The 56777-nt window shown below is 70.9% G+C and carries 53 protein-coding genes (1 of these 53 running past the window's edge); 25 read left to right on the top strand and 28 right to left on the bottom strand.

The features are described 5' to 3' along the window. From M4D54_RS01930 to M4D54_RS01920, 3 genes are all read left to right on the top strand, one after another. Positions 1–1615: the 3' portion of a DUF262 domain-containing protein gene (locus tag M4D54_RS01930; RefSeq protein WP_193866024.1), read on the top strand. Its footprint begins 521 nt before the window's first position; only the last 1615 of its 2136 coding nucleotides appear in the window; its start codon lies off the left edge, out of view; it ends in the stop codon at positions 1613–1615. Positions 1616–1837: 222 nt separating this feature from the next. Next, a complete protein-coding gene (locus M4D54_RS01925) occupies positions 1838–2551 on the top strand; it encodes a hypothetical protein (RefSeq protein ID WP_228019428.1) in 714 nt (237 codons plus the stop codon). A gap of 194 nt (positions 2552–2745) precedes the next feature. Then, positions 2746–4230, top strand: a complete 1485-nt coding sequence (locus M4D54_RS01920) for a C69 family dipeptidase (protein WP_193866025.1) — start codon at positions 2746–2748, stop codon at positions 4228–4230. Positions 4231–4240: 10 nt separating this feature from the next. Here the strand turns inward: M4D54_RS01920 and M4D54_RS01915 are convergent, their stop codons facing one another. Next, positions 4241–5740 (bottom strand): IclR family transcriptional regulator, encoded by a 1500-nt coding sequence (locus M4D54_RS01915; RefSeq protein ID WP_259889929.1) that lies wholly within the window; start codon positions 5738–5740, stop codon positions 4241–4243. Between the two features lie 97 nt (positions 5741–5837). On the opposite strand from M4D54_RS01915, the gene M4D54_RS01910 reads away from it, so the two are divergent. Genes M4D54_RS01910 through M4D54_RS01900 form a run of 3 tightly spaced genes read left to right on the top strand, consistent with a single transcriptional unit; the run spans position 5838 to position 8825 of the window. Then, positions 5838–7172, top strand: a complete 1335-nt coding sequence (locus M4D54_RS01910) for an MFS transporter (RefSeq protein ID WP_259889927.1) — start codon at positions 5838–5840, stop codon at positions 7170–7172. 8 nt (positions 7173–7180) lie between these two features. After that, the gene (locus M4D54_RS01905) at positions 7181–8155 is read left to right on the top strand and encodes a hydroxyacid dehydrogenase (protein ID WP_193866028.1); all 975 of its coding nucleotides are present in this window, start codon (positions 7181–7183) and stop codon (positions 8153–8155) included. A gap of 1 nt (position 8156) precedes the next feature. After that, on the top strand, positions 8157–8825 hold the full coding sequence (locus M4D54_RS01900) for an RraA family protein (RefSeq protein WP_193866029.1): 669 nt from the start codon (positions 8157–8159) through the stop codon (positions 8823–8825). A 22-nt stretch (positions 8826–8847) separates the two neighbouring features. Here the strand turns inward: M4D54_RS01900 and dld are convergent, their stop codons facing one another. Beyond that, positions 8848–10557, bottom strand: coding sequence for a D-lactate dehydrogenase (gene dld / locus M4D54_RS01895; protein ID WP_193866030.1), 1710 nt, complete (start codon positions 10555–10557; stop codon positions 8848–8850). A gap of 377 nt (positions 10558–10934) precedes the next feature. Here dld and M4D54_RS01890 point away from each other — a divergent pair, with 377 nt between their 5' ends. Together M4D54_RS01890 and M4D54_RS01885 are read left to right on the top strand one after the other, a co-directional pair. Beyond that, positions 10935–11423, top strand: a complete 489-nt coding sequence (locus tag M4D54_RS01890) for a helix-turn-helix domain-containing protein (protein WP_193866031.1) — start codon at positions 10935–10937, stop codon at positions 11421–11423. Positions 11424–11431: 8 nt separating this feature from the next. After that, positions 11432–11989, top strand: coding sequence for a PIN domain-containing protein (locus tag M4D54_RS01885; RefSeq protein WP_259889923.1), 558 nt, complete (start codon positions 11432–11434; stop codon positions 11987–11989). Positions 11990–12116: 127 nt separating this feature from the next. On the opposite strand, the gene M4D54_RS01880 is transcribed toward M4D54_RS01885, so the two are convergent. Next, positions 12117–12251 carry a hypothetical protein gene (locus M4D54_RS01880; protein ID WP_259889919.1) on the bottom strand — a complete coding sequence of 45 codons (135 nt, stop codon included), beginning with the start codon at positions 12249–12251 and terminating at the stop codon, positions 12117–12119. A gap of 217 nt (positions 12252–12468) precedes the next feature. Between M4D54_RS01880 and M4D54_RS01875 the strand changes: the two genes are divergently transcribed. Then, the gene (locus M4D54_RS01875) at positions 12469–13152 is read left to right on the top strand and encodes a DUF4282 domain-containing protein (RefSeq protein ID WP_193866033.1); all 684 of its coding nucleotides are present in this window, start codon (positions 12469–12471) and stop codon (positions 13150–13152) included. A gap of 468 nt (positions 13153–13620) precedes the next feature. Then, positions 13621–14871 (top strand): MFS transporter, encoded by a 1251-nt coding sequence (locus tag M4D54_RS01870; RefSeq protein ID WP_259889917.1) that lies wholly within the window; start codon positions 13621–13623, stop codon positions 14869–14871. A gap of 241 nt (positions 14872–15112) precedes the next feature. Here M4D54_RS01870 and M4D54_RS01865 read toward each other — a convergent pair whose 3' ends face one another. Next, the gene (locus M4D54_RS01865) at positions 15113–15709 is read right to left on the bottom strand and encodes a hypothetical protein (protein WP_193866034.1); all 597 of its coding nucleotides are present in this window, start codon (positions 15707–15709) and stop codon (positions 15113–15115) included. Between the two features lie 126 nt (positions 15710–15835). Here M4D54_RS01865 and M4D54_RS01860 point away from each other — a divergent pair, with 126 nt between their 5' ends. Then, positions 15836–16150, top strand: coding sequence for a hypothetical protein (locus M4D54_RS01860; protein ID WP_193866035.1), 315 nt, complete (start codon positions 15836–15838; stop codon positions 16148–16150). Between the two features lie 36 nt (positions 16151–16186). Here the strand turns inward: M4D54_RS01860 and M4D54_RS01855 are convergent, their stop codons facing one another. Both M4D54_RS01855 and M4D54_RS01850 read right to left on the bottom strand, forming a co-directional pair. After that, complete coding sequence (locus M4D54_RS01855) at positions 16187–18631, bottom strand: DUF4143 domain-containing protein (protein WP_193866036.1); 2445 nt, start codon at positions 18629–18631, stop codon at positions 16187–16189. Between the two features lie 196 nt (positions 18632–18827). Further along, the gene (locus tag M4D54_RS01850; RefSeq protein WP_193866037.1) at positions 18828–19049 is read right to left on the bottom strand and encodes a hypothetical protein; all 222 of its coding nucleotides are present in this window, start codon (positions 19047–19049) and stop codon (positions 18828–18830) included. Between the two features lie 298 nt (positions 19050–19347). Here M4D54_RS01850 and M4D54_RS01845 point away from each other — a divergent pair, with 298 nt between their 5' ends. The 3 genes from M4D54_RS01845 to M4D54_RS01835 all read left to right on the top strand — a co-directional run bounded on the left by M4D54_RS01845 (position 19348) and on the right by M4D54_RS01835 (position 21842). After that, positions 19348–20205: a fumarylacetoacetate hydrolase family protein gene (locus M4D54_RS01845; protein ID WP_259889915.1), complete on the top strand. Its 858-nt coding sequence runs from the start codon at positions 19348–19350 to the stop codon at positions 20203–20205. A gap of 57 nt (positions 20206–20262) precedes the next feature. Then, positions 20263–21048, top strand: a complete 786-nt coding sequence (locus M4D54_RS01840) for an SDR family NAD(P)-dependent oxidoreductase (RefSeq protein WP_193866039.1) — start codon at positions 20263–20265, stop codon at positions 21046–21048. A gap of 77 nt (positions 21049–21125) precedes the next feature. After that, positions 21126–21842 (top strand): FadR/GntR family transcriptional regulator, encoded by a 717-nt coding sequence (locus M4D54_RS01835; RefSeq protein ID WP_193866073.1) that lies wholly within the window; start codon positions 21126–21128, stop codon positions 21840–21842. A gap of 9 nt (positions 21843–21851) precedes the next feature. Here the strand turns inward: M4D54_RS01835 and M4D54_RS01830 are convergent, their stop codons facing one another. The 3 genes from M4D54_RS01830 to M4D54_RS01820 all read right to left on the bottom strand — a co-directional run bounded on the left by M4D54_RS01830 (position 21852) and on the right by M4D54_RS01820 (position 24813). Next, positions 21852–22766 (bottom strand): amidohydrolase, encoded by a 915-nt coding sequence (locus tag M4D54_RS01830; RefSeq protein ID WP_193866040.1) that lies wholly within the window; start codon positions 22764–22766, stop codon positions 21852–21854. After that, entirely contained in the window at positions 22756–23232 is a 477-nt protein-coding gene (locus tag M4D54_RS01825) for an aldo/keto reductase (protein WP_193866041.1), read from the bottom strand. Before M4D54_RS01825 ends, M4D54_RS01830 begins: the two co-directional genes overlap by 11 nt. A gap of 249 nt (positions 23233–23481) precedes the next feature. Then, positions 23482–24813, bottom strand: a complete 1332-nt coding sequence (locus M4D54_RS01820; protein WP_193866042.1) for an alpha-L-fucosidase — start codon at positions 24811–24813, stop codon at positions 23482–23484. A 112-nt stretch (positions 24814–24925) separates the two neighbouring features. On the opposite strand from M4D54_RS01820, the gene M4D54_RS01815 reads away from it, so the two are divergent. The 7 genes from M4D54_RS01815 (at position 24926) to M4D54_RS01785 (ending at position 34100) form a co-directional block, all read left to right on the top strand. Beyond that, positions 24926–27394, top strand: a complete 2469-nt coding sequence (locus M4D54_RS01815) for a glycoside hydrolase family 95 protein (RefSeq protein ID WP_259889914.1) — start codon at positions 24926–24928, stop codon at positions 27392–27394. Between the two features lie 141 nt (positions 27395–27535). Continuing rightward, complete coding sequence (locus M4D54_RS01810) at positions 27536–28348, top strand: DUF624 domain-containing protein (RefSeq protein ID WP_193866044.1); 813 nt, start codon at positions 27536–27538, stop codon at positions 28346–28348. 83 nt (positions 28349–28431) lie between these two features. After that, a complete protein-coding gene (locus M4D54_RS01805) occupies positions 28432–29919 on the top strand; it encodes a malate:quinone oxidoreductase (protein ID WP_193866045.1) in 1488 nt (495 codons plus the stop codon). A gap of 41 nt (positions 29920–29960) precedes the next feature. Then, positions 29961–30755, top strand: a complete 795-nt coding sequence (locus M4D54_RS01800; RefSeq protein ID WP_193866046.1) for a (Fe-S)-binding protein — start codon at positions 29961–29963, stop codon at positions 30753–30755. Positions 30756–30769: 14 nt separating this feature from the next. Further along, positions 30770–32383 (top strand): lactate utilization protein B, encoded by a 1614-nt coding sequence (locus tag M4D54_RS01795; RefSeq protein WP_228019433.1) that lies wholly within the window; start codon positions 30770–30772, stop codon positions 32381–32383. Beyond that, the gene (locus M4D54_RS01790; protein WP_193866047.1) at positions 32380–33120 is read left to right on the top strand and encodes an LUD domain-containing protein; all 741 of its coding nucleotides are present in this window, start codon (positions 32380–32382) and stop codon (positions 33118–33120) included. Before M4D54_RS01795 ends, M4D54_RS01790 begins: the two co-directional genes overlap by 4 nt. Then, positions 33117–34100, top strand: coding sequence for an aldose 1-epimerase family protein (locus M4D54_RS01785; RefSeq protein ID WP_193866048.1), 984 nt, complete (start codon positions 33117–33119; stop codon positions 34098–34100). Before M4D54_RS01790 ends, M4D54_RS01785 begins: the two co-directional genes overlap by 4 nt. 103 nt (positions 34101–34203) lie before the next feature. Here the strand turns inward: M4D54_RS01785 and M4D54_RS01780 are convergent, their stop codons facing one another. The 15 genes from M4D54_RS01780 to M4D54_RS01710 all read right to left on the bottom strand — a co-directional run bounded on the left by M4D54_RS01780 (position 34204) and on the right by M4D54_RS01710 (position 48736). Continuing rightward, positions 34204–34536 (bottom strand): Lsr2 family protein, encoded by a 333-nt coding sequence (locus M4D54_RS01780; RefSeq protein WP_193866049.1) that lies wholly within the window; start codon positions 34534–34536, stop codon positions 34204–34206. Positions 34537–34628: 92 nt separating this feature from the next. Next, entirely contained in the window at positions 34629–34832 is a 204-nt protein-coding gene (locus M4D54_RS01775; protein WP_193866050.1) for a hypothetical protein, read from the bottom strand. A 1-nt stretch (position 34833) separates the two neighbouring features. Beyond that, the gene (gene lysS, locus M4D54_RS01770) at positions 34834–36360 is read right to left on the bottom strand and encodes a lysine--tRNA ligase (RefSeq protein WP_193866051.1); all 1527 of its coding nucleotides are present in this window, start codon (positions 36358–36360) and stop codon (positions 34834–34836) included. A gap of 44 nt (positions 36361–36404) precedes the next feature. Beyond that, entirely contained in the window at positions 36405–37289 is an 885-nt protein-coding gene (gene panC / locus M4D54_RS01765) for a pantoate--beta-alanine ligase (RefSeq protein ID WP_193866052.1), read from the bottom strand. Next, positions 37286–38221: a Rossmann-like and DUF2520 domain-containing protein gene (locus M4D54_RS01760; RefSeq protein ID WP_193866053.1), complete on the bottom strand. Its 936-nt coding sequence runs from the start codon at positions 38219–38221 to the stop codon at positions 37286–37288. The genes panC and M4D54_RS01760 overlap by 4 nt, the downstream gene beginning before the upstream one ends. Then, the gene (locus M4D54_RS01755; RefSeq protein ID WP_259889878.1) at positions 38218–39840 is read right to left on the bottom strand and encodes a PH domain-containing protein; all 1623 of its coding nucleotides are present in this window, start codon (positions 39838–39840) and stop codon (positions 38218–38220) included. The genes M4D54_RS01760 and M4D54_RS01755 overlap by 4 nt, the downstream gene beginning before the upstream one ends. Then, a complete protein-coding gene (locus M4D54_RS01750) occupies positions 39837–40529 on the bottom strand; it encodes a PH domain-containing protein (protein WP_228019436.1) in 693 nt (230 codons plus the stop codon). The genes M4D54_RS01755 and M4D54_RS01750 overlap by 4 nt, the downstream gene beginning before the upstream one ends. Positions 40530–40646: 117 nt before the next feature. Further along, positions 40647–41156, bottom strand: coding sequence for a DUF3180 domain-containing protein (locus M4D54_RS01745; protein WP_193866056.1), 510 nt, complete (start codon positions 41154–41156; stop codon positions 40647–40649). Further along, the gene (folK, locus tag M4D54_RS01740) at positions 41153–42097 is read right to left on the bottom strand and encodes a 2-amino-4-hydroxy-6-hydroxymethyldihydropteridine diphosphokinase (RefSeq protein ID WP_193866057.1); all 945 of its coding nucleotides are present in this window, start codon (positions 42095–42097) and stop codon (positions 41153–41155) included. The genes M4D54_RS01745 and folK overlap by 4 nt, the downstream gene beginning before the upstream one ends. Next, positions 42094–42993 carry a dihydropteroate synthase gene (gene folP, locus M4D54_RS01735; protein WP_259889875.1) on the bottom strand — a complete coding sequence of 300 codons (900 nt, stop codon included), beginning with the start codon at positions 42991–42993 and terminating at the stop codon, positions 42094–42096. The genes folK and folP overlap by 4 nt, the downstream gene beginning before the upstream one ends. A 4-nt stretch (positions 42994–42997) precedes the next feature. Beyond that, a complete protein-coding gene (folE, locus tag M4D54_RS01730) occupies positions 42998–43564 on the bottom strand; it encodes a GTP cyclohydrolase I FolE (RefSeq protein ID WP_193866058.1) in 567 nt (188 codons plus the stop codon). A gap of 1 nt (position 43565) precedes the next feature. After that, a complete protein-coding gene (gene ftsH / locus M4D54_RS01725; RefSeq protein WP_259889872.1) occupies positions 43566–45653 on the bottom strand; it encodes an ATP-dependent zinc metalloprotease FtsH in 2088 nt (695 codons plus the stop codon). Between the two features lies 1 nt (position 45654). After that, positions 45655–46200: a hypoxanthine phosphoribosyltransferase gene (hpt, locus tag M4D54_RS01720; protein WP_193866075.1), complete on the bottom strand. Its 546-nt coding sequence runs from the start codon at positions 46198–46200 to the stop codon at positions 45655–45657. A gap of 53 nt (positions 46201–46253) precedes the next feature. Continuing rightward, positions 46254–47336: a tRNA lysidine(34) synthetase TilS gene (gene tilS / locus M4D54_RS01715; protein WP_193866060.1), complete on the bottom strand. Its 1083-nt coding sequence runs from the start codon at positions 47334–47336 to the stop codon at positions 46254–46256. Further along, positions 47336–48736 carry a D-alanyl-D-alanine carboxypeptidase/D-alanyl-D-alanine-endopeptidase gene (locus tag M4D54_RS01710; protein ID WP_193866061.1) on the bottom strand — a complete coding sequence of 467 codons (1401 nt, stop codon included), beginning with the start codon at positions 48734–48736 and terminating at the stop codon, positions 47336–47338. The genes tilS and M4D54_RS01710 overlap by 1 nt, the downstream gene beginning before the upstream one ends. 68 nt (positions 48737–48804) lie before the next feature. Between M4D54_RS01710 and M4D54_RS01705 the strand changes: the two genes are divergently transcribed. Then, entirely contained in the window at positions 48805–49317 is a 513-nt protein-coding gene (locus M4D54_RS01705) for an inorganic diphosphatase (RefSeq protein ID WP_193866062.1), read from the top strand. Positions 49318–49433: 116 nt separating this feature from the next. On the opposite strand, the gene M4D54_RS01700 is transcribed toward M4D54_RS01705, so the two are convergent. Beyond that, positions 49434–50168: a hypothetical protein gene (locus tag M4D54_RS01700; RefSeq protein ID WP_193866063.1), complete on the bottom strand. Its 735-nt coding sequence runs from the start codon at positions 50166–50168 to the stop codon at positions 49434–49436. 39 nt (positions 50169–50207) lie between these two features. Further along, entirely contained in the window at positions 50208–50942 is a 735-nt protein-coding gene (locus tag M4D54_RS01695) for a peptide deformylase (RefSeq protein ID WP_193866064.1), read from the bottom strand. Between the two features lie 189 nt (positions 50943–51131). Here M4D54_RS01695 and M4D54_RS01690 point away from each other — a divergent pair, with 189 nt between their 5' ends. The 3 genes from M4D54_RS01690 to M4D54_RS01680 all read left to right on the top strand — a co-directional run bounded on the left by M4D54_RS01690 (position 51132) and on the right by M4D54_RS01680 (position 54350). Then, on the top strand, positions 51132–52217 hold the full coding sequence (locus tag M4D54_RS01690) for an ABC transporter ATP-binding protein (protein WP_193866065.1): 1086 nt from the start codon (positions 51132–51134) through the stop codon (positions 52215–52217). A gap of 91 nt (positions 52218–52308) precedes the next feature. Beyond that, positions 52309–53562, top strand: coding sequence for a DUF4032 domain-containing protein (locus tag M4D54_RS01685; RefSeq protein WP_193866066.1), 1254 nt, complete (start codon positions 52309–52311; stop codon positions 53560–53562). After that, a complete protein-coding gene (locus M4D54_RS01680; RefSeq protein ID WP_259889868.1) occupies positions 53559–54350 on the top strand; it encodes a YitT family protein in 792 nt (263 codons plus the stop codon). Before M4D54_RS01685 ends, M4D54_RS01680 begins: the two co-directional genes overlap by 4 nt. Here M4D54_RS01680 and rlmB read toward each other — a convergent pair. Both rlmB and cysS read right to left on the bottom strand, forming a co-directional pair. Continuing rightward, complete coding sequence (gene rlmB, locus M4D54_RS01675; protein WP_193865750.1) at positions 54277–55272, bottom strand: 23S rRNA (guanosine(2251)-2'-O)-methyltransferase RlmB; 996 nt, start codon at positions 55270–55272, stop codon at positions 54277–54279. The genes M4D54_RS01680 and rlmB overlap by 74 nt on opposite strands. 26 nt (positions 55273–55298) lie before the next feature. Beyond that, complete coding sequence (gene cysS / locus M4D54_RS01670; RefSeq protein WP_193865751.1) at positions 55299–56753, bottom strand: cysteine--tRNA ligase; 1455 nt, start codon at positions 56751–56753, stop codon at positions 55299–55301. Positions 56754–56777: the final 24 nt, after the last annotated feature.

Below are 56777 nucleotides of genomic sequence, written 5' to 3'. Positions count from 1 at the left end.
GGTCCGCGAGTGGCTCGCCGACGGGGACGGCGACGAACTGCCCCGTCGCGCGACCGCGCTCGCGATGGCGCTCAGCCGCGGCTTCGAGATCGTCGTGATCAGCCTCAACACCGAGGAGGACTCCCAGTCCATCTTCGAGACGCTGAACGCGCGCGGCACGCCGCTCACGCAGGCGGACCTCGTCAAGAACCTCGTGTTCCAGAAGCTCGACGCCGAGGGCGCGGATATCCAGCAGGCGTACGAGCAGAACTGGCGCCTGTTCGACGAGCCGTTCTGGACGAACGAGGTGCGCCTCGGCCGATTCACGCTCCCGCAGGTCTCCTTGTTCCTGAACCACTGGCTGGTCGCCGAGACCGGCGAGGAAGTGCGTACCCCAGCCACCTTCGCCCGCTTCAAGCATTGGCTCGAGTACGAGAGCACCCGCTCGGTGCGTGAGGTGGTCAGCGACCTCCATGCCCAGGCCGTCCAGTACCAGGCGTGGATCACCGCGGCGACGTCACGCGAGGGCGCCGTCGATGCGGTGGAGCTGTTCTTCTACCGCTCCCTCGCCGCCGGCACTCGTGCCACCACCCCCCTGGTCCTCTGGCTCTTCGACAACGCCAATCGGGTTCCCCGCGACATCGCGGAGGAGGCATTGAGGTGGTTCGAGAGCTGGGTCGTCCGCCGCGCGATCCTCGGCCTCTCCACGGGCGACATGTCCCGCTCGGTCGCCCAGCTCATCAGCGAGCTGCGCGAGATCGATCCCACGGAGGTCGCTTCCAGGCTGCGCGACTCGCTCACGACCTGGACCACGCCCACCACCTACTGGCCCACGGATGCCGAGGTCGAGCGCAGCCTGCACATCGCACCCGTCTACCGCACTCTCTCCCGTTCCCGACTGCGGATGGTGCTCGAGGCGATCGAGGACGATGCTCGCGGCTACAGCTCGGGCAGACGGGCATGGAGCGGAAGTCGGGTGCCGCGCGACACCATGAACATCGAGCACATCCTCCCGCGACAGTGGCGTCAGAACTGGCCCGTCGCCACGGCTCAGGACGAGATCGATCGCGACGAGCACGTGCACCGCCTCGGCAACCTCACTCTACTCACCACCTCGCTGAATTCCTCGGTCTCGAACCGCGCATGGGCCGGGAAGCAGGAGGCGCTGACTCGCCACGACGTCCTGCTGATGAACCGAGGCCTGCGCGACGCCGTGGACTGGGACGAAGCGAGCATCTCCCGGCGTACCGCGGACGCCATCGACGCCGTTATCCGCACCTGGCCGGTCCCGACGGACCACACCGTGGTCCCCGAGAGCCACAAGGGAGAAGCCGACACCTCATGGATCGACTTCCGCCACGTCGTCGGTGTCGGACTCATCGAACCGGGAACCACACTCCGGGCCCGGAACCCCCATGAAGCAACCGCCTCCGTCCTCGCCGACGGCCGCATCGAGGTCCGCGGAACCGCCTACGACAGCCCGTCAGGTGCCGGCAAAGCTGTCCGTGGAGGTACGACCAACGGGTGGAACTTCTGGATCCTCCCGGACGGGCGCCGGCTCAACGCGCTGAAGGAGCCGTACCGTCGGCTGCTCGATGAGAAGCGCTCGTCGGCGCGGAGCAGCGCAGACGCCTGATCTCCGGCGGAGGTCGTGTCCGGCTACGACGCGTCGGGCTCGTCCGAGGTTTTGCCTGCAGAGCGCCGCGAGAATAGCGAGCCCATTCGGCCCGCCGTCGCCGCAGCGGCGCCCTTCACGGCGGATCCGGCCCCCATCACGATGCCCGTGGCGCCGCTCGAGGCAGGCTCCTCCCCCTCCTCCGTGGAGTCCGGTCGAGACGGCTTGAGGGAGCCGGCGGCGATGCTGCACCGTGCCGCGCCGTGGGGGCCGGTGCCGATCTCCGGGATGCCGGTCGCGCTCACCCCGGCCGAACGGGAGGCGTACGAGGCGGAGTGGGGCGAGTTCTGCCGGGAGATGGACCTCGCGCGCCGCGGACGCTACACCGCGAAAGGGCGGGCTGCGCTGCTGCGCTTCCGGCAGAAGGCCGGGCTGCTCCGCGTGGACTCGACGGTGCAGTGGATCGCGCAGCAGGTCGAGGCGGAGCGGCAGGTGGCCTGCTCGGTCGAGTTTGTGACCACCGCCGCGGACCCGATCACGGAGCGCCTGCGGGACGCGGGTCTCGAGGTCGCGACGATCTTCGGCCGGGACCGCTTCGACGTCGAGGAGCAGCGGCTGCGCTTCCAGACCGGGCAGGCGAAGGTCTGCGTGTTCACCACCTTCGCCTCGATCAGCCTCCACGCCGGCGAGACCCTCCCCGGCGGGAAGCAGGCGAGCACGGAGCCGCGGGTCGGAATCTTCCATCAGGCCCGCTTCTCCGGGATCGCCGGCCGACAGGTCACCGGCCGCACCCACCGCGACCACCAGGTCTCCCCCTGGCACATCGCCTACGCCGAGGACACGGTCGAGGAACAGGTGTCCAAGGTGATGGTGGAGCGGATCGCCGCCGCCTCCGACACCGTCGGCGGCGACACCGAGGGGCTGACGGACGTGGCGCAGCTGCTCGGCGCGGACTGACTGCCGACGGCGAGCCTCATGGAGGGCAGCGCCTGAGCGGCGAACCTGTCGTGTGCTCTGCCTCGATCGCTGCTCTTCTCCCCCGACGGATCGGTGCCGCCGGACGCAGCACCATGGTACGGGCCACCTTGTGCCGGGAACAGGTCTACGGTGGGGAACGCACACCGTCCCCGCGCCCCAGGAGTCACCCGCTCATGCCCTGCACCACCCTCCTCGTCGGCCGCCGTGCGAGCGCCGACGGCTCCCCGCTCGTCGCCCGCACCGAGGACTCCTCGGCCGGCAGCTTCGATCCGAAGCGGGCCGTGGTGGTGCGTCCCGAGGACCAGCCGCGCAGTTACACCTCCGTGCTCGGCGGGCGCGCGATCGAGCTGCCCGAGAACCCGCTGCGCTACACCGCGATCCCGAACGCCCTGCCGGAAGAGGGGATCTGGGGCTGCGCCGGGATCAACGCGGCGAACGTCGCGATGAGCGCGACCGAGACGATCACCTCCAACCCTCGCGTGCTCGCCGCGGATCCGCTGGTCGAGCGCGACGGGGAGACCCCGGGTGGCTTCGGCGAGGAGGACTTCGTGACCCTCGTGCTGCCCTACATCCGCTCGGCCCGCGAGGGCGTTGAGCGGCTCGGGGCGCTGCTGGCCGAGCACGGCACCTACGAGATGAACGGGATCGCGTTCAGCGACGCCGAGGACATCTGGTGGCTGGAGACCGTGGGCGGGCACCACTGGATCGCGCGGCGCGTGCCGGAGGACCACTACGTGACGATGCCGAACCAGCTGGGCATCGACTCCTTCGATCTCGAGGACGCCGAGGGGCCCGGTCGCGACCACCTCGCCAGCCCCGACCTGCGAGCCTTCCTGCGCGAGCACCACCTCGACCTCACCCTGCGCGAGGACGGGCAGCGCGAGGACGTGTTCAACCCCCGCGAGGCGTTCGGCTCCCACACCGAGCACGACCACCTCTACAACACGCCCCGCGCCTGGTACATGCAGCGCACCCTCAGCCCGCACGCCGAGGACTGGGACGCAGGGCGCCCCGGCGCGAGCCCCGACGCCGACGACCTCGCCTGGAGCCGCCGGCCCGAGCGCCTGCTGACGATCGAGGACGTCAAGGATGTGCTCTCCTCTCACTACCAGGGCACCGTCTTCGACCCCTACTCCGCGCGCGGCACCGACGCGGAGCGCCGCACCTTCCGCCCCATCGGCATCAACCGCCACAACGCGCTGGCGATCCTGCAGATCCGCGGCGACCTGCCCGCCTCGCATCGCTCGGTGCAGTGGATCGCCTACGCCTCGCTGCCGTTCACGACGCTGATCCCGATGTTCACGAACGTCGAGGAGGCCCCGGCCTATCTTTCGACCACCGGCGAGACGGTCTCCACCGACAGCTTCTACTGGACCTCGCGCATGATCGCGGCGCTGGCCGATGCGCACTTCCACCAGGTGATCCCGCTCATCGAGCGCTACCAGCAGCGCACCCTCGCGCTCGGCCGCAGCGCCGTCCACACGGCCGACGAGGAGGCCGCCGCAGCCGGTACGGCGGGCGAGGTGCCGGCCCTGCTCGCCGCAGCGAACACCCGGATCGCCGAGCGGATCCGCACGGAGACCGAGGCGCTGCTCGGCCAGGTGCTGTTCACGGCGAGCGACCGCATGACCAACCGGTTCTCGCGGTCGGACGGGTGAGGTGACGTCGTCAGACGGTGAGCAGCGCTGAGAGGCGGGCTGCAGCGGCCCTCACCAGGTCGCCGTAGTCCGTCGACCTCGACCTGTCCACGCGGCTGCGGGGGATGGTCAGGCCCACGGATCCCTGGACGATCCCGTTGATCCGCACCGGGGCCGCGACCCCGTACGCCTGGGGGATCCGTTCGCCCTCCGCGACGGCATAGCCGCGCTCCCTGATCTCGGCGAGCTCCTGCTCGAGGGGGCCCGGCACCGCACGCCTCTCCTCCCCGGCGCCTCCCGGACGCGGAGAGGAGAGCAGCTCGGGACGGAAGGCGAGGACCGCCTTCCCGATCGCCCCCACCTCGAGCGGCACCGGCTCCCCGAGCGGCAGCACGTACTGGACCGTGCGCCGGCTGGTGATGCTCGCCCTGGTGGTGAGGACCCCGTCGTCTCCGATCAGGGACAGCCCGGCGGTCTCATGCGTCTCGGACTCGAGCGCTCTGAGCACGGGCCGGCTGAGCACCTCGGGCACGAGCGATCGACCGGCCCTGGCCACCCATCGGAACAGCGTCGGTCCGGGCAGCCACCCGCCGCCACCCTCGATCACCAGCCCGCTCTCCTGCGCCGCGGAGAGCAGCGAGGCGCAGGCGACCCGCCCCACTCCCTGCTCCTTGAGGCGGGCGTGGGTCACCGGGACGGTGGGGGTGCGCACCAGCATCTCGAGCAGCGCGACCACCTTGTCGATGTGGGTCCGCGCTGCGCGGGGGGCGGACGCTGAGGCGTCGGGATGCGGGCCGCCCCCGGCGCGGGCGATCGCCTCGGCGGCCTTCCGCAGGCTCGCCACGATCTCGGGGACGTCGGCGTCCTCGAAGTCCCATGAGGGACGCGAGCGCGAGACCGAGGCAGTGACGCCCGGCGCGAGCTCGAGGGCCACCGCGACCCCCGCGGCATCGGGGAAGTTCTGCCCGACGCTGACCACATACCCCTGTCGGCGCGCTTCGCCGAGCAGCGCTGCGCGGGCGGGGACCTCCAGGGTCCGCTCGGTCGGGCGCTCCGCGTCGAAGGACCACTGCTCCTCGGGGAGCTGCGAGAGGATGGCCAGCCCCGCCGCGCCCGCATGCGTGGGGAGGGTGGTCCCCGGGCGGATCACGTACCTCAGAGGGCTCGTCGCCTCCCGGCTGCTGAGCACCGTGCACGTGCGTCCTCCGCGATCCTCCACGGAGAGGAAGACCGTGCCGCCGATCTGCCGGCGCGCCCTGTCCAGGGCCCCGTCCGCAGCGGCGAGCGCGGGGTGGGACCTCCAGAGCTCGTGCCCGAGGACCTCCATCCGAGGCCCCAGCGCGTACCGCTCGTCGTCCCACTGCTGCGCCAGGTCGAAGGAGGCGAGCGCCTGCAGCGTCCTGTTCGCGGTCGACCTGCTCAGGCCCGTGGACTCGGAGAGCTCGCGCACCCCCCAGGAGCTGTCTGCCCGTGCGACCAGTGCGTCCAGGAGGCGAAGCACAGCAGCGGTCCCGGTGGCGCGTTGGTCCATGGACCCGAGTATCGCAGGCCCCTTGCCGAGGGGCGCGAGTGCCTCTACCCTTCTAAAAGTGGGACACCGTCCTACCTATCGACTCAAAGGAGAGATCGTGAACCAGCACGCTGCTCCGCGCGCGACCACCGAGCCCCCGGGCGCCGCCCGCAAGAAGGAGGCCAAGAAGGCGACCTGGGTCGCCGTCTTCGGCACCTTCGTCGAGTACTACGACTTCAGCGTCTACGGCTACGTCGCCGCGACCATCGCCATGGCCTTCTTCCCCGCGGGGAACACGGCGGCGGCCCTGCTGAACTCCTTCGCCATCTTCGGCCTGGCCTTCGTCGCACGACCCGTCGGCGCGTGGTTCTTCGGGCATCTCGGGGACACCCGGGGCCGTCGCACCGCGCTGATCGCGACGATCACGCTGATGGGCATCGCCTCGGGCATAACCGGCCTGCTCCCCGTCTACGCGCAGATCGGGCTCGCCGCACCGGCGCTCCTGGTCATGATGCGATTCCTCCAGGGGTTCTCGGCTGGCGGGGAGATCGGCGGCGCGGCGGCGTACATCCGCGAGTGGGCGTCGCCCGGCCGACGCGCCTTCTACATCTCGTTCATCCCGAGCTTCGCGAATCTGGGCAAGGGGCTGGCGGCCGGCGTGGCCGCCATCATGGCGACCTCGCTCTCGGCGGACCAGATGGTCTCCTGGGGATGGCGGGTGCCGTTCCTGCTGGCCATCCCCTTGGCCTTCGCCGTGATCTGGATGCGCCTGCACATCGAGGACAGCCCGGAGTTCCGCGAGCTGCAGCGCTCGAGCGAGACGGCCCCGGTGCGGAAGACCCCGCTGCGGACGATCTTCCGCAAGCACCCCGCCGCGCTCCTCAAGGTGACCCTGATCGCCACGGTCCAGACCACGGGGACCTACGTCGGCACCGTCTTCGTCGCCACCTACTTCTCCGAGTTCCTCGGGTTCACCTCGGGGCAGGCCTCCACGATCGTGCTCCTGGCGGTGCTCTTCGCGGCGCTGCTCATCCCCGTCGCCGGCCTGCTGGGGAATCGTCTCGGCGGCCGCAGGATCCTTCTGATCTGCTACGCCGCCTACGTGCTCGTCACGCTGCCCGAGTTCTTCCTGATGCAGCAGCACAGCTTCGGCCTCGCGCTGCTCGGGCTGATGATCGGGATCCTCCCCTACGCGCTCTGCCAGGTGGGCACCTACTCCACCATGCCCGAGCTGTATCCCACGGACGTGCGCCACACCGGCATCTCGTTCGGGCACAGTACCGGTTCCGTGATCGGCGGAGGACTCATGCCGTACCTGTCGACCTACCTCATCGGCGCGACGGGCAACACCTATATGCCCGCCTTCCTCCTCATCCTGGCAGGCCTCGTCGGCCTCGTGACCGTGGGGGTGTTCGTCCGCAAGAATCCCGACGGCTCGCACCTCTACCGATAAGGGACACCGTGGCCGAGATCTACGTTCCCGAACCCATCCACCCCTCCGTGCTGGAGGACATGGAGCGACGGCACGTGGTGCACCGAGGATTCGGTCCGCAGGCCGTGCCCTACGAGAGCGTCGCCGAGCGGATCGAGGCGGTGATGCCGCGGAGCGAACCCTTCCGCGCCGACCGGATCGCGGCCTCGCCGGTGCTCCGCGTGATCGCCCGTCACGGGGTCGGCGTCGACACCGTCGACGTCGACGCGGCCACCGCCGCCGGCGTCCAGGTCACCTACGTGCCCGCCGGGAACACGAACGCCGTCGCCGAGCACGTCTTCGCGCTGGGTCTCGCGCTGAGGCGCCACATCGCCACGGCGCACCGGGAGGTCTCCGACACCGGATGGCCGCGGGAGAAGTCGCATCTCGTCGGCGAGGAGCTGAGCGGAGCGACCCTGGGGATCATCGGCTACGGGAACATCGGCCGGAGGGTCGCGGCCATCGCGAGCGCCTTCGGGATGCGCGTGCTGGTAAGCGACCCCTATCTGCCCGCGGAGGGCGCGGAGGGCGACGCGCGCACGGTCGGGCTGGACACGCTCCTCCTCGAGTCCCAGCTCATCAGCATGCACGTGCCCCTCACCGATTCCACGAGGAACCTGATCGGCGCGGAGGAGCTGGAGCGCATGCGCACCGATGCGGTCCTGGTGAACACCTCGCGCGCCGGGCTCGTGGACGAGCGCGCCCTCGTGGAGGCTCTCGACGCCGGGACGATCGCCGGAGCTGCTCTGGACGTCCTCGCCGCGGAATCAGCATCCGGTCCGGTCGAAGTCGGGGGGCGCCCTCCTGCGGAGGTCCCCCATCTCCTCGTGACCCCGCACATCGCCGGTCAGACCGCGCAGTCGCTCGCCGCCGTCGGAGCGACGGCGCTCAGCGACATCGAGGCGGTCCTCGCCGGGCGCACTCCTGCCCACCCCGTCAACGAGCCCACGACCCCGGAGGCCTGAAATGTTCATCGCTGCAGATGCGAGCACCATCGATATGTCCGCGCCCTGGGAGCGCCTGCCCGACGAGCAGGTGCAGCGCCTGGCGGACATCCCGGTCGCGCTCATCGGCGACACCCGCAGGCGCCTCGGCATGATGGCGGCGGCGCTGCGCCCGGTGACCCGCCAGCGACGGATCGTCGGATCGGTCCTCCCGGTCCTCACCTGGGAAGGCGACAATCTGGCGATCCATGCCGCCCTGGATGCGGCCCGGCCGGGAGACGTGCTGGTGATCAACGCCAATGCGGAGATCAACCGGTCCGTCTTCGGGGACATCCTCGCCGAGATCTGCCTCCACAAGGGGGTGACCGGCGTCGTCATCGACGGCGCGGTGAGGGACGTCGACACCATCGACCAGCTCGGGCTCCCGGTCTTCGCCCGGGGCATCAGCCCCGCCGGCCCCGCGAAGCACGGACCTGGCGCGGTCGGATACCCGGTCGCATGCGGCAATGTCGTCTGCAACCCCGGCGACATCGTCGTCGGCGACACGGACGGGGTGATCGTGCTGCCCGCGAGGTCCCTGGACACGGTCCTCGAAGCCGTCGATGCCCAGGAGGCGACGGAGGAGGCCATTCGCGCGCGGATCAGGCAGGACGCCCCGAGGGAGCGGCCCGCGGGCATCGCCGCGGGATGAGGCGCCCAGGGCCGACGGGGCCTCAGTCCCACCCCTTCTTCGCCGACGTCTCCCCCACCCCGGCGTTGAACATGTTCAGCGGGTCGAGCTCACGGTAGTGGGCGACCAACTGCTCGGGGGCCGGGTAGATCCGGCCGAAGTTGTGCTCGGCGGGGACCGCAGCGCCGCGGTCCACCAGCAGCTGCGTCATCCGCTTCTTCAACGCGACCGGGTCCACGCCCTTCTTCGCCACATGATCCTGGTGCAGGACGTGGCAGAAGAAATGGCCGAAGTAGGCGCTCTCGAGCAGCTGGTCCGCGATCTCCTCGGGCAGGCGCTCCAGCCAGTCCTCCTCGTCCCGGCGCAGGGCCACATCGAAGGTGACCATCGCCGAGGCCTCGGCGCGGTGCATGACGTAGTAGCGGCTCGCGGCGCTGGCGACGCCGAAGCGGATCAGGGTCGCGCTCTGGGCCTCGTCGGCGTCGCACTCGAAGAAGTCGCCCTCGTGCTCGGGGCCGGCGAAGAACTCGCGGAGCAGCTGGGCGGTCGCCGCGCGCTCGCTGCCGCTGACCACCAGCAGCAGGTGATGGTCGAAGCGGTCGCGGTAGTCGGTGAGCCGGGACGGGATCTTCTCCGGCACCAGGGAGAAGAGCTTCTGGGAGATCGCATCGGCGGTGGAGGGCCCGAAGCCGGGCAGCTTCGCGAACACGCCGTTGGCCCAGCCCTTCAGCGCGAACATGCGCACCAGGGTGCGGGAGCCGGCGTGCTTGAGCGAGACGTAGGTGTCCTTGCCGTACTCGGTCGCGAGGTCGAAGGCATGCGCGCTCATGTACTCGCCCGAGATCGGCAGCGGGCCGTCGGCGGCGAGGAACTCACGGCGCAGCGCCTCGAGATCGGAGGGGCGGTCGGTGCCGATGTAGAAGGTGGCCTTGTCCTTCTCGAGCGGGAAGGTGCGGGTGCGCACGGCGAACACCATGATCTTGCCGGCGCTGCCGGAGGCCTCGTGGAGGAAGGTCGGGTCGGCGTTGAAGCGGGCCGGGGTGTCGGCCAGCTGTCGCACGTGGTCCGCGTAGTCGGTGCCGGTGGAGTCGGGCGGCGGCGGGGTGACGTCGGCGGCGTCCCAGTCCCCGCGCTCGAGCCGGTCGAGGATGTGCGTGGGATCGGTGCCGAGATCGATCCCGAGGTGGTTCACCAGGTGGATCCGGCCGTCCTCATCGACGCGGGCGAAGATCGCCTGCTCCGTGTAGGCGGGGCCCTTGCGCATCTGGGAGCCGCCGGAGTTGTTCGCGATGCCGCCGACGACGGTCGCGCCGATGGAGCTCGAGCCGATCACCGAGTGAGGCTCGCGGCCGTGCGCGGCGAGCTTCTCCTCGAGCGAGAACAGGGTGGCGCCGGCCAGGCTGATCGCCTCGCGGGCATCGTTGATGAGGTGGATCCCGTCGATCCGCAGCGTGGAGAGGATGACGATGTCGCGGTCGTAGTCCTGGTCGCCGGGGCCGGAGCCGCCGGTGAGCCCCGTGTTCGCGGCCTGCGTGATGACGATCAGATCGTGGTCCACGCATACCTGCAGTGCCCGCCACATGTCCACCAGCGAGCCGGGCCGCAGCACGGCGAGCACCTCACCGGCGCCGAAGCGGTCACCCGTGGTGAACGGCGCGGTGGCACGCGCCGAGGTGAGCACGTGCTTGCGCCCCATGATCCGGGTGAAGGCCTCGACGGCCTCGGCCGATCGCTGGTTCCTCGGTGTGCGCATATCTGGCTGCTCCTTCACGTCTGGTGCTCCGAGCACGCTGCGGTGTTCGGGGCCGTCGCGACCCCCTCGACAGCGTAATAATCTCCGAACGTCGCATGCTGGGCGGGCCCGACGACAGCGGCCTTCTCGGGCGGTGAGAGGCGCGGACGGCTGATCAGCTCAGGATGCCGTGCCGTCGGCCTCGGCGTTCGCGGCGCGCACGGCCTCGAGGTGCACGGACTTCACCCGGTCCACGGAGTCCGCGAAGTCGTCGTGGCCGCGGGCTCAGCGCGCGACGTACGGGCAGACGGACACGATCCGCTTGCCCTGCTCGACGCGCGCGCCTGTTGCCTTTCGTTTCTTTCGACTACGATGGCAGAGCGACTTCAGGAGACTCCATGAACACTGCACGACACCCCGCCCCTGAGACCTATCTGCCCAGAGAAGACGAACAGGGTCGACTGCTCGACCTCGTCTCCGCCCTTCGCGACCGGGGTACCGAGATCACTGCGCAGCCGGCGCTCATCAACGCCAACGGACAGCGGTTCGAGCTGCCCGCCGACGTGGCGGATGCCTTCGAACAGATCGTCGGCCATCTCGCACAGGGGCAGGGAGTGACGGTGGTCCCGCATCACCGACTGCTCACCACCCAGGAAGCAGCAGATCTCCTCAACATCTCCCGCCCCACCTTCGTCAAGCTGCTCGAGTCGGGCGAGCTGGCGTTCGAGATGCGTGGGCGTCACCGACGCGTCCGCCTGCAGGATGTCCTCGACTTCCAGGACTCACTGCGGCAGAACCGCGCAGACGCGCTCGATGAGATGCAGGACCAGGCAGTGGAGGACGGCCTCTACGACCTGCTGGACGGCCCGCCGCCGAGTACCCGCTGAGCTGTTGCATGTTCACCGTCGTCCTGGATGCATGCACGCTCGTACCGATCACCCTGTGCGACACGTTGCTCCGCATCGCCGAGACCGGTTCGTTCGGCGTGCGCTGGTCGGCCACGATCCTCGGCGAAGTCGAACGCACGATGGTGGGCAAGCTGGGAGTATCTGCCGAGGCCGCCGCGCGCCGGGTGCAGGCGATGGACAGGGCCTTCCGTTTCGCGGAAGTGCGAGATCACGAGCGGTTCGAGCATCTCCTGACGAACGCTCCGAAGGATCGACATGTTCTCGCCTGCGCGATCACCGCCCAGGTTCACACGATCGTCACCTTCAACCTCAAGGACTTCTCACCGTCTTCGCTCGAGCCCTGGGGCGTCGAGGCCGTCCACCCGGACCAGTTCCTGCTCGATCAGCTCGACTTGGCTCCCGGCCACGTCACCCACGCCGTTCACACCATGGTCGAATCGTCGTCGCGCCCCCCGCGCACCGTCGATTCCGTCCTTGGCGCATTAGCCCGTTCGGGCGTCCCGGACTTCGCCGACGAACTCCGCAGGCACATCACGATCTGGTGAGACGGCGCCCCCTCACCTCCCGTGCGCAACCGCCGGGATCTGCGTCGCCAGCTTCCCGCCGGAGACGTCCACGAGCGTGCCCGTGATGCAGGAGGCCTGGCGCAGGCTGCGGCGCGGATGCGGGAGATCATCGAGCGGGCGACGACGGCACGCTGAGCAGTCCCGCGACGGAGCTGACCGCGGCGAAGCCTGCGGTCTTCGGGCTGAGCAGCTGCTGCAGGGTGCGGTTGAGCGGCCGGACGCCGTCGGCCATGATCGCCATGGCGCAGTCGGCCCGACGAGCTTCCCATCCGCTCGCGGTGCCATTCGGCGGGGGCCGCGATCATCCTCCGGTCAAAGTGCCAGGGCCGGCTCCGCTCCGCAGACGCCTCCCCATCGCCATCGCCCGCGGGTACGGTGAGCCTCGGGGTGGGAACGGCGGCGCGGGGACGCCGCCGAGCTCCTCCTCGTCCATCAGATCTCGCAGAAGGAGTCGCACCATGTCGCAGCCGCCCGAGGGCAGCAACCCGCTGGGTCCGCAGTACGGACAGGGCTCTGCGCCTGAGCCGACGAGCAGCGGATTCGGCGTCCAGGACCAGGCCCCCTCCGCACACGGTGCCGAGCAGGGGGCCGATCCCTACGCCGCCCCGTCCTCGGACCCCTATGGCCAGCAGTCTGCCGCAGCGCCGGGTCAGCAGGACGCCTGGGGGGCGCAGAGCGCGCCGTCGGCCCCGCAGCCAGCAGCCCAGGAGCAGGCCTGGGGCTCCACGCAGAGCCCCGCGGCGGCGCCGCACGCCGTCGGCGGCGGCCCCTCCGGGAGCGCCTCCGGGGATGGCCGCTTCGGCGAGGCGGGCTTCTTCAAGACGCTGTTCGACTTCAAGTTCGAGCACTTCATCACCGTGAAGTTCTCGTCGTTCCTCTATGTCCTCGCGTTCGTCGTCGCGGCGCTGATGTGGCTGAGCAACATCGTCAGCGGGATCGTGTTCGGGTTCGCGTGGGGAAGCATGAACAGCTATTTCGGTGAGCCGAGCTTCAGCCCGGTCCCGCTGATCCTCTCGATCCTGTTCGGCTGGATCCCCTCGGTGATCGCGCTGATCGCGATGCGTCTCGGGCTCGAGTTCGCGGTCGCGACCGTTCGCACGGCCCAGAACACCGGCCGCATCGCGGAGGCCTCGCAGCGCTGAGCTCGCTCCGGGCCTCCCCGGCCCGCACGCCGTCCAGGACGGGGCGTTCGCCGCGTGGCGGGCGCCCCGTTCACGATGGGTTCGCAGCATGGGGACGGAGTGGGGGCCGGGCGGCTGCGACCGGCACCGAGCAGGGTGCCGGGAGGCACGGCGAGAGGTCCGGGGAGTCTGCACAGCAGCGGCCGGAGCAGGCCGAGCGCCCTCTCAGCCGTGCAGCCCGTCCACGGGATAGTCCACGAACGCGATGGACCGACCGTCCGGGCCAGTCCATGCAGGAGACGAAGATGTGCTCCCCGTCGGGATTCAGGACGTGGTCGTGCGTGCCATGGAGCAATTCTGCCCGGCCCCGTTCCATCGCTCACCCCGCCCTGGCCCCTGTCCCTCCCCCGCCCTTAGGATCGACGGGTCCCCCTCCGCTTCCAGCGTCGGCAGCGAATCCCCGCCCGTCCCGCCGCTGGAGGTCCCCCGATGACGCAGCCGCACGCTCCCCAGGCGCCGCTCTCCCCCGGACGCCTGCGCCTGGTGATCCTCGCGATGGCGCTCGGCGCCTTCGCGATCGGCACCACCGAGTTCGCCTCGATGGGGCTCCTGCCGCAGATAGCGCGGGACCTGGAGGTCTCCACCCCGCAGGCCGGGATGCTCATCACCCTGTACGCGCTGGGCGTCGTGATCGGCGCGCCGCTGGTGACGATCGCGGCGGTGAATATGCCGCGCGCGAAGCTGCTGGTGCTGCTCATCGCGCTGATCGGACTGGGCAATCTGCTCTCCGCCATGGCGCCGACGTTCTCTGCGCTGGCCCCCGCCCGCTTCGTCGCGGGCCTCCCCCACGGCGCGTTCTTCGGCGTCGCCTCGCTGGTCGCGGCGCGCCTCTCCCCGCCCGGACGGCGCGCCCGCTCCGTCTCGCTGGTGATGCTGGGGCTGACGATCGCGACGATGCTGGGCGTGCCCGCCTCCACCGCCTTCGGGCAAGTCGTCGGCTGGCGCTCCGCCTACGTGATCGTCGTGGTCGTCGCTGCCCTCAGCACGATCGCGATCTGGCGACTGGTGCCCGAGCCCGAGGGCGCCGGGGTCACCGGCTCGATCCGCGGTGAGCTGCGGGCGCTGCGCCGAGCGCAGGTGTGGTTCGCGCTCGGCATCGGCTCGATCGGGTTCGGCGGCATGTTCGCGGTGTACAGCTACATCGGCGAGATCGTGCCCGGGGTGATGGGGCTCGGCGAACGGGCGGTGCCGGTGGCGCTGTTCGTGTTCGGCGTCGGCATGACGATCGGGAACGTCCTCGCGGGGCGCGCCGCGGACCGCAGCCTCTACGGCACGATCTTCGCCGGCCTGATCGGCATGACGGTGAGCCTCGCGGTCTTCGCCCTCGTGGCCGAGAACGCGATCGCCGGGATGATCCTGCTGCTCGCCCTCGCGATCACCTCGCAGCTCATGGGGCCCTCGCTGCAGCTGTTCCTGCTCGATGCCTCGCCGGATGCCCCCTCGCTCGCCGCGGCCCTGCACCACTCGGCGCTGAACATCGGCAACTCCCTCGGCGCGGCGCTCGGCGCGGCCGTGCTCGCCGCCGGCTGGGGCCTGCTCGCCCCGGCCTGGACGGGCGTGGCCCTCGCGATCGCCGGACTCGGCATCGCCGGCTGGTCCTTCGCCGTGCACCGCCGCCAGCAAACGCGCACCGCCGCCGAGGCGCCGACGACGACCGACGGGGTCCCGGCAGTCTGCTGACTCCGGCGCCGACAAGTGCGCGCCTGCTCGGGCACGTGCAGGGGCAGGCGATGCTCACCGTGCAGGTCGGGCTCGAGGTGGCCGCCGCGGGGGGGCCTCCGTCGCTCCCACCGGCGGCTCTTACGCCCGCTCGACCGTGGTCTTCGACGTGGCTGTCTCACTCAGTTCAGGGGTTCACGACGAGCGTGACACAAGGGGCGGACAGTCGATGAGCGTCACAGCGCGTGAAGCGAAGCTTTCGTCAGTGCCGACATGCGTCGACCGCAGCGCTCCAGGAACCGAAGCGGTCGACGACGGTCGAGCGGGACGGGGCCGCGTTCTCTCGCGACCAGGTGCCGTAGTCGGCTGTGCTGCCGCCGGGGTGCTCGGCAAGGAAACGAGTCATGTACTCCCCCACCTCGGCGCGGCTGCGGTTCTTGATCTTCGACGCGTTGGGGGTGCCGCCTGCCTCGGTCAGCAGTTCGGACCAGAGCTTCCCGGTCCTGCGCTGCAAAGTCGCCATCGTGGGGCACCCCGCGATGCGGGCCCAGGCTGTGTACCGGACGGTTGTGATCCGCGGGCCCAGAGCATCGATCGCCGCGCGCTCGTGATCGAGAGGGTTGGTCTCGTCGGCCGGTTGCTCCCAGTCGCGCGGAGCGGTGACCGCTTCGACCCAGGCGGGGTCGAAGCCCTCGGGATCGTGGAGTACGGCGAGGACCGTGCTGACGGCCTCGATCCAGCTGCCTCCGCGATGCCTGCACAGTCGCTGCCGGATGAGTGCGCCGGACGGAGCGGCAGGATGCCGGGCGAGCCATTCCTCGACGGCTCGGAAGGTGGTGCCGCCGTCCGGGGCCTGCACGGCGGAGAGGACAGCTGCCCAGAGGTCCTCATCGCTGAAGGAGCTGCGCGGTGCGCCCGTGTCCGTGCCGATCCCTGCAGCCTTCAGAGCCTCGTTCCAGGTGCCGAAGCGGATCGCCGCGGTCTGGTGGCCCGCCTGGATGACGTCATCCTGCGTAGCGCGGTCACAGCTGTGGTCGCACGCGTCCTCGACGCCCTGGTCACCTCATCAGGCGTCTCGACCGAGGACCTTCGGACTCGCCTGCCGGTGCTGGCGCTCATCATGTGCCCTGACCCTGCAGCGCATCAACTGGTCTGGGAGCGCTGCTGGCGCCCGCTGTTCCGTTCGATCCGGAAGCAGAAGCTGCTCGACGAGCTCGATCAACAGCTTGAGGACGGAGAAGGGCTCAGCAGGCCGCACCTCTGGGAAGACGCGGATGCGGGCCCGCCGCACAGGGCGTAGTCGACACCTTCCCCTGTCGACTGCAGGGCAGTGAGCTTACCCTTCCTTCACACGGCTCCACGCCACCTCCACCAGGTCAGCACCCTCCGCCAGGTCACGGAAGGTCCTCACGGCGACGAGCAGCGCCTCGGAAGCGGGACGGAGCGAACGCGACATCCTCCCCATCTGCAAGGCAATGCTCTGCAAGTCCGCGATATCGGAGGCAGGGATCTCCTCCGCCAGTTCACGCAGCGGCTCCACCAGCTCCTCGGGCAGCAGCCCGGCATCCAGCTCCGCAGACACCCCTATCGTGCGGTGCAGCAATGCGGTGTACTCCCGCCAGGACGTCGAGGCGGCATTCGCACTGCCCAGCAGTGCCCCGCTCCTGCCCCCGAGCTCGTTCGCCACACGCGTGAAGTACGCTTGCGCCTGCACAGGGGTCACCGCTGCAGCGGCCGGCTTCACCATGGCAGTCCGCATGGCCCTTCCGAACTCCTCGAAGTCCCCGACGAAGGCTTCGAAGTCGGCGACGAGCTCGGGCGTCGACCGTTCGATCGCGGCCAGGAGATCGTCGAGAGCGGGTTGATCTTCGACGATCCCGCCAGTCTCCTCGCCCGCGCCGTCGGTCTCTCCATGTACTGACTTCGCGGTGGCGTCGAGCACGTCGGCCAGCCGGTCGGTGACCTCCTTCAGCACTCGCCGATACGCGGCGCTGTCGGGGTCCGCATTATGCGCGTCTCCTACCCGGACTCCTCGATGATCGAACAGATCCTGCTTGATCGGGTCCGCGCTGCCCGGCTCGAATAGCCCGCGCGGCTCGAGCCAGATGAGCGGCAGGAGAGTCGACCGCTCGGCGGCGGCGTCCCGCTGTGCCATGAAGTGTAGGTACTCGCGCCGGCAGCCGTCGCTCCTCAGATAGGCAGGCGTGATGAACGGGATCATGAAGTCGGCCAGGGATTCCTCGCCCTCGAGTCGCCTCCAGAGATCCTCGCCCCAGGTTCCTTGTTCGACGTCGATGAACGTCTGGACGGCGCGATCATGCACGTTGGCCATCGTGTCGACGATGTCCTGGGCGAACCCGCGCAGATCCCCCGTGTACCGCCCGTTCTGATCGGCGTGGGCATAGCTGATGAACACCCGCGCCTCGGGGAGTTCGGGGACAGTGCCCTGGTTCATGGTCATCCTTTCGTCCATGTGTAATTTCTTCCCGTCAGCTCCGCGGGAGTCACGCCCCGACCTCACCCAGGCGGACCGGTCGCACAGCGCGCCGAGCGGGACCGCCCAGATCGACTCGCCCAGACGGACCGTTGTCGCACCGCCATAGACGATGAATGCCCGCTCAGCGCTGCGCGGGTGCTGCTCCCGGAAGCGACGGATCCCGGTGAGCTGCTTGTCCGAGACGGACGTCCCGGACTTCACCTCGATCGGGAGGAGGGATCCGTCGGCCACACGGATCACAAGATCCACCTCGACGGTGCGGCCGCTCACGTTCTCGCGCCAGTGCAGAAGTTCTTCCCCGAGATCGGACCAGCCCATATGCGCTCGCAGCTGCTGGGCCACGAGCGCCTCGAACACACCGCCGCGAAACCGGTCGGAGAGGTCGTGGACCGCATCGGGGGATGCGAACACGCTCAACGCGATGTCGGCGGGATACAGCTTGGCCGTCGAACGCGGCGTCCGCCGCGGGCTCCGCGTGAGATTGGGAAGCTCGGTGAGGAGGAACCGCCGCTCGAGGATGTCGAGATACCTGTTGATCGTCGGGGCGGTGACACCCACGTCGGAGGCGATCTTGGAGACGTTCGCGAGCGCGGCCGGCTCGCGGAGGAGACGCTGGAGCACCTCCATCGCGACCCTCTCGTCCATGCGCTCATCCGGCAGCACGGACTCCGACAGCACCGCCCTCATGTCGTCCCGCACGCGCCTGGCCGTCGGACGCCCCAGAGCACCTGTTCCGAGCCTGTAGAACGGGAGACCGCCCTGCGTCATGGTGGAACGGCGATCGTCCACAGGATCACCCCAGTTCCCGACCGGCTCACCGCGAACCAGTTCATCCACTACTGACCATGCCCCGGCAGTAGTGTCCTCCAGCAGTTCGGCCTCGCTCAACGGCTCAAGCGTGTACCGCACCGACCGTCGCGCCAGAGGGTCCGACCCGTCCAGTCCCGAGAGTCCCAGCGATGCTGACCCAGTGAGCACGCATCGGACCGACGTGGGATCGGCATCGAGCATCGACTTGATCGCCATGGGCAGGTCAGGCGCGCGCTGGGCCTCATCGACAGCGAAAGGCTGCGGCAATGACCCGATCCAGCCCACCGGGTCGGTGCGAGCCGCATGCAGGGTTGTCTCATCCACGAGTGACGGCGTGACTGCCAGGACCCCCTGATCTCTCAGATGGGTCATGAGACTCGTCTTGCCGACCGCGCGGGCGCCCTCGACGATGACGACGGGCGACTGCTCGATCGCTCGGGTGATCGGTCGCTCTAGGAACCTCGAGACATACATGCTTAGATTCTACAGTTGATGCTGCTATTTATTGCAAGTGTCTATAGAAGATGAGCATCCGACGGGGCCCACGACCTGCACGCGCCACCAGCCCCACCCATCCATCGGCCCTGCTCCGCAGGCTGGGCCCGGCGTCCCGCCGCAGCACTCCGCAGCCGCAGGAAACACCGATCGTGACGAGGATGGAGCACCCGTGTCAGGTCTCTCCCGCCCGCTCGAGAACCGTGCCCTGTTCGCGGACCAGGGCGTATTGACGCTGCTGCGCACCGATCATGCGCCGTTCACGCTCGGCCTGCTGGCCGAGCACCTCGCCGGTGACGTGCGCTCGCGCACCGCAGCGGACCTCTACGACCTGTTCACCGGGGTTCGTGGTGGGCCTGCTGCTGATGCTGCGGTCCCGCAAGACCATCGTGAACACCCAGAGCGCTCCCGGCCACCCGGTCCCCGAGCGTTGGGACCCCCCTCCCACCGTCGGATCCCCCGCAGCACCCGGTCGACGTGGCCAGAGCCTTCGAACACCGTAGCGCCCGCGGGCCTGCGGCGTTCGTGCTGGTCACGAGCAGATTTGCTCCCCATGCCCGCCCGCCCCGGGCCCAGATGGGCGCAACCTCGATCAGCACGGATCCCGGCCCAGCGACGACACCTTCACCGAACCCGTCCCATACATCCGATGTCTCCTGGTAGCGTCGCCCTCACACAGACATGGGAGGACCCACGTGAAGTTCCTGGCATACGGCCCGCACGGCAGCGAGAGCGCCGCGGTGATCGACGGTGATCGCACCTTCGACCTGCGCCCCCTGATCGGCGAGGCACGCGTGGTGGACCGCGCATTCCTCGAGGCCGACGGCATCGCCCGCACCCGCGCCGCCCTGGCCGCCGGTGATCTGCCCGAGCTCACCGCCCTGGGGGCCGAGCGCCGGGGTGCCCCGCTGACCCCCGGGAAGATCCTGTGCATCGGCCTGAACTACCGCGACCACGCCGCGGAGACGAACGCGGAGATCCCTGCGGAGCCGATCGTGTTCATGAAGGCCGCGGACACCGTGGTGGGGCCCGACGACGACGTGCTGATCCCCCGCGGCTCGCGCAAGACCGACTGGGAGGTGGAGCTCGGTGTGGTGATCGGCTCGACCCTGCGCCGCACCGACAGCGAGGAGGAGGCGATGAGGGCCGTTGCCGGCTACGTGCTCTCCCACGACGTCTCCGAGCGCGAGTACCAGCTCGAGCGGGGCGGCACCTGGGACAAGGGCAAGAACTGCGAGACCTTCAACCCGCTGGGCCCCTGGCTGGTCACCGCCGATGAGATCGCGGACGTGCAGGACCTGGGCCTGCGCCTGAGCGTCAACGGCAAGCGCCACCAGGACGGCACCACGGCGAACCAGATCTTCCCGGTGGCCGAGGTGGTGCGCTACCTCAGCGAGTTCATGACGCTCTACCCCGGGGACGTGATCAACACCGGCACCCCGGCAGGCGTGGCGCTGGGCCTGCCCGGCACCCCCTACTTGCGGTCCGGCGACGTGGTGGAGCTGGAGATCGATCAGCTCGGAGCCCAGCGCCAGACCTTCCGCGACGCCTGACCGCTCGCCCCCCCCGCTCTCCCCGCCCTGACGGCCGCCCGCACGAAGGATCCGCACATGACCCGCACCCCGACCGACGACAGCATCTCCTTCACCGATCCCTACCGCGGTCTCGCGGTGGTGGTCACCGGTGGCGGCTCCGGCATCGGCTGCGCCACCAGCGCGCGGTTCCTGGCCCTGGGCGCGAAGGTCGCCGTGATCGACCTCGATCCCTCCGGCGCGCCGGAGGGCTCCGTGCGCGTGAGGGCCGACATCGCTGACCGGGCTCAGGTGGAGCAGGCCGTCGCCGAGTGCGCGCAGCAGCTGGGCGGCATCGACGTGGTCGTCAATAACGCTGGCATCAGCGCGGTGGGCGATGTGACCGCCAACGACGACGAGGAATGGGCTCGGGTGCTGTCCATCAACGTGACCGCGATCGCGCGGGTGAGCGCGGCCGCCCTGCCGCACCTGCGCCGGTCCGGATGCGCCTCGATCGTGAACATGTCCTCGATCGCCGCCACCGCGGGCCTGCAGGAGCGCGTGCTGTACTCGGCGACCAAGGGCGCCGTGCAGGCGATGACCATGGCGATGGCCACCGATCACCTGGGCGATGCGATCCGCGTGAACTGCGTGAACCCCGGCACCGTCGCCACCGAGTTCGTGGACCGCATGCTGCAGAAGTTCCCGGATCCGGTGGCCGAGCGCAAGGCGCTGGACGCGCGCCAGCCCACCGGGCGCATGGTCACCCCCGAGGAGGTGGCCGAGACCGTGGTGTTCCTGGCCTCCCCCCTGAACACCTCCACCACCGGGACCTCCGTCGCGGTGGACGGCGGCATGCAGGGACTTCGAGCCCGCCCCCGCTGAGGATCCCCGATGACCACCCGCGATGTGCAGCACAGCAGTCGGTGCACGACCCAGGAGAGCAGGTTGACATGAGCCAGATGGCGGTGACCGACAAGGCGATCTCGGCGATCAAGAGCATGATCATCGACGGTGAGCTGAAGCCCGGCGACAGGCTCCCCCCGGAGAAGCAGCTCTCCGAGCGGATCGGGGTGAGCCGCAACTCCCTGCGGGAGGCCGTCAAGGCGCTGTCGGTGATCCAGGTCCTCTCCGTCAGGCAGGGGGACGGCACCTACGTGACCTCGCTCGAACCCGAGCTGCTGATCGAGGCTCTCGGCTTCGTGCTGGACCTCCACCAGGACGCGGAGGTGCTGCACATCATGGAGGTGCGCCGCCTGCTGGAGCCCACCGCGGTGGAGAAGGCATGCGCGCACCTGGAGGAGGCGGACTACCAGTACCTGGAGGAGCTGATGGCGCCCCTGGGGCCGGACTCCCCCGTGGGCGAGCTGGTGGAGGCCGACATCGCCTTCCACCACCACATCAACTCTCGCTGCGGCAACGCCTACCTGGTCTCGCTGCTGGACGGGTTCGCCAGTGCCACCGCCCGGGCCCGGCTGTGGCGCGGTCTCACCGAGGGCGCCTCGGTGGGGCGCACGCTGGAGGAGCACCATCGGATCATCAGCGCCATGCGGGAGGGCAGGGCGGATCTGGCGAAGGTCTACGCGGCCGCTCACGTGGCCGGAGTGGAGGCCTGGGTGATCCGTGGGGCGCAGGCCGGGGACGACACTGACTCGTCTGCGCCGGTGCCGGTCGTCTGAGATCAGGGGTCAGCCCCGCGCCTGTCCTGCCCTGGTGTACACGCGGGCAGCTGTGCCATGCAGGATCTGCCGCTGGTCGGCCTCGCTCTCCTGCCCCAGTCGCTCCAGCAGTCCGCTGGTGCCGGATCCCAGGTCGAAGGGCGTCGGGGCGATCGGCCAGTCGCTGCCGAACATCAGCCGCGCGGGGCCGAACTGCTCCAGTGCCACGTCCACGGCCTGCTCGAGTGCGCCGTCCCCGCTGGTGGCCAGGCCCGAGACCTTGGCGACCGTGCGCTCGCAGGCGGCGATCCGCGCCAGCGCGGCGCGCCAGCGGTCCATCGCGGGTGCATCGCCCAGTGGCGGCTTGCCGAGGTGGTCCAGCACCAGGGTCAGCTCCGGGTGGGCATGTGCCAGGCGCACCACCTGATCCATGTGACGCGCGAACGCGTCGGGGACATCCAGTGCCAGGCCCGCACGTGAGACGAGGTGCAGGGAGTCCGCCACGGCGGGGCGCTCCAGGAACCCCGCATCGGGTTCGTCGTGCACCAGGTGCCGCACGCCCACCACGCGCTGCATGAACGCTGCATCGCCCAGCAGGTGCTCCACCTGGGCGGGGTTCTCCAGCGGGAGCCAGGCCACCACGTCCGCGCGCATGGCCGGGACCTGGGCGGTGCCTGCCTCGATCCGTTCTGCGGTGCGCTGCATGTGGGCGGTGTCCCCGGGGGTGTCGTCGGCGTGCACCAACACCACCCGGGTGGCGCCCAGGGCGGCGAGCGCCGGGCCCACCTGCTCCCAGGCTCCCGTGCGCTGCAGGGCCGGTGCCCGGTGCGTCCATGCGTAGGCGCTCGCCTCGAGGTCCCACAGGTGCAGGTGTGCATCGGTGATCGCCCGCCCAGGGCGGTGCCCGGGCGCCGGCGTCCCCGTTCCGGGCCCCTCAGCGGACATCGATCTGCTCCCACACCTCGGGCGGGACGGGGGTGCTCATCCGTTCGATGTTCGACCGCACCTGGGCGGCGGTTCGCATCCCCAGCACCACGGACCGGATCGCCGGGTGCAGTAGGGGGAACTGGATCGCGAGATCGGGCAGCTCGACCCCGTGATCACCGGCGATCGCGGCGATCTCACGGGCCCGCTCGAGCATGGCCACGGGCGCCTGGCCGTACTCGTAGGTGGCATCGTCCGGCGGTTCGGGCCTCGCCAGGATCCCGGAGTTGAACACGCTGACGGCCACCACGGCCACGTCATGGTGCTGGCAGGCCGGGAGCAGTTCCTCGGCGGCGGGCTGCTCCAGCAGGGTGTACCTCCACGAGACCATCACCAGGTCCAGCAGGCCGGTGCGCACGGCGCGGGTGAGCACCGCACTGTCCTTGGAGCCGACGCCGATGGCGCGCACCAGCCCCTCCTCGCGCATGGCGACCAGGGTGGGCAGGGCCTCTTAACCGCGAGGGCTCCCGGTCCCTGTGCCGCGAGAACGTGGCCCCTTTGCCCTGCCCCTGGGACTCCTGCTTCACCTTCACCCGCGCCTGGTGCTCCACCAAGCCCGAAGAGCGCACGTCGAGGCCCTCCCGGCTCAGGCGTGGAGGCCCTTTCGGCTCACGCGCGGAGGCCCCCGGCTCACCCGTGGAAGCCCTCCCGGCTCACGCGCGGAGGCCCTCTCCACTCAGGCGTCGGGGCGTTCCCGCGAGGCCTCGAAGTCCAGCGGCAGGCGCGGCACCGGGGCCTCGGAGGGGGCATGGAGGTGCAGGGCACTGAGGCGAGGCTGCTCGCCGGTGCACTCGATGCGCAGACGGCTCACCTCCACCGGTGTCTCGAGCCGGTGGAGGCGGCGCACGCCGATGGTGCCGCCCTGGGCGATCACCGCGCCCGACTCGTCCAGCACGCGATGGGTGTGCACGCGCTGCCCAGTGCTGATGTCCTCGCGCAGTTCGAGGTGCTGGACCATGACCGGGCCATCGGTGGTGGCCTCCCAGACGGTGCCGTCCTCGGAGCGGGCGCGCAGGGGGACCTGCTGCGGGTCGCCGAAGCGGGCATCCAGCGCGTCGCGCAGCTCGCGGCAGCGCTCCACGTCCCTCTGGTCGATCAGTCCCCGCCGGTCCGGCGGCAGGTTCAGCAGCAGGTTGGCCCCCAGGCCGATGGAGCGGTCGTGGATGGCCAGCAGGTGCTCGAGGGACTTCGGCTCCTGATCGGCGTGCCAGAACCACCCGGTGCGGATGGACACGTCGCACTCGGGCGGGAGGTAGCGCTCCTGCCCGAAGCTCACGGTGTCCTCGTCGTAGTTGTTCAGGTCCGCGCTGCTGGTCACGTACCAGCAGGGATCGGCGGCCAGGCCGTCCTCGTTGCCCACCCAGCGGATCGTGGCCGGCCCCATGTTGAACACCATCGCCCCGGGCTGCAGCTCGTCGATCAGGGCGCGGATGCGGTCCCAGGCGTACTCGCGCCCCGCGGACCCGGCCCCGTCGAACCACAGCTCCACCAGCTCGCCGTAGTTCGTGCACAGCTCACTCAGCTGGGCCAGGTAGAACTCGTCGTACGCCTGCGGGTCCTCGTACTGGGGGGCGTTGCGATCCCAGGGGGACAGGTACAGGCCCAGGCCCACCCCGTGGCGGCGGCAGGCGTCGGCCACCTCGCGCACCACATCGCCCTGGCCGTCACGGAACGGGGAGGAGGCCACGGAGTAGTCGGTGGTGGCGGTGGGCCACAGGCAGAACCCGTCGTGGTGCTTGGCCGTCAGCACCACGTAGGCCGCCCCGAGATCCTTGGCGGTGCGCACCCACTGATCGGCATCGAGCTCGCTGGGAGCGAAGTCCGCGGCGGGGATGGTGCCGTCGCTCCACTCGACCCCACCGAAGGTGTTCACCCCGACGTGGAAGAACACGCCCAGTCCGGCCTGCTGCCAGGCCAGCTGCTCGGGCGTGGGCGCGATCAGCGAGACGGGGGCGGCGGGCCCGGCAGGACGGGACTCGGTGGAGGAGACAGGGGTGTCGCGGCTCATGCCCCCATCCTCACAGATGTCGGGTCAATTCGCGAGCCGCAGGCATGCCGTACTCGCCCGTACTGGGCTGATGCCAGACGATTCCGAAGCAGACATCGGTAGTCTTGGGTGCATGCGACTTGATCCACGCCATCACTTGCTGGACCGCACACCGGCACGCGACTGGACCGACGCCTACCCCATCGGCAACGGGCACCTGGGGGCCATGGTGTTCGGCGATCCCCAGCAGGATCGGCTCCAGGTCAACGATGCCGGCGTATGGCAGGGCAGGCCCGATCCGCGCTCCCTGCCCGGCGGGGCGGCCGCCGCGGTGCTCGAGGCCCGCGAGGCCGCACTGCGCGGTGACGTGCAGGCCGCCGATGCCGCCACCCGGCGCACCCAGTCCGGGAACGCGCAGATGTACCAGCCGTTCCTGGACCTGCGGATCCACCGCTCCACGGGCGGCTCCCCGCCCGCTCCCTCGGCGCGGATGCTGGATCTGCGCAACGGCTGGGCCATCACCATCGCCGAGCAGCTGCGTGCCGTCACCGGCGTGAGCATGGCCGATGACGTGCTGCTGGACCGGCGCGCGCTCGGCTCCCCCACCGATCTGGCTCTCAGCGTGTCCTCCCCGCACGAGCAGTCCGTGGCCGCACGCACCGCCTCCCACCCCGGTGCCGTGGTGCTGGTGGGAGCGCTGCGGGTGGGTGCGAGCGTGGATCCCGATGCAGGCGGGGACGACGCCGTGCGCACACCCGGATCGTTCACAGAGTCGGTCCATGCGAGCTGGGCCCTCGAGCTGCGCAGCGACGGCACGGCCAGCGCGGACCTCACCGCTCCCGACCCGTCGATCCGGGTGCACGGTGCCACCTGGGTCGAGCTGCGGCTGGTCTCGGCCACCCAGTTCGCCGCCGACGGCACCCTGCGGGTGCCCGATGCCGCTGCTCTGGAGGCGGAGGTGCTGGATCATCTCCACCGCCTCGCCCCCCTCGGTCATGCCGAGCTCGCCACTCGGGCGGAGGAGGCGCACCGCGAGCTCTACAAGCGGGTCGACCTGGACCTGGCCGCCCCTTCCGGCCCCACCCCCTCCCCGTACCGCGATCGCTCCCCGGCGGCCATGCCCACCACGGCGCAGCGCCTGGACGATCTGCGAGCCGATCCCGAGCACGCCGACGGGCCGGACCTGGTGGCCCTGCTCGCCCACATGGGCCGATACCTGCTGATCAGCGGCGGAGTGGGCGAGGGTCCCCCGCTGAACCTGCAGGGCATCTGGAACGAGTCGACCGCTCCCCCCTGGTTCAGCTACTACACCATCAACATCAACACGGAGATGAACTACTGGCCCTCCGGGCCCGGGCAGCTGCCCGAGGTGCTGCCCGCCCTGCGCACGTGGCTCGAGCTGCTGTCCCGGCAGGGTGAGCGCGTGGCGCGCGAGGTGTACGGCGCCCGCGGTTGGACCGCCCACCACAACTCGGACCGCTGGGGCTTCGCCGCCCCGGTCGGCGACGGCCAGGACCGCCCGCAGTGGTCGTTCTGGCCGCTCGGCGGGGCCTGGCTGACCAGCACCCTGGTGGACCTGCTGCGCTTCACCCCCGAGGGCCCGTCGCCCGCGGCAGCGCTGGCCGAGGGCGCCGCACGCTTCGTGCTGGACCTGCTGATCGAGCTGCCCGACGGAACGCTCGGCACCGCTCCCTCGACTTCACCGGAGAACCAGTTCGTGCTGCCGGACGGCACCGCGGGCGAGGTGCACGTGTCCACCACCAGCGACCTGGCGATCATCCGCCAGCTGCTGACGGACCTGCTGGAGATCTCCCGCACCACGGAGGTCGAGGAGGAGCTGCTGGAGCTGGCCGAGGCGGCGCTGTCCCGCCTGCCCGGCGAGCGCGTGCTGCCCTCCGGCCTGATCGCCGAGTGGTCCGACGACGAGCTGACTGACCTCGATCCCCACCACCGCCACCAGTCCCACCTGATCGGCGTGTACCCGGGGACGGGCCTGGACCCGCGTCGCGATCCTGCCCTCGGCCAGGCCGCCCGCTCCAGCCTGGTGGAGCGCGGCTTCGAGTCCACGGGCTGGTCGCTGGCCTGGCGGATCTGCCTTGCCGCCCGGCTGGAGGATGCCGAGCTGGGGCACCGCTTCCTGCAGCGGGCCCTGCACCGGGTGGATGCCGACGGCACCGATCCGGTCACCGGCGGCATCAGCGGCGGCGTGTACTCCTCCCTGCTGTGCGCCCACCCCCCGTTCCAGATCGACGGCAACTTCGGCGCTCTCGCCGGGGTCTGCGAGATGCTGCTGCAGTCCCACCGCGTGCAGGACGGCCACCGCGAGCTGTCCCTGCTGCCCGCGCTGCCCGCGGCCTGGTCCACCGGGCGTGCCCGCGGGCTGGGAGCCCGCGGGGGCGCGGTGGTGGACCTGGGCTGGACCCCGCAGCGGGTCGAGCTGGCAGTGCACCTGCCCTCCGGCGACCCCTCCGCTGACGACTACGTCGTGGAGCTCGACGGGGCCATGCATCCGCTGCCGACCCCGGAGCACGGCGTGGCCCGCCTGTCCCTGACCCGCACCACCGGCCAGGACCCTCACCTCCCCGGAAGAACCGGACGATGACCACCGAGCTGCGGTACTTCACCGATGCCGTGGGCGACCATGCCGTGGACTTCCTGCGCCGACATGCGGAGGCCAGCGCGGAGCAGGCAGGTACGGTGATCCGATGGCCAGGAAACAGGAGCGATCCGCCCCGCCCCCGGTGTGCACCATGACACCGCGCAGCGCGGCGTCACCCCGGAGCGTGACCTCACCCCAGAGCGCGACGACCGCCCAGGGCGTGACGTCACCGCTCAGCGCGACGCATCCGTCGGCCGCGATGCCGGGGGCCACCCGATGAGCCGCACCGACCACGGGGGCGGTCCCGCTCACGTCCCCGTCTGGGTGATCCGGTTCAACGAGGCCTTCGAGCGCGTCTACCTGGTGCTGCGGGTCAATGCGGCGTGGCTGGTGCTGACGCTGCTGGGCCTGGTGGTGCTGGGAGTGGCCCCGGCCAGCTGCGCCGCGGCCGATGCCTACATCTCCGGCCGCGAGGGCGACCGTGTACCGGTGTGGCGCACCATGTGGGCCTCCTACCGGTCCCAGATCGTGCGTGCCAACACCCGCATGCTGCCGCTGCTGGTGGTGCAGGGCGGAGCCCTGATGATGCTGTGGATCGTCATGGGCGGGGGTGCCGCCAGGCAGGCGATGACGGTGGTCCTCGCCTGCCTGGCCGTGATCAGCCTGTTCTGGGCCACCGTCAGCGCATCCGCACTCGCCGCGGTCCCGCGGGTGCGCCGCCAGGACCTCCTGGTGAGCTGGCGGATCTCGCTCCTGATACCGGGCGCCCTGCCGTTGCGGTCGGTGGGTCTGGGCCTGCTGCTGCTGGTGTGGGTGCTGCTGTGCTGGGCGCTGTGGCCGGTGGGCCTGCTGCTGGGGGCGGGAACGGCCGTGGACATCGCGGTGTCGCTGCTGGGTCGCCGCGGCGAGCGCCTGCTGGACGAGCTCGACCGCGCCTCCGCCGCGGCAGGCGGCTGAAGCACGGCCCGGCCGCGAGGACTACGCTTTGTGACAACGACGACCGCCCGACAGCGGGCGAGGAACCGAGGACAAGGGGAGACATGGCTGACCTGACGATGAGCGTCACCCGCACCGATGCGGTGCTGATCGGCGGCGGTATCGCCAGCGCCACCCTGGCCGCGCTGCTGACCGAGCTCGAGCCGGACTGGAGCATCCAGGTGGTCGAGAAGCTCGATGGCGTGGGCAAGGAGTCCTCCGACGGCTGGAACAACGCCGGCACCGGCCACAGCGCCCTGTGCGAGCTGAACTACACGCCGCAGGACGTGGACGGCTCGGTGAGCCCCGCCAAGGCGATCAACATCAACGAGCAGTTCCAGGTCTCCCGCCAGTTCTGGTCCTACCTGGTGGAGAACGACCGGATCGGCGATCCCGCCTCCTTCATCCGCTCGGTGCCGCACATGAGCTTCGTGCGAGGCATCGAGAACGTGGACTACCTGCGCCGGCGCCACCAGGCCCTGACCGCGAACCCGCTGTTCGACCGGATGGAGTTCAGCACCGAGCACTCCCGCCTGGCGGAGTGGGCCCCGCTGGTCTCCGAGGGCCGCCCGGTCACCGAGACCATTGCGGTGACCCGCTCCCCCGACGGCACAGACGTGGACTTCGGGACCCTCACCCGCCAGCTGCTGACCATGGCCTCCGGCCGGGGCACCTCGGTGGCCACCGGCTGGGAGGTCGTGGACCTGCGACGCATGGGCTCGGACTGGGGTGTGATGGCCCGCTCGGTGGACGGCAACGAGGTGAAGGTGTTCCGGGCCCCGTTCGTGTTCGTGGGCGCGGGAGGCGCGGCCCTGCCGCTGCTGCAGAAGTCCGGGATCGAGGAGATCCGCGGCTTCGGCGGCTTCCCGATCTCCGGGCAGTGGCTGCGCTGCACCAACCCCGAGGTGATCGAGCGTCACGACGCGAAGGTGTACGGCAAGGCCGCTGTGGGCGCCCCGCCGATGAGCGTGCCCCACCTGGACACACGCTTCATCGAGGGGCAGCGCTCCCTGATGTTCGGCCCGTACGCAGGCTGGTCCCCGAAGTTCCTCAAGACCGGCCGCTACACCGACCTGTTCGCCTCGGTCAAGCCCTCCAACGTCACCCAGATGCTCGCCGTGGCCCCGCCGAACCTGGACCTGATGACCTACCTGGCCTCGCAGCTGGCCGCCACCGGCCGCCAGCGCTTCGAGGCGCTGCGCGAGTACATGCCGCAGGCCCGTCCGGAGGACTGGGAGCCCGTCATCGCCGGACAGCGCGTCCAGGTGATCGCCCCCGACGCGGACAAGCACGGCGTGCTGCAGTTCGGCACCCAGATGATCACCTCCGCGGACGGCTCCATCGGCGGCATGCTGGGCGCCTCCCCCGGCGCCTCCACCTCCACCACCATCCTGCTGGACATGCTCACCGGGATGTTCCCGGACCGGGTGGACTCCTGGCGCGGCACCATCACCTCGATGGTGCCCAGCTGGGGCACACGCCTGAGCGATGACCCCCGTGCCGCGCACGAATCTCTCGAGCGCACCGCCGAGTCCCTCGGCCTGCGCCACTGACCACGCCCCGTCGCCGGGGCCAGATCTAGAGGAGGAACCGCATGCGCATCTCCCTGATGCCCACCTGTCTGGTGGACGTGATGACCCCGGACGTGGCCCGGTCCACCGTGATGCTCCTGGAGCGGCTGGGGCACGAGGTGGTCTTCGACCGCCGCCAGACCTGCTGCGGCCAGATGCACACCAACACCGGGTACTACAAGGAGGCCGCACCGGTGGTGCGCAGCTTCGTGGACACCTTCGAGTCGCAGCTGGAGGAGGTGGACGCGATCGTGATGCCCTCGGGCTCCTGCGCCGGCTGCGTGCGCGAGCAGCACCCCCTGGTGGCCCGCCACGAGGGCGATGCGGAGCTGGAGGAGCGCGCCGCGGCCGTGGCCGCCAAGACCTACGAGCTCTCGGAGCTGCTGGTGGACGTGCTCAAGGTGACCGATGTGGGCGCGTACTTCCCGCACACGGTGACCTACCACCCCACCTGCCACTCGATGCGGATCCTGAAGGTGGGCCCGCGCCCGCTGCGCCTGCTGCGCGCCGTGGAGGGCATCGAGGTGGTGAACCTGCCGCAGTCGGACACCTGCTGCGGCTTCGGCGGCACCTTCTCGGTCAAGAACGACGCCACCTCCGATGCGATGGTCACCGACAAGGCCGCCAACGTGGTGGCCAGCGGCGCGGAGTACGTGGTGGCCGGGGACGCCTCGTGCCTGATGAACATCGGCGGGAAGCTGCACCGGGAGCACGCGGGTGACTCCGCTCCCCGCGCGATCCACCTGGCGCAGATCCTCGCCTCCACGCGCGAGGAGCCGTTCGTGCCCTCCGGGACCATCCTGGGGAGGGCCTCATGAGCCGGGAGGGCCGCATGGACACCGTCGACCTCGGGATGCCGGCCGTGCGACCCCAGCACGCCTCCCCCTCCTCGCACCTGCGCGGCACCCGGGGCTTCCCCGCCGCCGCACGGGACGCCCTGGGGGACGAGGTGCTGCGGGGCAACCTCACCTACGCCACCGCCACCATCCAGGCCAAGCGCGCCTCGGTGGTGCGGGAGATGCGGGACTGGCAGAAGCTGCGTGATGCCGGCAGCGCCCTGAAGTGGCACGTCACCGATCACCTGCCCGAGCTGCTGGAGCAGCTGGAGGCTTCCGTGACCGCCGCCGGCGGCACCGTGCACTGGGCCCGTGACGCCGAGGAGGCCGGGGAGATCGTCACCCGGCTCACCCTCGAGCGCGGCGCCCAGGACGTGCTGAAGGTGAAGTCCATGGCCACCCAGGAGATCGGCCTGAACGAGACGCTGGCCCACGCAGGCGTGCGCGTGATCGAGTCGGACCTGGCCGAGCTGATCGTGCAGCTGGCCGGGGACGCCCCCAGCCACATCCTGGTCCCCGCGATCCACCGCAACCGCGCCCAGATCCGCGAGATCTTCCTGCAGGCCATGCCGGACATCGACCCCGAGATCACCGACGACCCGGCTGCCCTGGCCGGTGCCGCCCGTCGGTTCCTGCGCGAGCGGTTCCTGGACATGGAGCAGTCCGTGGCGATCTCCGGTGCGAACTTCGCCGTGGCCGACACCGGCACCCTGGTGGTGGTGGAGTCCGAGGGCAACGGCCGCATGTGCCTGACCCTGCCCCGCACCCTGATCTCGGTGGTGGGGATCGAGAAGATCGTGCCCAGCTTCCAGGACCTCGAGGTGTTCCTGCAGCTGCTGCCGCGCTCCTCCACCGGTGAGCGCATGAACCCGTACACCACCCTGTTCACCGGGGTGGCCGAGGGGGACGGCCCGCAGGAGTTCCACCTGGTGCTGCTGGACAACGGCCGCAGTGCGGTGCTGGAGGACCCCGAAGGCCGCTCGGCCCTGCACTGCATCCGCTGCTCCGCCTGCCTGAACGTGTGCCCCGTGTACCAGCGCACGGGCGGCCATGCCTACGGTTCCACCTACCCGGGCCCGATCGGGGCGATCCTGTCCCCGCAGATGACCGGCGTGAGCGACCCGGAGGATCCCAACGCGACCCTGCCGTACGCCTCCAGCCTGTGCGGGGCCTGCTACGACGTGTGCCCCGTGAAGATCGACATCCCCTCGATCCTGGTGCACCTGCGGGCCAAGGAAGTCGATCAGCGCCGGGAGGCCCGCGGGCAGTTCCGCGGCACCTGGGACGTGGCCATGAAGGGTGCCGGCCGCCTGATGTCCTCCCCGCGGGCCTACGACGCCGCGGTGCGCTCGGCCGGTCCCCTCTCCCGGGTGCTCCCCGGGGAGAACATCGGTCGCCTGCCCGGGGTGCTCCCCCTGGTGCCCGGGTGGACGGACCACCGGGACCTCCCGCATCCCGGGCAGTCCTTCCGCTCGTGGTGGGCCGCCAGGGAGAAGCACAGCGCAGCGACGGATCAGCAGCCCGGTGCCCGCGATGAGCCGGAGCAGCCGAAGGCCCCGCGCTCCGGAAGCGGCACCGACCGCACCGCGCAGAACGGAGGGGAAGCATGAGCACCTGGGACGACCGCCGCCCCGCGCGCACCCCGGGGATGAGCGCCAAGGAGGAGATCCTGGCGCGCGTGCGCACCGCGCTGGCCGCACCCCGCCGCGATGACGTCACCACATACGCCGACGTGCCGCGCGCCTACCAGCGGGCGGACGACAAGCAGGAGACCGGCACCGACCCCGGCAAGGTGCGCGACGTGCTGGTGCAGCGACTCGAGGACTACACCACGGTGGTGCACCGCACCACCGAGCCCGCTGCCGCGGCGGCGATCGCGCAGGCCCTAGACGGCGCCGGCAGCGTCGTGGTCCCCCGCGGGATCCCCGGGGAATGGACCCAGGGCCTGGATGCGCAGCTGCTGACCGACGACGGGACTCTCAGCGCGCACCAGCTCGACGAGGTCGACGCGGTGCTCACCGGTTGCCACACGGCCATCGCACTGACCGGCACCCTGGTGCTGCGCGGGGACGAGCTGTGCGGTCGTCGCGCGATCACCCTGGTCCCCGATCGCCACGTGGTGGTGGTGCGGGCCGAGCAGGTGGTGCTGGGGGTGCCCAAGGGCATCGAGCGCATGGGCGAGGATCCTGGCGCGCCCTGGACCATGATCTCCGGGCCCAGCGCCACCAGCGACATCGAGCTGGACCGCGTCGAGGGCGTGCACGGCCCGCGGCGCCTCGAGGTGGTGCTGATCGAGCCCGAGCAGCCCGCCGGTGACGAACCGAGCACGAAGGAGAAGCAGGGATGAGCGAGACCTCCCCGTCCACACCCGCCGCCACGCCCCCGGCCGCTGCGGCGACCCCCGTGACCGCCGCCCGCGCCCGCGGCGAGGAGCTGACCCTCAGCGCGGGCCCCTACACCGCCGTCGTCTCCACCGTCGGCGCCACCCTGGAGTCCCTCACCGTCGATGGCCGCGACCTGCTGGTGCGCAGCCCGGAGCAGGGCCCGATGCTGCACTACCGCGGCGCCGTGGTGGCCCCCTGGCCCAATCGCATCGGCGATGGGGCGTACACCTGGGACGGCCAAAAGCTGCAAGTGCCCATCAACGAGGTCGAGCGCGGCAATGCGCTGCACGGCCTGCTGTGCTTCCAGGCGTACACTCCGGCAGCGGTCTGCGAGGACGAGGTGGTGCTGCGCACCCAGCTGATGCCCACCACCGGGTACCCCTTCCAGCTCCTGATGACCGTGCGCTACACCCTGGATGCCGAGACGGGGCTCAGCTGCACCGTCACCGCCCGGAACCTCGGGGCCGAGGACGCCCCCTACGGGGTGTGCCCCCACCCCTACCTGGTGGCCGGCCCGGAGCCGCTGGAGGAGTGGTCCCTGCAGGCGGGACTGGGCACCGTGCTCACCGTCACCGAGGATCGCCTGCTGCCCACCGGCACCGCACCGGTGGAGCGAGACGGCGAGTTCGACTTCACCCAACCGCGCGTGATCGGTGACCAGGCCATCGACCATGCCTTCACCGACCTGGAGCGCGACGAGCACGGCATGTTCGTGGTGCGGGTGACCGCACCGGGCGGGACCGGCGTGCAGCTCACGGCCGGGGCCGAGTGCACCTGGCTGCAGCTGCACACGGCGGACCGTCCGGAGCCGGAGAACAACCGGGTGGGGCTGGCGGTCGAGCCGATGACCTGCCCTCCGGACGCCTTCCGCTCCGGGACCGACGTGGTGCGCCTCTCCCCCGGCGCCGAGCACGCCGCCTCCTGGTCGATCCGGGGCTGGTGAGCGCACCGGCACGGAGCCTGTGGCGCGCACCAGCTCGGCACGCGCGACGACGAAGGCCCGTCACCACGGATGGTGACGGGCCTTCTGTTGGCATCGGGGACGGTCAGTTCCCCTGCGCCGCGTAGTAGGCGGAGCGGATCTCGCTGGAGATACGGCCGCGGTCGGAGACCTCGTAGCCGTTGGAGCGGGCCCACTCGCGGATGCGGGGGGTGTCGTTCGAGCTGCCGGATCCGGCACTGCCGGCGCCGCGGGAGCGACGGCCGCCCACCCGGCGGGCCTTCTCGACCCAGGTGCCCAGCTCGCCGCGCAGCTTGGCGGCATTGTCCTCGGACAGATCGATCTCGTAGGCCACGCCGTCCAGGGCGAAGCTCACCGTCTCCGCTGCCTTCTCGCCGTCGATGTCGTCGATCAGTTCCACGTAGGTCTTACGCGCCATTCCGGTTCTCCCTCGTCGCTCAGAAACAGGGGCGGTACGTCCCTGCGCCGGTTCGGCCAGCTCGCTCATTATGTATTCCTTCGGCGCTGAGATCAATCTGTGGATGTAATGGTGGGATCATCATCCCCTTTTTCACGGGCGCGCCGCTGCGCCAGGTATTCCTTCTCGGCCTGTTTATCGGCCTCCCGCTCGGAGCGATCGGCCCTCAGGATGGAGCGCATCACGAACCAGAACAGCAGTCCCACGCCGATCGACGGCACCAGCGCGCCGGCCTCGAACCAGAATCCTTCACCCACCTCACGCCTCCGGCTTCACGAGCGGGAACAGGACGGTCTCGCGAATGCCCAGCCCGGTGAGCGCCATGAGCAGGCGGTCCACGCCCATTCCCATGCCGCCCGTGGGCGGCAGGGCGTACTCCATGGCCTCCAGGAAGTCCTCGTCCAGACGCATCGCCTCGTCGTCGCCCTGGGCGGCGAGCGCGGCCTGCTGGGCGAAGCGCTCGCGCTGGATCACCGGATCGACGAGCTCGGAGTACCCGGTGCCCAGCTCGAAGCCGCGCACGTACAGGTCCCACTTCTCCACCACGCCGGGCGTGGAGCGATGGGCGCGCACCAGCGGGCTGGTCTCCACCGGGAAGTCCCGCACGAAGGTGGGCGCGTGCAGGTGATCGCCCACCCGGTGCTCGAACAGCTCCTCGACCAGCTTGCCGTGGCCGTACTTGGGGTGGTCGAGGTCCAGGCCCAGGGAGCGCCCCACCTGGCGCAGCTGCTCCGGGGTGGTCTCCGGCGTGATCTCCTGCCCCAGCGACTCCGAGAGCGAGCCGTACACGGTGATCTTCTGCCAGTCCCCCGAGAGGTCGTACTCGGATCCGTCGGCAAGGGTGACCACCTGGGAGCCGGTGGCCGCCTCGGCGGCCTCCTGCACCAGCTCCCGGGTGAGGTCGCCGATCGTGTCGTAGTCCCCGTAGGCCTGGTACGCCTCGAGCATGGAGAACTCCGGCGAGTGCGTGGAATCTGCACCCTCGTTGCGGAAATTGCGATTGATCTCGAACACCCGCTCCATACCGCCCACGGCTGCGCGCTTGAGGAACAGCTCGGGAGCGATCCGCAGGTACAGATCCAGATCGAACGCATTCATATGCGTCACGAAGGGGCGCGCCGCCGCACCGGAGGGAATCACCTGGAGCATCGGCGTCTCCACCTCGACGAAATCGCGGCGGTGGAAGGACTCGCGCAGGGAATGCATGACCCGGGAACGCAGTCGAGCCGTGTCCCGCGCATCCTGCCGCACGATCAGGTCGACGTAACGACGGCGCACCCGCGATTCCTCAGAGAGCTCCGCGTGCAGAACGGGAAGGGGGCGCACTGCCTTGGCGGCCATCTGCCAGGAATCGGCGAACACGCTCAGCTCACCGCGCCGGGAGGATCCCACCGTGCCGTGGAAGAACACGTGATCGCCCAGATCCACATCGGCCTTCAGATCGGCCAGCCGCTCGGCCCCCACCTTCGCCTGGGACAGCATGATCTGCAGGCGCCGCCCCTCACCGTCCTGCACGGTGACGAACGCCAGCTTGCCCGTGTTGCGCTGGAACACGACGCGGCCGGCCACACCGACCTCGTCCTCAGTCTCCTGACCGGCTTCGAGGTGCCCGTACCGCTCGCGCACGGACGCGATCGTGGTGGTGACCGGCACGGAGACGGGGTAGGCCTCCTCCCCGCGCTCGAGCAGCCGCTCCCGCTTGGCCCTGCGCACCGCGACCTGGTCGGACGTGTCGACCGGCTCGGGGGTGTCGACGGAGTCGGGGGTCTGGGGATCTGCACTCATGGCGGCGATTGTCTCAGAACCTCGCCGACTGGTGCGCTTCGGCCTCAGGGCTCTGTCGTCTGCACCACAGCCGCGTCCAGCAGGCGGGTGCCGTCCACCCAGCCGGCGAGCATCACCAGGGTGGGGCCGCGGTGGTCGGGGGCGACCAGTCGCAGTGTGGCCGGGTCCAGGGCCAGGGCGTAGTCGAAGCGCAGCCCGGCGGTGCGCGGTGAGTACGGAGCCGTCCCCGACGTCGCCTGCTCGAGCACGCGTAGCACACCGCTGAGGGAGGGGGCCGCCTCCCGTGCGGCGGCGATGGTGGCGGACAGCCCCAGGGCGTGGCCCCGGCCCTCCTCGCTCAGGAACAGGTTGCGGCTCGAGCGGGCCAGGCCCTCGGGCTCACGCTGGATGTCCACCGGTTCGATGCGCACCGGCAGGTCGAGATCGTTCACCAGGGACTGGACGATGGCGAGCTGCTGGGCGTCCTTGCGGCCGAACACGGCGATGTCGGGAGTGGTGAGGTTCAGCAGCTTGGTGACCACAGTCGCCACGCCGTTGAAGTGGCCGGGCCGGGAGGCGCCCTCGTAGAGGGTGGCGATCTCGCCCGCGGTGACGCTGACCATCGGCGGCAGCGTCGGGTACATCTCCTCGGTGGCGGGCGCGAACACCAGGTCCACCATGCCGTCCACCATCGCCAGGTCACCCTCGAGGTCCCGGGGGTAGGCGTCGAAGTCCTCGCCGGGCCCGAACTGCAGGGGATTGACGAAGTCGGTGAGGATCACGTGGTCGGCGAGCTCGCGGGCACGCTCGATGAGCATCAGGTGCCCCTCGTGCAGCGACCCCATGGTCATCACCACCGCGACCGTGCCGTCCATGGCGGCGCGGCGCTCACGCAGATGCTGCTTGGTGCGCACCACGGTGGTGGTGCGGTTGCTCCCGGTCTCGGTCATCGATCCTCCGTCGCTGCGTCCTGGTCCGGGCCCTCGCCGGCATCGGGCGCGGCTGCATCCAGCAGCTGCTGGATCGCGTGTGCCACCTCGGGGGCCAGTCCCGCGCGGGCCAGTGTCGCCCGTGCCAGAGCACGATACGTCGCCGCGGTGTCACCGCGCGCACCGCGCACCGCGGTGGCATCGAGATCCCCGAGCGCCTCCAGGTGGGCGGCCACCGTTCCGGCGTCGCCGCGGACGACGGGTCCGGTCAGGGCCGCGGAGCCGCGGCGCAGGGACTCGTCCAGGGCGGCCTCCAGCAGGGGGCGCAGATAGGCTCCGGGGTTGTCGATCCCCAGGCGCGAGAGCGCATCGAGAGCCTGGTCCACCAGCACCACCAGGTGGTTGGCGCCGTGGGCGAGGGCTGCGTGGTAGAGCGGCCGATCGCCCTCGGGAAGCACGGTGGCCTCCCCGCCCAGCTCGACCACCAGCGCGGCGGCGACGGGCAGGAATGCCTGCTCCGCGGTGATCGCCATCGGGCAGCCCACCAGGCGGGCCAGGTCGTCGCGGGTTCCGGTGAAGGTCATGGCGGGATGGATCGCGAGGGTGGCGCAGCCGGCCCTGGCCAGGGGTGCCAGCACCCCGATGCCGTGGCTGCCGGAGGTGTGCACCACCAGCTGCCCTCCCGGGGCCAGTCCCGTGGTGGCGATCCCGCTGACCAGCGGCCCCAGCTGGTCGTCGGGGACGGCCAGCAGCAGCATCTCGCTGCGCTCCACGATGGCGGGCACATCCAGCAGGGGCACCCGAGGAAGGAGCTCCTGGGCACGGGCACGGGACGCGTCGGAGACGGCGTAGGCACCGGTGATGCCGTGCCCCTCGGCGCGCAGGGCAGCGCCGAGCACAGCACCCACCCTGCCGGCGCCGATCACCCCGATCCCCAGGCGCGGGGCGCTCATCTCCCGGTCTCCTGCCCGGCGCCTGACGACGCCGACAGCGCCAGAGCGGGTTCGCGCCAGGTGGAGCGGTCGCTGTAGCGACGGGAGGTGGCGGCATCGTGGGCCAGCACGGCGTGCAGGTGTCGGGCCGCTTCACGGGGCAGGTCACCGATGGTCTCCGTGTGACCGGCCACCCCCACCTTGAGATCGAGGGACCGGAGTCGACGCGCGAAGGGGTCGTCCTCGATCGCGACCTGCTGGATGCGGTCGCGGGGGATGATCACGAGCTTGCGGGCCAGCAGGCCGTGGCGCTGGATCAGGACCCCCGGCAGCAGTACCACGACCTGGGTGCGGCGGGAATACCACTGCAGGCGATGCGGCGCGCGCAGCCCGTCGATGTCGCGGGCGGGGGCGGTGAGCAGGTGCTCGAGGGTGGCCATGTCGTCGGCGGTGCCCAGGGTGGGTGCGAGGTGCCCGAGGGTCAGCCACAGCTCCTCGCGAGTGCCGACAGGCAGAACGTTGGAGGCCTCGTTGCTGTCGTCGCCGATACCGGCCACGGTGACGCTGACGGAGGTCCAGCCGGGTGAGCGCCACAGCAGGGGCCGTTTCAGGGCGAAGCGCTGGATGCGGCCGGTGGCGATGTTGTCGGTGCGGGTGTTCAGCAGACCGCGACGCATCCGCAGGCCCCGGTCGGTGATGCGGGAGACAAAGCCCCAGCCACCCTCGATCCGACCGAACACGTACTTGGGCAGGGCGATCAGCGCCGGCAGCAGCGCGATCAGGGAGGCGAAGGCGAAGCCGTCCTGCCAGATGCCCAGCCCGATGGCGACGATCCCGCCGATGATTCCGAACACGATGCTGAGCAGGAAGTCGGCGTCGCGAACGAGCGAATGGACCAGGCGCTGGGTGGGGATCTCGGCGATCAGCTCACCGTCCTCCACCTCGCCCTTCAGCAGCTTCCGCAGCGGGTCAGGGGCGCTGGCCGGCGGGGCGCTGGCCGGCGGGGCGCCGTCGGCCGACGGCTCCTGGTCCGCGTCCGTCAGATCCCCGGGGGCCGTCGGAGTGCTCGCGGCGTCCACCTGCCGGGGGTCCACCCCGGCGGCGACCGCGAGGATACGGGTGCGCAGCTCCTCGGCGTCCGCGGCACGCACGTACTCGATGTCGAGGTAGGACTCCCCTCCCCCGGCGACCTCCACCCTCACCTTGGACAGGCCCAGCAGGCGAGCGAGGAACGGGCGTTCCACGGTGACCGATTCGATCTTCTCGCGGGGAGCGAACTCGCGGGACTTGCTCAGCAGCCCCTTGTGCAGCGCCACCCCGGACTCGTCCACCGCATAGGTGGTGAACCACCAGGACAGGGCCGACGCCACCACCGCGATCACTACGGCGACGACCAGGATGCCGAGTGCCGCCAGGGCGCGACCCCAGGTGAAGTCGCCGGCCAGGCGCGCAATGTTCTGGGCGGTGAGGACAGCGACGATGCCCACCACGATCTTCCAGCCCGTCACCAGCGGGGTGATGGGGTGGGTGCGGCGGTGCGCGATGGTGGCTGCCTCGGAGCCGGTCGCCGGGTTCTCGTCCGGGCCGGTGGGGCTCTCGTCGCTCGGGCCGGCGGTCGGCTCGGTGCCGGGGGCGGTCACAGCGCCGCCATGGTGTCGATGCCGCGGCGGGTGAGCAGCTCGCGCAGCCGCTCGGCCTCCTCCTTGGGAAGGCCCGGCAGGGTCTCGCCCGCGTCTGCGGCGGTGGTGAAGCTGATCTTGGCCAGGCCGTAGGAGCGGTCCACGGGTCCCTCGTCGATCTTCACCGATTGGATGCGGCCGTACGGCACGGTGACGACATTGCGGAACATGAGTCCGGAGGCGACGATCAGCTCGTCCTCACCGTCGAGGTAGCCGATGGCGCGGACCCGGCGCGGGGTGAACAGCAGCCCCTGCACCACGGTGATGGCGGGGATCACGGCGACCAGGCCCAGCCACCACCAGCCCTGCCACCACCACAGCACCAGGCAGGCGGCGATCATCAGCACCCCGGTCACGTACCCGGGGATGCCTGCGATGTAGCGAGCGGGGATCAGCTTCGGGGAGACGGGCTTCAGCCCGCTTGCGCCGATGCGGGGGCCGTCGTCGGTGACGATCGGGACCGGAGGATCCGACGGCTCGCGATCCGACGGCTCGCGATCCGATGACTCAGAACGAGGCCCCGGCTTCTGCGCGGCCTCAAGACGGCGTTCGGAAACCCGCGGCATCGGGGCGGGGCCGCGCTGCGTCTCGACCGGGACCTGCAGCTGCGACTCCGGCGGTTCGACGAACTCTCGAGGAGGTTGGTTCATGGCATCCATGGTCGCACTCGGAGCGCTCGTGGACCTCCGCCGCAGGTCGGCCACCTCACCCGCGTTTGGTCGATCTCTCACCGGGAGCGGATCGACCGCTCGTCCGGTGCGCCGCCGTCAGCCGCTCGCCTCGGCGCCCTCGACACCGCCGTCACCGTCCTCCGGGGGAAGCTTGCCCCACCGCTCCACCAGCACGCCGAGCACGCCCAGTGCGAGACCGGCCACCGCCGCGGCCGCCGTGGGAAGGACAGCGTCCCACGGGTCACCGGTACCGCTGACCAGGAGGAACAGGGCCTGACCGGTGAAGATCCCGCCCACCAGGGCCCCGGTGTAGGCGCAGGCCCGCGCCAGCAGCACGGTGCGGAAGGCGGTGGGAAGGTCGATCTGGTGCCTGCGCGGCGCGAGCGAGGGGTGCAGGGAGCGCTCCTCGCTCTCCTGCATGTAGCGCCGCAGCGGCAGTCCGTACGCGAGCAGCACGGCGCTCAGGATGGCGAGCACCCCTGCGGTGAGCCAACCCGTCACCGGCACCGAGTGCCCGCGCGCCGCCAGGGTGTTCATCATCTGTGCGCCGAACACGGCGGCCAGCACGGCGATGACGACCAGCACCGGGATGTTGAGCGGTCTCACGGCCGGTCGAATCCTTCCACGGCGGGCCCGGGGCGCAGTCCGTCGCGGTCGGCCGCCGCCGCGAGCAGGTCGCCGACGGGGCCATGCCCGGGCAGCTCGGCCTTGGGGCGGGCCGCGTGCCAGGGAGCGAGCACGAAGGCGCGCTCATGGGCGCGGGGATGCGGGAGGGTGAGCTCCGGGTCCTCCAGCCGCATCGGACCGTAGGTGATCACGTCGACGTCCAGCGTGCGCGGGCCCCAGTGCTCGCGCCGCTCGCGCCGGGCGTGGCGCTCGGCGGACTGCGCGGCGGCCAGCAGCTCGAAGGGCCCCAGAACGGTGTGCACGCCGATCGCGGAGTTGAGGTAGGCGCCCTGCTCGGGACCGCCCACGGGATCGGTCTCGAGCACCGGTCCGGTCCACGCGATCTCCAGGCCGTCGGTGGACTCGAGCACGGTGAGGGCGCGTTGGAGGTGCTGCGGGCGGTCCCCCAGGTTGGTGCCGAGGGCCAGCACGGCCTCGACGGGAGACGCGTGGCGCGTGATCCTCACCCGGACGTCCTCGAAGGGGATCCCCACGGGGGCGGAGGGCTTGTGCACGGTGACCTGCACGCGCCGTAGCAACGGATGCGCCTGGAGCGCGCCGGAGGCGATGCGCTCGGCGAGGGTCTCGATCAGGTCGCGAGCGCCGGTGGTGATCTCCCTCTGCACGAGCTGGGCGATCTCGGCGTAGTTCACGGTGCGGGACAGGGCGTCGGTGCGGCCGGCGGGGCCGGTGGACAGGCCCAGGGCCACATCCACCACGAACTCCTGGCCGATCTGCTTCTCCTGCTCCAGCACCCCGTGGTGGCCCCAGCCGCGCAGACCGGTCAGCTCGATCACGTCGAGCTCGCCCGCGCCGCGGAGGCGAGCCTGCTCATCGCCCGGTCGTGCGGGCTCTGCGCCGGGTGCGTCCTGTCCGGTCACCGTCGGCTCCTCGCGGCCCTGGCACGGCGCAGCCGGTCCCCCACCCGCACGGCGGCGAGGGAACCGGGGACCTCGTGGACGCGCACCGCCCAGGCTCCGTGCTCGGCGCTGTAAGCACTGACGGCAGCGGTAGCGGCATCCCGGTCCACGTCCAGCGTCCCCAGGAAGCGCTTGCGGGAGGCTCCGACGAGGATCGGCAGCCCGTGCTCGGCGATCGCCTCCCAGTGGGCCAGCACCTCCCAGTTCTGCTCGCCCGTCTTGGAGAAGCCCAGCCCGGGGTCGACCACCAGGAAGCGGTCCTCCACCCCGGCCTCCCGCAGTGCGTGCAGACGCTCGGCGAGCTCGGCGGCGCTGTCGCGCGCCACGTCCGCGTAGTTGGCCATGCCTGTCATCACGTCACTGTGCCCGCGCCAGTGCATGGCCACGAACACCGGCGGGGTGCCCAGGCGTGTGCGCAGCCGGGCGGCCTCCCGGCCCATCTCGGCATCGGCGAGTCCCGCGGAGACGTCGTTGATGATCAGTGCACCCGCCTCGACGCAGGCGGCGGCGACGGAGGCCCGCATGGTGTCCACGCTGACCACATGACCGTCCTCGGCGAGGGCGCGCACCACGGGCACCACGCGCCGCAGCTCTTCGTCCTCCTCGACACGGGGGGCACCGGGCCGGGTGGACTCACCGCCCACGTCGATGATCGCCGCACCCTGGGCGGCCAGCAGGCGTCCGTGCGCGACGGCCTCGGCGGTGCCGCTGTGCTCGCCGCCGTCGGAAAAGGAGTCCGGTGTGACGTTGAGGATGCCCATCACCAGGGTGCCCTGCCCGTCCAGCTGCGAGGGCAGACCGGCGGGCCGACGCCGCTGCGTCGGCGCACCTGCTGTGATCGGCTCAGCCCCGGTCATCGGCTCAGCCCCGGCTGATCAGGGTCATGGCCTCGGCGCGGGTGGTGGCGCTGTCGCGCAGCATCCCGCGCACGGCACTGGTGACGGTGCGGGCGCCATCGGCCCGCACCCCCCGCATGGACATGCACATGTGCTCGGCCTCGATCACCACGATCGCCCCGGCCGCGCTCAGCTGCTTCATCAGCGCATCGGCGATCTGGGTGGTGATGCGCTCCTGCACCTGGGGGCGCCGCGCGTACACGTGGACCAGGCGGGCCAGCTTGCTCAGACCGGTCACCGTGCCGTTGCCGGGGATGTAGCCCACGTGGGCGACGCCGAAGAAGGGCAGCAGATGGTGCTCGCACATCGAGTGGAAGCGGATGTCCCGCACCAGCACCAGTTCCTGGTGGTCGATGTCGAAGGTGGTCGACAGCGGCTGCTCGGCATCCTCCTCCAGGCCCTGGAACACCTCGGCGTACATTCGGGCCACTCGCGCGGGCGTCTCGCGCAGACCGTCCCGATCCGGGTCCTCCCCCAGCCCGGCGAGGATCTCCCGCACGGCCGCGGCGATGCGCTGCTGGTCGATGGCCATCTCAGGCGCCCGTCGGTCCGTCTAACGGCCCCTGCACACCGGGGGCACCGGGGATGTCCGGACCGTCACCACCGGGGTGCGGCAGCTCGGGCGGACCGGGGGTCAGCGGCTCACCCGCATCAGAGGACTCCGCCCCGGTGGCCGTGGTGGTGGCGCCGGCCTTGGGGGCCTCCAGTGTGGGACGGTCCTCGCTGGACTGCCACACCTCGCGCAGGGGCCGCTTCCTCACGTCGGCAAACACCTCGGCGAGCTCGCGCTCGCCCAGGGTCTCCTTCTCCAGCAGCTCCTCCACCAGGCGGTCCAGCACGTGGCGGTTCTCCACGATCACCGCGTGGGCCTCGTCCAGGGCGTTGTCCAGGAGCTTGCGCACCTCCTGGTCGACCAGGGTCGCGGTCTCGCCGCTGAAGCGGGGCGCCTGACCCTGCTGCATGCCGACGAAGACCTCGTCCTGATCGCCGGAGAGGGCGACCTGGCCGACGGCCTCGCTCATGCCCAGCTGCATCACCATGGTGCGGGCGATCTTGGTCGCGTTCTGCAGGTCGCTGGAGGGGCCGGTGGTGACGTCGTGGAAGATGCTCTCCTCCACGGCGTAGCCACCCATGGCGTAGGCCAGGCGGTCCAGCAGCTCGTTGCGGGACTGGTAGTTGCGGTCCTGGGTGGGCACCACCATCGTGTAGCCGCCGGCACGGCCGCGCGGCAGGATCGTCACCTTGGTGACGGGGGCGGAGTTGTTCAGGGCCGCGGCCACCAGGGCGTGCCCGCCCTCGTGGTACGCGGTCATCTGCCGCTCCCGCTCGCTCATCACCTTGGAGTACCGCTGGGGCCCCATGGAGACGCGGTCGATGGCCTCGTCCAGGGCGCGGTTGTCGATGATCTGGTTGCCGGAGCGGGCCGTGAGCAGCGCGGCCTCGTTCAGCACGTTGGCCAGATCCGCACCGGACATGCCGATGGTGCGGCGGGCCACGGCCTCGAGGTCCACGTCGTGCGCGAGGGGCTTGCCCTTGGCGTGCACGCCGAGGATGTGCAGGCGGCCCTTGAGGTCCGGGGCCTCCACGGCGATCTGGCGGTCGAAGCGGCCCGGACGCAGCAGGGCCGGGTCCAGGATGTCCACGCGGTTGGTGGCGGCGATGAGGATCACGTTCTGGTTCTCGTCGAACCCGTCCATCTCCACCAGCATCTGGTTCAGGGTCTGCTCGCGCTCGTCGTGGCCACCGCCCATGCCGGCGCCGCGATGGCGGCCCACGGCGTCGATCTCGTCGATGAAGATGATCGCCGGCGCGTTCTCCTTGGCGGTGTTGAACAGGTCGCGCACGCGGCTGGCGCCCACACCCACGAACATCTCCACGAAGTCGGAGCCGGAGATGGAGTAGAACGGCACGTTGGCCTCACCGGCCACGGCGCGGGCCAGCAGGGTCTTGCCGGTGCCGGGCGGGCCGTACAGCAGCACGCCCTTGGGGATCTTGGCGCCGACGGCCTGGTACCGGCCCGGGTCCACCAGGAACTGCTTGATCTCGTCGAGCTCCTCGACGGCCTCCTCGGCCCCGGCCACGTCCGCGAAGGTGACCTTGGGGGCCTCCTTGTTGAACAGCTTGGCCTTGGACTTGCCGAACTGCATGGCACGGCCGCCGCCCTGCGCGTTCATGATCAGGAACCAGAACAGGCCGAAGAAGATCAGCAGTGGCAGGAAGGAGATCAGCAGGGTGGTCCACCAGGAGCTGGAGGCGATCTCGTCGGTGTAGCCCTTGGCAGGCTCGGCATCCTCGACGGCCTGCACGATCGCCTCGCCACGTGCGGTGACGTAGCTGAAGCGGACCTGCTTGCCCTTGTTGTCCTCGCCGTCGACGAAGTCCTCGGTGAGCACGAGGTCCACGCGCTGCTGGTTGCCGCCGATGATCTTGGCCTGCTCGACGGTGCCGCCCTCGAGCAGCTCGAGGCCCTGCTCGGTGTCGATCTGCTGGAAGCCGTCGCGGCCCAGCAGGGAGAACAGGGTCATGCCCAGCAGCAGCGCCAGGATGATCCACAGCGCGATGCCCGCGCCCGGCCGCCTCTTCTTGGCAGGCTTGGCGCTCTTGCCGGTGTTCTCTGCCATCTCAGCCCTCGTAGACCGAGCGCTTGAGCACGCCCACGTACGGAAGGTTGCGGTAGGCCTCGGCGTAGTCCAGGCCGTAGCCGATCACGAACTCCGGCGGGATGTCGAAGCCGACGTAGCGCACGTCGATCTCCACGCGGGCGGCATCGGGCTTGCGCAGCAGGGTGCACACCTCGACGCTGCGCGGGCCGCGCGAGCGGAGGTTGGACAGCAGCCACTTCAGGGTGAGGCCGGAGTCGATGATGTCCTCGACGATCAGCACGTCGCGTCCGGAGATGTCGGTGCCGAGGTCCTTGAGGATCCGCACCACCCCGGAGGACTTGGTGCCGGAGCCGTAGGAGGACACGGCCATCCAGTCCATCTCGACCTTGAGGTCGATGCGGCGGGCGAGGTCGGCCATCACCATCACCGCACCCTTGAGCACGCCCACCAGGATCGGGGGCTCCTCGGCGTAGTCCGCGGCGATCTGGGCACCGAGCTCGTCGAGCCGGTCGTGGATCTGCTGCTCGGTCAGCAGCACGTGATCGACGTCGGGATGGGGGTGCATGAGAGGCACGCGGGTCTCCTCCGTGGATTCGGGTGGGGTGCGTGCGCCGCGGCTCACGGATCGTTGCGGCGCCACACCAGCAGGCCGTCGCGGCGAGCGACCTCGATCCTACCCGGTAGCGGTACGGAAGCCTGACCGTGCCATCTGACGGTCAGGGCGTCGATCGCGAGCACCTGCCGTCGCAGCAGGGACTTGCCCGACGGCGTGGCCGCGATCTGCTCGGCCAGGCGTGAGGCATCACGCAGCACGCGGGTGCGCAGCGGCTCGGGCGTCGCCGCCAGGGCGTGCACGTCCAGCAGCAGCAGGTCGTCCTCCTCACGGGTGGGTGCCGCATCGCGACGCAGGCCCTCCAGCAGCACCGCGGCCTCGGCATCGAGATGCTCCGAGTCCGGCCGCACCAGGTCGGCCGAGCGCGCCAGGTTCTCGTCGATCTGCTCGCCCAGCACCTCCCGCAGCAGCGGCATCAGGCGATGCCGGACCCGGGAGCGCAGGTACATGGGGTCGCTGTTCATGGGGTCCTGCCAGAAGTCCACGTCGAGCAGGCGGCAGATCTGTTCGGTGTCCGCCCGGCGCAGTGCGGTGGTCTCGTCGCGACCGCTGCCCAGGAACGGCCTCAGCAGCAGGCCGCGCCGACGGGGAATGCCTGCCAGCGCCCTGGGGCCGGCGCCGCGAGCCAGGGCCATCAGCACCTGCTCGGCCTGGTCGTCCAAAGTGTGCCCCAGCAGCAGGGCCAGGGAGCCCCGTTCCTCCGCGAGCCGTTCGAGAGCGTGGTGACGAGCGTCCCGAGCGGCGTTCTCCAGGCCACCGGGGGCGTGGTCCGGAACCTCGATGCGCAGCACATGGGCGGTGGCCCCCAGTCGCTCGACCTGGGCGCCGGCGCGCTCGGCGACCCGTGCGGAGGTCTCCTGCAGGCCGTGGTCGACGATCCCGGCCTCCGCCTCCAGGCCCATGCGGGAGGCCACCCAGGCAGTGGTGGCCAGCAGCGCCAGGGAGTCCGCTCCCCCGCTGACGCCCACCAGCAGGCGGGGCGCGTGGCGGCCGGCGGCGGTGTCGTCGGCGAGCTCCTCGAGACGGGAGGTGAGGCTCACGCGCACGGCCGTGCGGGCACGGGCGATCACGGGCGCAGGGCCGGCCATCAGTCCTCCTGCACCAGTTCGGCGGCCACGGCATCGACGGCAGCCCTGGCCTCCAGGGCGCTGGACCCTTCGAACCCGTGCACCACGATCGAATAGCCCACCGTGCGGCCACCCGGCAGCACGGCCACCCCGGCCAGGGTCGCAGCCCCGCCGAGATAGCCCGTCTTGCCGCGCACGATGCCGCGGGCGTCCTGGGTGCCGGCCGCGTCGAAGCGGTCGGCCAGGGTCCCGGAGAGACCGGCGACGGGGACGTCGAACAGGATCTGCTCGAGACCGGCGACCTCCCCGGAGGCCACCTGGCCCATCACGGCCGCCAGCAGCGCCGGGGGCACGCGGTTGTCGCGGGACAGGCCGGAGCCGTCGAGGATCTGCAGGGCGTCCAGGTCCTGCTGGGGCAGGCCCAGCTCGACGCCCAGCTCGCGGATCTCGGCCTCGACGGCGGCTGCCGCACCCTGGGGCGTGGTCTCCTCGCCCCGCTGGAGCGCCACCAGGTGCGCCAGGAGCTCGGCTGTGGTGTTGTCGGAGATCAGCAGGGTGTGCCGCACGATGTCCACGATCGGCTCGGACTCCACCTGTACGGACGGAGCCCCTTCGGGTGCGGTGCCCGCACTCACCTCGCCCTGCACCTCGAGCCCCGCCTCGGTGAGCATGCTCGCGAACAGGCGCGCCGCATCACCTGCGGGATCGGTGGACTTGGGGCCGTACTGGGTGCCGTCGAGCCAGCCGCGGTCCACCGCGATCGAGGCGGTGGGGGTCACCCACCCGCCGGCGGTGCCGTTGTCCCCCCAGGCCGAGTTGGCGCCTCCGGTGAGGAACCCGGTGTCCAGGGCCACGGTGACGGAGGTGGTGCCCTGCTCACGGGCCAGCTCGGCGGCGCCGTCGGCGAGTTCGCGCAGCTCGTCCTCGCTCAGGGTCATGTCCCCGCCGCCCTGCAGGGTGACGGTGCCGTCCTGCACAGCGGCGCGGGTGGTGAGCACCTCGGTCCCGGTGTACTGCCGCAGCACGGCGGCGGCGGTGAGCAGCTTGAGGGTGGAGGCGGGGACATGGACGGTGTGGGCGTCCCGGCCCGCCAGCTGCTCTCCCGTCCCGGCGTCCACCACGGCGTAGGAGAGGTTGCCGTCCACGACGGGCAGTGCGGCGTGCGCGTCCATGCGGGCCTGCAGGTCCTGGGCCTGGGCATCGGGGACCTCCGGTGCCACGGGCGGGATGGGGGCGGCGGCGGTGACGCGGTCGTAGTCCTCCCCCTGCGCGCGAGGGCCGGAGGCGGGGCCCTCCTCCTCGTCGGCCACGGTGAGCACCCCGGGGAAGGCATCGGTCACGTCACCGATCACGTAGAAGCTGACGGGCACGGCAGCGCACAGGGTGATGGCGGCGGCTCGCCACAGTCGCTCGGTGGGCATCCCCTCACGATAGAGTGTCCCGGTCAGCAGCAGTGCCCTCAGGGCTGGACCGCAACGGAGCAGGCGTCATGGAATTCGACGTGACCATCGAGATCCCTCGAGGGAACCGCAACAAGTACGAGGTCGATCATCACAACGGCCGCATCCGCCTGGACCGGATGCTGTTCACCGCGACCCGGTACCCGGACGACTACGGCTTCATCGAGGGCACCCTCGGTGAGGACGGCGACCCGCTGGACTGCCTGGTGCTGCTGGAGGAGCCCACCTTTCCCGGCTGCCTGATCCGCTGCCGCGCCCTGGGCATGTTCCGCATGCGCGACGAGGCCGGCGGTGACGACAAGATCATCGCGGTGCCGGTGGGCGACCGCCGCCAGGTGCGCCGTCAGGAGCTGACCGACGTCTCGGAGTTCCACCGCCTGGAGATCCAGCACTTCTTCGAGGTGTACAAGGACCTCGAGCCCGGCAAGAGCGTGGAGGGCGCCCACTGGGAGGGCCGCTCCGACGCCGAGGCGGAGATCCGCCGCTCGTACCAGCGCGCCGCCGGCACCGAGCACGCCAACGAGTTCACCCAGGAGGTCTGAGCGGCATCCGCCGCACGGGTACATCGGCGGCGCACGGCGCCCCCTCACGCGCAGCGGAGCCCCCGAGCCGATCGGCGCGGGGGCTCCTGCGCGTCCTGCCGCGGGGGCTCGGCGTGTCAGCTCTCCAGGGAGCGGCGATCCCCGGCCAGCTCGCCCTCAATGGTGGGGGCGTGGTGGAAGATCTCCTCGACCGCCTCGACCACGGAGCGTGCCACGGTGCGGGAGCCGACGCCGCCGATGACGGCACCCACCCCGAAGGGCAGCAGGCGTCCCAGCCAGAGACCACCGCTGCGGGCCATCACCCGGCGGCGCACGTACCGGGTGATCTGCTTGTTCACCAGGGCAGGCACGCGGCCGCTGCCGCCCAGGACGGCGTTCCACTGCAGGCCCTGCTTGCCCAGGGCCTTGGCGACGATCTCCGTCCCGTGCTCACCGCCCAGGACCGCGGTCATCACCAGCTGCCTGGTCCGCTTGTCGCGCATGTCGACGCCGTAGATCTCGGCGGCCGAGAGGGTCAGGAAGGCGCAGGCCTCGGCGAAGGAGACTCCTTCACCGACGCTCACGCCCACCGCGACGGCGGTGCCGATGCCGGGCAGGGCGGCGACGCCGCCCACGCCTGCGCCGGTCACGGTGAGCAGGTTCGTGAAGCGATCGGAGACGTGCTCGAGCAGCTCCTCCCGCGTGGCGCCGGGGTGCTTGGCGCGCAGGCGGGACACGTAGCTGCGGGCCAGGGGGGTCTGCACCTTCAGGGCGGTGTCGATCAGCGACATCCAGCGCTCGTCGATCTGCTCGACGAACTCGCCGTCGGCGTGGCTGTCCTGCTGCTCCGGGTCAGGGGTGCTGGGGCTCACCGGGGGCTCCTTACGAGTGGGTCGTGGACAGGGGTCAAGCTATCGCTTTTCCCCTGGCGTGCGCTCCACGAGCACCTGACCGGTCCCCAATCGGGTGATCTCCCCCTCGAGGCCCAGCCGACGCACCGCCTCGGGCATGTCCTCGTACAGAGCGGTGTACCCGGCCTGCACGAAGGAGCGCGGGACGCCGCGGTCGTGGCAGAGGATCCCGGCCAGGTGGTCGGTCTCGTGCTGCACGATGCGGGCGGGCCAGCCCACGAACTCCTCGTCGATCTCGCGCAGCTCGTCGTCGGCCAGCAGCTCGACGGCGCGCAGACGCACCCGGCGCGACCGCGCCACGATCGACTGCCAACCGTCGACCGACAGGCACCCCTCCCAGGCGTAGACGGCCTGCTCGCCGAGCAGCTCCACCTCGGGGTCCAGGAACGCGCGCAGGGCCACCGGGGTGCGCTCCAGCGGATCCTGCAGGTCGGCCCCCTGCTCGGGCACCCCCTGCTGCTGGTCCGACTGCTCCGCAGGGGCGAAGCGGTCCTCGATCACGTACAGGCGCAGCGGCAGGCCGATCTGGGGCGCCGCGAGCCCCACCCCGGGGGCCTCGCGCATGGTGACGGTCATGGCCTCGACCAGTTCGCGCAGCAGCGCGGCATCGAGGCGGCCGCGGGCTGCCAGGGGTCGTCTGCGCAGGGCGGGGTGACCGGCCTGCACGATCGGCACGGGCCCCTGCGGGGCGGCACGGCGGTCGAGGATCTTCCGGGTGAGCTGTGCGATGTCCACCGGGCCAGTATCCCCGGCTCGATCCCCGGCACGGCAGTCCCACCAGCCCTTCGGCACGGGACGAGCCCCCCGCCTGCTGTAGACTGTGCCGACCGGTGCAAGGGCGCACCTCCTCGCGAGAGCGCAGACCGGTGAGCAGCACTTCACAACGGACCGTCCGGCACGTACCTGCCGGTGAAGGGAAACACCATGGCAACAGTGACATTCGACAATGCCTCGCGCATCTACCCGGGCCAGGAGCGCCCGGCAGTGGACAGCCTCAACATTGAGATCGGCGACGGTGAGTTCCTCGTGTTCGTCGGCCCCTCGGGCTGCGGCAAGTCCACCTCTCTGCGCATGCTCGCCGGCCTCGAGGAGATAGACGCGGGCCGCATCCTGATCGGCGATCGTGACGTCACCGACGTCCCGCCGAAGGACCGCGACATCGCGATGGTGTTCCAGAACTACGCGCTGTACCCGCACATGACCGTGGCCGACAACATGGGCTTCGCCCTGAAGATCGCCGGCGTCAACAAGGCGGAGATCCGCAAGCGCGTGGAGGACGCCGCGGCGATCCTGGACCTCACCGAGTACCTGGACCGCAAGCCCAAGGCCCTCTCCGGCGGTCAGCGCCAGCGTGTGGCCATGGGCCGTGCGATCGTGCGCTCCCCGCAGGTGTTCCTCATGGACGAGCCGCTGTCGAACCTCGACGCCAAGCTGCGCGTGTCCACCCGTACCCAGATCGCCTCGCTGCAGCGCCGCCTCGGTGTCACCACCGTGTACGTGACGCACGACCAGACCGAGGCCATGACGATGGGCGACCGCGTGGCGGTGCTCAACGCCGGTGTGCTCCAGCAGATCGATTCGCCCCGCCGCATGTACGACCACCCGAACAACGTGTTCGTGGCCGGCTTCATCGGTTCCCCGGCGATGAACCTGATCGAGCAGACCCTCACCGACCAGGGCGTCCAGTTCGGTGGCACCGTGCTGCCCGTGGACCGCGCCACCCTGTCCGGCACCGACCAGAACTCCGTCACCGTGGGCGTGCGCCCCGAGGACCTGGAGCTCGCCGGTGAGGGCGAGGGCCTGCCGGTCGAGGTCGACGTGGTCGAGGAGCTCGGCGCGGACGCCTACATCTACGGCCGTCTCGCCGGCAGCGCCGACACCGCCAAGCCGTTCATCGCGCGTGTGGACGGTCGCCGTCCTCCGCAGAAGGGCGAGACGGTGCACCTGCGCCCGAAGCAGGGCCACCTGCACCTGTTCGACGTGGCCAACGGCCAGCGCCTGGGTGACTGACCTCACCTGATCGCTCGACGGGCGTCCGGCTTCGGCCGGGCGCCCGTCGTCATATGCGGGACCGCGCCGCGGAAGAGGGCAGAATGGGGGCATGACGCCCCTGGAGATCACTGCGTCCCGTGCGGATCCGGCCCTGCTGGACCTGCCCTGGGACCGCCCGCTGGAGGAGTGGCCGGAGGACATCCTGGCCGCCCTGCCCCGCGGCATCTCCCGCCACGTGGTGCGCTTCGTGCGGATCTCCGGCCGCGTGCTGGCGCTCAAGGAGATCGACCACGCCCTGGCCCGCCGCGAGTACGAGATGCTGCGGGTGCTGGGGAGGCTCGGCATCCCGGCCGTGGCGCCCTTCGCGGTGATCTCGGGGCGCTGCACACCCGAGGGCGAGCCGCTGGACGCCGTGCTGGTCACCCGGCACCTGCAGTTCTCGCTGCCCTACCGCGCCGTGTTCAGCCAGGTCTCCCAGGCCGGCACCGCGCACCGCCTGCTGGATGCACTGGCAGTGCTGCTGGTGCGACTGCACCTGGAGGGCTTCTACTGGGGGGACGTGTCGCTGTCCAACACCCTGTTCCGGCGCGATGCGGGCGCGTTCGCCGCGTACATCGTGGACGTGGAGACGGGCAGTCTGCACGAGCAGCTCACCGACGGCCAGCGCGCCTACGACCTGGACCTGGCCCGCACCAACATCATCGGCGAACTGCTGGACCTCCAGGCCGGGGAGCAGTTCGACCCGGAGGCCGACGTGGTCGAGGTGGGCGATGACCTGGTGCGCCGCTACAACGACCTGTGGGATGCCCTCACCTCCCGGGAGCGCTTCTCGGCCGACGAGCGCTGGAGGGTGGCCGCCCGCATCGAGAAGCTGAACTCCCTGGGCTTCGACGTGGGCGAGCTGGAGATCACCACGGACCTGGACGGCACCAGCCTGTCGATCCGCCCCAAGGTGGTGGACGCCGGGCACCACGCTCGGCGCCTGATGCGCCTGACGGGGATCGACGCACAGGAGAACCAGGCCCGCCGCCTGCTGAACGACCTGGACTCCTACCGGGCCGCCACCGAGCAGCAGGAGGAGGAAGAGGAGTTCGTGGCCCACGAGTGGCTGCAGCGGGTGTACGAGCCCGTGGTGCGGGCGATCCCCCGCCACCTGCGCTCCAAGCTGGAGCTGCCGGAGTTCTTCCACGAGGTGCTCGAGCACAAGTGGTTCCTCTCCGAGCGCTCCGGCAGCGATGTCAGCTTCGACCACGCCACCTGGGACTACATCAACAACGTGCTGACGAACCGGCCCGATGAGAAGTCGCTGGTGACCACCGAGACCTCCGCCCTGCCGATCTTCACCCAGCCCGAGGGGCAGTGAGCACGCGGTCCCCTGCGGGGGGTCGGGGCGCCCGGGGGTGGCGCAGGGCGACGACGGCTCGTGGCGCCGCGCCGCTGGAGAACCTCTCGCTGCGCGACCAGCTGCACGTGGACCGCCTTCCGTGGCGGCTGGTGCACATGGGGGCGGGACTGACCGGCTTCGGGCTGTCGCTGGCGCTGCTGCTGCGCTCGGGCCTCGGCGGCGCCCCCTGGGACGTGCTGCACGCGGCGCTGGCCGACCGCATCGGGGCCAGCGTGGGCACCCTCAGCATCGCGGTGAGCTTCGTGGTACTGCTGGCGTTCATCCCGCTGCGACAGCAGGTGGGCATCGGCACCATCGCCAACGCGATCTGGGCGGGCGTGAGCATCGACTTCGGCATGGCCCTGTTCCCGCAGGCCCCGAACCTGCCCATGGCTGTGGTGATGCTGCTGGCGGGCGTGGTGATCAACGGGATCACGGCCGCCATGTACATCGGCGCGCAGCTGGGACCCGGTGCCCGGGACGGGCTGATGACCGGGCTCAGCCGGGTCCTGGACCGGCCCGTGGGCCCGATCAGGATCGCCCTGGAGGTGGCGGTGCTGAGCACCGGCTGGCTGCTGGGCGGGCCCATCGGGGTGGGCACGGCCGTCTACGCCCTGGGGCTGGGCCCCGTGATCCAGCTGGCGCTGCCGTGGGTGACGATCCCGGTGCGCACGGTGGGCGGCAGGCCCGTGCTCAGGCCCGGCCCTTCGCCTGCCGCACCCCCGCGATCTCGTACAGGGCGATGGCGGTGGCGACGGACGCGTTGAGCGACTCGGTGGCCTCCCCCATGGGGATCGACACCACCTGATCGCTGGTCTCCCTCGCGAGGCGGGACAGGCCCTTGCCCTCGGCGCCCACCACCAGCACGGCCGGCTCCGTGCCCAGCTCGAGGTCGCGCGTGGTGACGTCACCGCCGGCGTCCAGGCCCAGCACGAACACTCCCTGCTGCTTGAGGGAGGCCAGTGCCCGGTTGAGGTTGGTCACCTGGGCCACGCGCACACGCGAGGCGGCACCGGCGGCCACCTTGTACACGCTCGCGGTCATGCCGGCACTGCGGCGCTCCGGCAGGATCACGCCGTGGGCACCGAAAGCGCCGGCCGAGCGCAGGATAGCGCCCAGGTTGCGGGGGTCGGTGATGCCGTCCAGCGCCACCAGCAGCGGAGGCTCGAAGGCATCGCGGGCGATGTCCAGCAGCTCGTCCACATCCGCGTACTCGTAGGCGGGGATGGTCAGGGCGACGCCCTGGTGCACGGCGTGGTCGGTGAATCGGTCCAGATCCGTGCGGGAGGCCTCGGCGATGGGCAGACTGCGCGCCCCGGCCAGGCGCAGGATCTCCCGCACCCTCTCGTCCATGTCCAGGCGCTGCATCACGGTGAGCTGGGTGGCCGGGACGTCCTCCTGCAGGGCCTCCAGCACGGAGTTGCGGCCGGCCACCTGGTCGCTGCCGGGCCGGGAACCGTCGCGACGCCCCTTCGCGCGGCCGGCACCGGTCCCGCGGGCGCCCGCTCCCTTCGCCCCGCCGCCCTCCGATCCGGCCTTGCCGGCGAAGGCCTTGTGGCCGGGCCGGTCGGTGGCCTTCGGGGTGGGGCCCTTACCCTCAAGTGCGCGCCGTCGCACCCCGCCGGAGCCGACGGTCGCACCCTTCTTGGTGCGGCGCACGGCGCCGCGGCGTGAGCTGTTGCCTGCCATCGTTCCTCCTCGATCGCGCGGGCCGATCAGTTCTGCTTATCGAGCGACCAGCGGGCGCCGTCAGGGCCGTCCTCGACGCGGATCCCCGCCGCCGTCAGGGCGTCACGGATCTCGTCGGCTCGTGCCCAGTCCTTGGCGGCGCGGGCGGTGGCTCGGGCCGCGAGCTGGGTACGCACCAGCGCGTCCAGCGCCTCGTGATCGCTGTTCCCGACGGTGCCGGCATCGGTCCAGGTCTCCCCCAGCGGGTCCAGGCCCAGCACGTCCAGCATCGCTCGCAGCCGTCCCAGGCCCTGCGCCACCTGCTCGGCATCGCCGCCGGGGGTGGACAGGGCGGTGTTCAGGGCGGAGAGCTCGCGGTGGATCACGGCGAGCGCCTCGGGCACCGTGAGGTCGTCGTCCATGGCGGCGGTGAAAGCCTCGGGCAAGCCCACCTCGGCCAGGCCCGCCTCGGCGGCACCCGCCCGGGTCAGGGGGTGCTCGGCGCCCAGGCGCTCCGCGGCACGGCGAGCGGTGGCGGTGAAGCGCTCCCAGACCACCTCGGCCTCGCGCATGGCGGTGGCGTTGTACTCCACGGTGGCCCGGTAGTGGCCGGAGACCAGGGCCAGGCGCACGGCCGGGGTGGGGTGGGCGCCCAGGGCATCCGCGGCGGTGACGAAGTTGTCCAGGCTCTTGCCCATCTTCAGGCCGTCAACGGTGAGCACCCCGGCGTGCATCCAGGTGCGGGCGAAGCCGTACCCGGCGGCATGGGACTGGGCCTGCTCGTTCTCATGGTGCGGGAAGCGCAGGTCCAGGCCACCGGCGTGGATGTCGAAGGTCTCCCCCAGGTACTTGCGGCTCATGGCGGAGCACTCAAGGTGCCAGCCCGGCCTGCCGCGCCCGAACGGGGTGTCCCAGGAGGCAGTGGCGGGCTCGGTCGGCTTGGCTGCCTTCCACAGGGCGAAGTCGCGGCGATCCCGCTTGCCCGGCTCCATCTGCTCACCGGCGTCCTGCATGTCCTCGAGGGACTGCCGGGTCAGCGAGCCGTAGGTGGGATGGGAGGCCACGTCGAAGTACACCGAGCCGTTGCCGTCGGCGTAGGCGTGGCCGCGCTCGATCAGCAGTTCCATCAGCTCGATCATCTCGGGCACGTGGCCGGTGGCGCGGGGCTCGTAGGTGGGGCGGCGGTTGCCCAGGCGGTCCAGCACGTCCTGGAACTCGCGCTCGAAGCGCAGCGACCAGGCCCACCACTCGGCGCCGGCCTCGGCCGACTTCGCCAAGATCTTGTCGTCGATGTCGGTGACGTTGCGGACGTGGGTGACGGCGAGCCCGCTGCGCTCGAGCCAGCGCACCAGCACGTCGAAGGCCAGGAAGGTGCGCAGGTGCCCCAGGTGCGGCGCGCCCTGCGTGGTGGGGCCGCACACGTACAGCGACACCGCCCCCTCGCGCACCGGGGTGAAGGGTGCGGTGGTGCGGGTGGCGGTGTCGTGCAGCTGGAGGTTCACGCGCACCAGGGTACTGCCCTGATG

It is taken from the genome of Brachybacterium sp. p3-SID1565 (assembly GCF_025143785.1).
Lineage (GTDB): Bacteria > Actinomycetota > Actinomycetes > Actinomycetales > Dermabacteraceae > Brachybacterium > Brachybacterium epidermidis.
This window is presented reverse-complemented; position numbering and strand designations above follow the sequence as displayed.

Bases quoted from the DNA above. Each gene is read 5' to 3' on its own strand.
- rlmB (WP_193865750.1), bottom strand. From the start codon at position 55,272: ATGGCAGGCAACAGCTCACGCCGCGGCGCCGTGCGCCGCACCAAGAAG.
- M4D54_RS01875 (WP_193866033.1), top strand. From the start codon at position 12,469: ATGTCGCAGCCGCCCGAGGGCAGCAACCCGCTGGGTCCGCAGTACGGA.
- M4D54_RS01705 (WP_193866062.1), top strand. From the start codon at position 48,805: ATGGAATTCGACGTGACCATCGAGATCCCTCGAGGGAACCGCAACAAG.
- M4D54_RS01855 (WP_193866036.1), bottom strand. From the start codon at position 18,631: ATGTATGTCTCGAGGTTCCTAGAGCGACCGATCACCCGAGCGATCGAG.
- folP (WP_259889875.1), bottom strand. From the start codon at position 42,993: ATGACCGGGGCTGAGCCGATCACAGCAGGTGCGCCGACGCAGCGGCGT.
- M4D54_RS01920 (WP_193866025.1), top strand. From the start codon at position 2,746: ATGCCCTGCACCACCCTCCTCGTCGGCCGCCGTGCGAGCGCCGACGGC.
- M4D54_RS01885 (WP_259889923.1), top strand. From the start codon at position 11,432: ATGTTCACCGTCGTCCTGGATGCATGCACGCTCGTACCGATCACCCTG.
- M4D54_RS01915 (WP_259889929.1), bottom strand. From the start codon at position 5,740: ATGGACCAACGCGCCACCGGGACCGCTGCTGTGCTTCGCCTCCTGGAC.
- M4D54_RS01890 (WP_193866031.1), top strand. From the start codon at position 10,935: ATGAACACTGCACGACACCCCGCCCCTGAGACCTATCTGCCCAGAGAA.
- M4D54_RS01815 (WP_259889914.1), top strand. From the start codon at position 24,926: ATGCGACTTGATCCACGCCATCACTTGCTGGACCGCACACCGGCACGC.
- hpt (WP_193866075.1), bottom strand. From the start codon at position 46,200: ATGCACCCCCATCCCGACGTCGATCACGTGCTGCTGACCGAGCAGCAG.
- M4D54_RS01820 (WP_193866042.1), bottom strand. From the start codon at position 24,813: ATGAGCCGCGACACCCCTGTCTCCTCCACCGAGTCCCGTCCTGCCGGG.
- M4D54_RS01685 (WP_193866066.1), top strand. From the start codon at position 52,309: ATGACGCCCCTGGAGATCACTGCGTCCCGTGCGGATCCGGCCCTGCTG.
- M4D54_RS01900 (WP_193866029.1), top strand. From the start codon at position 8,157: ATGTTCATCGCTGCAGATGCGAGCACCATCGATATGTCCGCGCCCTGG.
- M4D54_RS01760 (WP_193866053.1), bottom strand. From the start codon at position 38,221: ATGAGCGCCCCGCGCCTGGGGATCGGGGTGATCGGCGCCGGCAGGGTG.
- M4D54_RS01840 (WP_193866039.1), top strand. From the start codon at position 20,263: ATGACCCGCACCCCGACCGACGACAGCATCTCCTTCACCGATCCCTAC.
- M4D54_RS01710 (WP_193866061.1), bottom strand. From the start codon at position 48,736: ATGCCCACCGAGCGACTGTGGCGAGCCGCCGCCATCACCCTGTGCGCT.
- panC (WP_193866052.1), bottom strand. From the start codon at position 37,289: ATGACCGAGACCGGGAGCAACCGCACCACCACCGTGGTGCGCACCAAG.
- M4D54_RS01880 (WP_259889919.1), bottom strand. From the start codon at position 12,251: ATGGCGATCATGGCCGACGGCGTCCGGCCGCTCAACCGCACCCTGCAG.
- M4D54_RS01835 (WP_193866073.1), top strand. From the start codon at position 21,126: ATGGCGGTGACCGACAAGGCGATCTCGGCGATCAAGAGCATGATCATC.
- M4D54_RS01690 (WP_193866065.1), top strand. From the start codon at position 51,132: ATGGCAACAGTGACATTCGACAATGCCTCGCGCATCTACCCGGGCCAG.
- M4D54_RS01780 (WP_193866049.1), bottom strand. From the start codon at position 34,536: ATGGCGCGTAAGACCTACGTGGAACTGATCGACGACATCGACGGCGAG.
- M4D54_RS01825 (WP_193866041.1), bottom strand. From the start codon at position 23,232: ATGCGCGAGGAGGGGCTGGTGCGCGCCATCGGCGTCGGCTCCAAGGAC.
- M4D54_RS01830 (WP_193866040.1), bottom strand. From the start codon at position 22,766: ATGTCCGCTGAGGGGCCCGGAACGGGGACGCCGGCGCCCGGGCACCGC.
- tilS (WP_193866060.1), bottom strand. From the start codon at position 47,336: ATGGCCGGCCCTGCGCCCGTGATCGCCCGTGCCCGCACGGCCGTGCGC.
- M4D54_RS01805 (WP_193866045.1), top strand. From the start codon at position 28,432: ATGGCTGACCTGACGATGAGCGTCACCCGCACCGATGCGGTGCTGATC.
- folE (WP_193866058.1), bottom strand. From the start codon at position 43,564: ATGGCCATCGACCAGCAGCGCATCGCCGCGGCCGTGCGGGAGATCCTC.
- M4D54_RS01785 (WP_193866048.1), top strand. From the start codon at position 33,117: ATGAGCGAGACCTCCCCGTCCACACCCGCCGCCACGCCCCCGGCCGCT.
- lysS (WP_193866051.1), bottom strand. From the start codon at position 36,360: ATGAGTGCAGATCCCCAGACCCCCGACTCCGTCGACACCCCCGAGCCG.
- ftsH (WP_259889872.1), bottom strand. From the start codon at position 45,653: ATGGCAGAGAACACCGGCAAGAGCGCCAAGCCTGCCAAGAAGAGGCGG.
- M4D54_RS01790 (WP_193866047.1), top strand. From the start codon at position 32,380: ATGAGCACCTGGGACGACCGCCGCCCCGCGCGCACCCCGGGGATGAGC.
- M4D54_RS01870 (WP_259889917.1), top strand. From the start codon at position 13,621: ATGACGCAGCCGCACGCTCCCCAGGCGCCGCTCTCCCCCGGACGCCTG.
- dld (WP_193866030.1), bottom strand. From the start codon at position 10,557: ATGCGCACACCGAGGAACCAGCGATCGGCCGAGGCCGTCGAGGCCTTC.
- M4D54_RS01750 (WP_228019436.1), bottom strand. From the start codon at position 40,529: ATGAACCAACCTCCTCGAGAGTTCGTCGAACCGCCGGAGTCGCAGCTG.
- M4D54_RS01925 (WP_228019428.1), top strand. From the start codon at position 1,838: ATGCTGCACCGTGCCGCGCCGTGGGGGCCGGTGCCGATCTCCGGGATG.
- M4D54_RS01800 (WP_193866046.1), top strand. From the start codon at position 29,961: ATGCGCATCTCCCTGATGCCCACCTGTCTGGTGGACGTGATGACCCCG.
- M4D54_RS01795 (WP_228019433.1), top strand. From the start codon at position 30,770: ATGGACACCGTCGACCTCGGGATGCCGGCCGTGCGACCCCAGCACGCC.